48 protein-coding genes (2 of these 48 only partly in view) are annotated in these 57,489 nt (G+C 71.8%); 31 read left to right on the plus strand and 17 right to left on the minus strand.

All coding sequences use genetic code 11. The annotated features are described in order from the left end of the window. Window positions 1-1,234: the 5' portion of an amidase gene (locus ACWC2T_RS18625; protein ID WP_450671412.1), read on the minus strand. It extends 116 nt beyond the left edge of the window; the window shows 1,234 of its 1,350 coding nt (coding positions 1-1,234); its start codon is at window positions 1,232-1,234; its stop codon lies off the left edge, out of view. Between the two features lie 220 nt (window positions 1,235-1,454). Between ACWC2T_RS18625 and ACWC2T_RS18630 the strand changes: the two genes are divergently transcribed. Continuing rightward, complete coding sequence (locus ACWC2T_RS18630) at window positions 1,455-3,788, plus strand: alpha-L-fucosidase (RefSeq protein ID WP_450671413.1); 2,334 nt, start codon at window positions 1,455-1,457, stop codon at window positions 3,786-3,788. Here ACWC2T_RS18630 and ACWC2T_RS18635 read toward each other — a convergent pair. Further along, window positions 3,766-4,839 carry a LacI family DNA-binding transcriptional regulator gene (locus tag ACWC2T_RS18635; RefSeq protein WP_450671414.1) on the minus strand — a complete coding sequence of 358 codons (1,074 nt, stop codon included), beginning with the start codon at window positions 4,837-4,839 and terminating at the stop codon, window positions 3,766-3,768. The two genes, ACWC2T_RS18630 and ACWC2T_RS18635, sit on opposite strands and share 23 nt — an antisense overlap. Before the next feature lie 219 nt (window positions 4,840-5,058). On the opposite strand from ACWC2T_RS18635, the gene ACWC2T_RS18640 reads away from it, so the two are divergent. The 6 genes from ACWC2T_RS18640 to ACWC2T_RS18665 are packed head-to-tail and all read left to right on the plus strand — an operon-like array spanning window position 5,059 to window position 14,507. Further along, window positions 5,059-6,345, plus strand: coding sequence for an ABC transporter substrate-binding protein (locus ACWC2T_RS18640; protein WP_450671415.1), 1,287 nt, complete (start codon window positions 5,059-5,061; stop codon window positions 6,343-6,345). Between the two features lie 6 nt (window positions 6,346-6,351). Then, a complete protein-coding gene (locus tag ACWC2T_RS18645; protein WP_450671416.1) occupies window positions 6,352-7,239 on the plus strand; it encodes a carbohydrate ABC transporter permease in 888 nt (295 codons plus the stop codon). Continuing rightward, the gene (locus ACWC2T_RS18650; protein ID WP_450671417.1) at window positions 7,236-8,141 is read left to right on the plus strand and encodes a carbohydrate ABC transporter permease; all 906 of its coding nucleotides are present in this window, start codon (window positions 7,236-7,238) and stop codon (window positions 8,139-8,141) included. The genes ACWC2T_RS18645 and ACWC2T_RS18650 overlap by 4 nt, the downstream gene beginning before the upstream one ends. Window positions 8,142-8,167: 26 nt before the next feature. Then, window positions 8,168-9,424, plus strand: coding sequence for a glycoside hydrolase 5 family protein (locus ACWC2T_RS18655; RefSeq protein ID WP_450671418.1), 1,257 nt, complete (start codon window positions 8,168-8,170; stop codon window positions 9,422-9,424). After that, on the plus strand, window positions 9,421-11,448 hold the full coding sequence (locus ACWC2T_RS18660) for an endo-beta-N-acetylglucosaminidase (protein WP_450671419.1): 2,028 nt from the start codon (window positions 9,421-9,423) through the stop codon (window positions 11,446-11,448). Before ACWC2T_RS18655 ends, ACWC2T_RS18660 begins: the two co-directional genes overlap by 4 nt. 38 nt (window positions 11,449-11,486) lie before the next feature. Next, window positions 11,487-14,507, plus strand: coding sequence for an alpha-mannosidase (locus tag ACWC2T_RS18665; protein WP_450671420.1), 3,021 nt, complete (start codon window positions 11,487-11,489; stop codon window positions 14,505-14,507). A 50-nt stretch (window positions 14,508-14,557) separates the two neighbouring features. On the opposite strand, the gene ACWC2T_RS18670 is transcribed toward ACWC2T_RS18665, so the two are convergent. Beyond that, complete coding sequence (locus ACWC2T_RS18670) at window positions 14,558-15,274, minus strand: FadR/GntR family transcriptional regulator (RefSeq protein ID WP_450671421.1); 717 nt, start codon at window positions 15,272-15,274, stop codon at window positions 14,558-14,560. Between the two features lie 163 nt (window positions 15,275-15,437). Here ACWC2T_RS18670 and ACWC2T_RS18675 point away from each other — a divergent pair, with 163 nt between their 5' ends. Genes ACWC2T_RS18675 through ACWC2T_RS18710 form a run of 8 tightly spaced genes read left to right on the plus strand, consistent with a single transcriptional unit; the run spans window position 15,438 to window position 23,254 of the window. Then, on the plus strand, window positions 15,438-16,502 hold the full coding sequence (locus ACWC2T_RS18675) for a sugar ABC transporter substrate-binding protein (RefSeq protein WP_450671422.1): 1,065 nt from the start codon (window positions 15,438-15,440) through the stop codon (window positions 16,500-16,502). Then, a complete protein-coding gene (locus tag ACWC2T_RS18680) occupies window positions 16,499-17,989 on the plus strand; it encodes a sugar ABC transporter ATP-binding protein (RefSeq protein WP_450671423.1) in 1,491 nt (496 codons plus the stop codon). Before ACWC2T_RS18675 ends, ACWC2T_RS18680 begins: the two co-directional genes overlap by 4 nt. Further along, on the plus strand, window positions 17,982-19,010 hold the full coding sequence (locus tag ACWC2T_RS18685; RefSeq protein ID WP_450671424.1) for an ABC transporter permease: 1,029 nt from the start codon (window positions 17,982-17,984) through the stop codon (window positions 19,008-19,010). The genes ACWC2T_RS18680 and ACWC2T_RS18685 overlap by 8 nt, the downstream gene beginning before the upstream one ends. A gap of 36 nt (window positions 19,011-19,046) precedes the next feature. Further along, window positions 19,047-20,405 carry an L-fuconate dehydratase gene (locus ACWC2T_RS18690; protein WP_450671425.1) on the plus strand — a complete coding sequence of 453 codons (1,359 nt, stop codon included), beginning with the start codon at window positions 19,047-19,049 and terminating at the stop codon, window positions 20,403-20,405. Then, window positions 20,384-21,139 (plus strand): SDR family NAD(P)-dependent oxidoreductase, encoded by a 756-nt coding sequence (locus tag ACWC2T_RS18695; RefSeq protein WP_450671426.1) that lies wholly within the window; start codon window positions 20,384-20,386, stop codon window positions 21,137-21,139. Before ACWC2T_RS18690 ends, ACWC2T_RS18695 begins: the two co-directional genes overlap by 22 nt. Then, window positions 21,136-22,107 (plus strand): aldo/keto reductase, encoded by a 972-nt coding sequence (locus ACWC2T_RS18700; RefSeq protein ID WP_450671427.1) that lies wholly within the window; start codon window positions 21,136-21,138, stop codon window positions 22,105-22,107. The genes ACWC2T_RS18695 and ACWC2T_RS18700 overlap by 4 nt, the downstream gene beginning before the upstream one ends. Next, window positions 22,104-22,418 carry an L-rhamnose mutarotase gene (locus tag ACWC2T_RS18705; protein WP_450671428.1) on the plus strand — a complete coding sequence of 105 codons (315 nt, stop codon included), beginning with the start codon at window positions 22,104-22,106 and terminating at the stop codon, window positions 22,416-22,418. The genes ACWC2T_RS18700 and ACWC2T_RS18705 overlap by 4 nt, the downstream gene beginning before the upstream one ends. Continuing rightward, the gene (locus ACWC2T_RS18710; RefSeq protein WP_450671429.1) at window positions 22,415-23,254 is read left to right on the plus strand and encodes an amidohydrolase family protein; all 840 of its coding nucleotides are present in this window, start codon (window positions 22,415-22,417) and stop codon (window positions 23,252-23,254) included. The genes ACWC2T_RS18705 and ACWC2T_RS18710 overlap by 4 nt, the downstream gene beginning before the upstream one ends. A 109-nt stretch (window positions 23,255-23,363) precedes the next feature. Here ACWC2T_RS18710 and ACWC2T_RS18715 read toward each other — a convergent pair whose 3' ends face one another. Continuing rightward, window positions 23,364-24,785: a lipase maturation factor family protein gene (locus ACWC2T_RS18715; RefSeq protein WP_450671430.1), complete on the minus strand. Its 1,422-nt coding sequence runs from the start codon at window positions 24,783-24,785 to the stop codon at window positions 23,364-23,366. 132 nt (window positions 24,786-24,917) lie between these two features. Here ACWC2T_RS18715 and ACWC2T_RS18720 point away from each other — a divergent pair, with 132 nt between their 5' ends. From ACWC2T_RS18720 to ACWC2T_RS18730, 3 genes are all read left to right on the plus strand, one after another. Then, a complete protein-coding gene (locus ACWC2T_RS18720) occupies window positions 24,918-25,892 on the plus strand; it encodes a DUF6777 domain-containing protein (protein ID WP_450671431.1) in 975 nt (324 codons plus the stop codon). Window positions 25,893-26,027: 135 nt separating this feature from the next. Next, window positions 26,028-28,109, plus strand: coding sequence for a SpoIIE family protein phosphatase (locus ACWC2T_RS18725; protein ID WP_450671432.1), 2,082 nt, complete (start codon window positions 26,028-26,030; stop codon window positions 28,107-28,109). A 46-nt stretch (window positions 28,110-28,155) separates the two neighbouring features. Continuing rightward, window positions 28,156-29,019: an Fpg/Nei family DNA glycosylase gene (locus tag ACWC2T_RS18730; protein ID WP_450671433.1), complete on the plus strand. Its 864-nt coding sequence runs from the start codon at window positions 28,156-28,158 to the stop codon at window positions 29,017-29,019. Here ACWC2T_RS18730 and ACWC2T_RS18735 read toward each other — a convergent pair whose 3' ends face one another. The 3 genes from ACWC2T_RS18735 to ACWC2T_RS18745 all read right to left on the minus strand — a co-directional run bounded on the left by ACWC2T_RS18735 (window position 29,020) and on the right by ACWC2T_RS18745 (window position 31,077). Next, window positions 29,020-29,676: a zf-HC2 domain-containing protein gene (locus ACWC2T_RS18735; RefSeq protein WP_450671434.1), complete on the minus strand. Its 657-nt coding sequence runs from the start codon at window positions 29,674-29,676 to the stop codon at window positions 29,020-29,022. It lies immediately after the preceding gene. A 173-nt stretch (window positions 29,677-29,849) separates the two neighbouring features. Further along, window positions 29,850-30,362 (minus strand): hypothetical protein, encoded by a 513-nt coding sequence (locus ACWC2T_RS18740; RefSeq protein ID WP_450671435.1) that lies wholly within the window; start codon window positions 30,360-30,362, stop codon window positions 29,850-29,852. Between the two features lie 145 nt (window positions 30,363-30,507). Continuing rightward, the gene (locus ACWC2T_RS18745) at window positions 30,508-31,077 is read right to left on the minus strand and encodes a sigma-70 family RNA polymerase sigma factor (protein ID WP_450671436.1); all 570 of its coding nucleotides are present in this window, start codon (window positions 31,075-31,077) and stop codon (window positions 30,508-30,510) included. Window positions 31,078-31,294: 217 nt separating this feature from the next. Between ACWC2T_RS18745 and ACWC2T_RS18750 the strand changes: the two genes are divergently transcribed. Further along, on the plus strand, window positions 31,295-31,510 hold the full coding sequence (locus ACWC2T_RS18750) for a hypothetical protein (RefSeq protein WP_450671437.1): 216 nt from the start codon (window positions 31,295-31,297) through the stop codon (window positions 31,508-31,510). Here ACWC2T_RS18750 and ACWC2T_RS18755 read toward each other — a convergent pair. Both ACWC2T_RS18755 and ACWC2T_RS18760 read right to left on the minus strand, forming a co-directional pair. Then, a complete protein-coding gene (locus ACWC2T_RS18755) occupies window positions 31,468-32,892 on the minus strand; it encodes an amino acid permease (RefSeq protein WP_450671438.1) in 1,425 nt (474 codons plus the stop codon). The two genes, ACWC2T_RS18750 and ACWC2T_RS18755, sit on opposite strands and share 43 nt — an antisense overlap. A gap of 131 nt (window positions 32,893-33,023) precedes the next feature. Then, a complete protein-coding gene (locus ACWC2T_RS18760) occupies window positions 33,024-33,500 on the minus strand; it encodes a universal stress protein (RefSeq protein WP_450671439.1) in 477 nt (158 codons plus the stop codon). 453 nt (window positions 33,501-33,953) lie between these two features. On the opposite strand from ACWC2T_RS18760, the gene lysX reads away from it, so the two are divergent. After that, entirely contained in the window at window positions 33,954-37,232 is a 3,279-nt protein-coding gene (gene lysX / locus ACWC2T_RS18765; RefSeq protein ID WP_450671440.1) for a bifunctional lysylphosphatidylglycerol synthetase/lysine--tRNA ligase LysX, read from the plus strand. Here lysX and ACWC2T_RS18770 read toward each other — a convergent pair. Beyond that, a complete protein-coding gene (locus ACWC2T_RS18770; RefSeq protein ID WP_450671441.1) occupies window positions 37,177-38,679 on the minus strand; it encodes an MFS transporter in 1,503 nt (500 codons plus the stop codon). The genes lysX and ACWC2T_RS18770 overlap by 56 nt on opposite strands. 150 nt (window positions 38,680-38,829) lie before the next feature. Here ACWC2T_RS18770 and ACWC2T_RS18775 point away from each other — a divergent pair, with 150 nt between their 5' ends. Then, complete coding sequence (locus ACWC2T_RS18775) at window positions 38,830-39,669, plus strand: polysaccharide deacetylase family protein (protein WP_450671442.1); 840 nt, start codon at window positions 38,830-38,832, stop codon at window positions 39,667-39,669. Between the two features lie 38 nt (window positions 39,670-39,707). On the opposite strand, the gene ACWC2T_RS18780 is transcribed toward ACWC2T_RS18775, so the two are convergent. Then, complete coding sequence (locus tag ACWC2T_RS18780) at window positions 39,708-40,379, minus strand: class F sortase (RefSeq protein WP_450671443.1); 672 nt, start codon at window positions 40,377-40,379, stop codon at window positions 39,708-39,710. A gap of 332 nt (window positions 40,380-40,711) precedes the next feature. Between ACWC2T_RS18780 and ACWC2T_RS18785 the strand changes: the two genes are divergently transcribed. Beyond that, on the plus strand, window positions 40,712-41,419 hold the full coding sequence (locus ACWC2T_RS18785) for a hypothetical protein (RefSeq protein ID WP_450671444.1): 708 nt from the start codon (window positions 40,712-40,714) through the stop codon (window positions 41,417-41,419). A gap of 73 nt (window positions 41,420-41,492) precedes the next feature. Here ACWC2T_RS18785 and ACWC2T_RS18790 read toward each other — a convergent pair whose 3' ends face one another. Together ACWC2T_RS18790 and ACWC2T_RS18795 are read right to left on the minus strand one after the other, a co-directional pair. Beyond that, window positions 41,493-42,257, minus strand: coding sequence for a bestrophin-like domain (locus tag ACWC2T_RS18790; RefSeq protein ID WP_450671445.1), 765 nt, complete (start codon window positions 42,255-42,257; stop codon window positions 41,493-41,495). 35 nt (window positions 42,258-42,292) lie between these two features. Continuing rightward, a complete protein-coding gene (locus ACWC2T_RS18795; RefSeq protein ID WP_450671446.1) occupies window positions 42,293-42,421 on the minus strand; it encodes a hypothetical protein in 129 nt (42 codons plus the stop codon). Window positions 42,422-43,152: 731 nt separating this feature from the next. Here ACWC2T_RS18795 and ACWC2T_RS18800 point away from each other — a divergent pair. From ACWC2T_RS18800 to ACWC2T_RS18810, 3 genes are all read left to right on the plus strand, one after another. Then, window positions 43,153-44,106, plus strand: a complete 954-nt coding sequence (locus ACWC2T_RS18800; RefSeq protein WP_450671447.1) for an SCO0930 family lipoprotein — start codon at window positions 43,153-43,155, stop codon at window positions 44,104-44,106. A 258-nt stretch (window positions 44,107-44,364) separates the two neighbouring features. Then, entirely contained in the window at window positions 44,365-45,177 is an 813-nt protein-coding gene (locus ACWC2T_RS18805; protein WP_450671448.1) for an SAM-dependent methyltransferase, read from the plus strand. Next, a complete protein-coding gene (locus ACWC2T_RS18810; protein WP_450671449.1) occupies window positions 45,174-47,318 on the plus strand; it encodes a putative bifunctional diguanylate cyclase/phosphodiesterase in 2,145 nt (714 codons plus the stop codon). Before ACWC2T_RS18805 ends, ACWC2T_RS18810 begins: the two co-directional genes overlap by 4 nt. Before the next feature lie 120 nt (window positions 47,319-47,438). Here ACWC2T_RS18810 and ACWC2T_RS18815 read toward each other — a convergent pair whose 3' ends face one another. Continuing rightward, window positions 47,439-48,323 (minus strand): LysR family transcriptional regulator, encoded by an 885-nt coding sequence (locus ACWC2T_RS18815; RefSeq protein ID WP_388757245.1) that lies wholly within the window; start codon window positions 48,321-48,323, stop codon window positions 47,439-47,441. A gap of 119 nt (window positions 48,324-48,442) precedes the next feature. Between ACWC2T_RS18815 and ACWC2T_RS18820 the strand changes: the two genes are divergently transcribed. The 5 genes from ACWC2T_RS18820 to ACWC2T_RS18840 all read left to right on the plus strand — a co-directional run bounded on the left by ACWC2T_RS18820 (window position 48,443) and on the right by ACWC2T_RS18840 (window position 53,633). Then, window positions 48,443-49,114 carry a succinate dehydrogenase gene (locus ACWC2T_RS18820; protein WP_450671502.1) on the plus strand — a complete coding sequence of 224 codons (672 nt, stop codon included), beginning with the start codon at window positions 48,443-48,445 and terminating at the stop codon, window positions 49,112-49,114. Between the two features lies 1 nt (window position 49,115). Next, a complete protein-coding gene (locus ACWC2T_RS18825; protein ID WP_450671450.1) occupies window positions 49,116-51,074 on the plus strand; it encodes a fumarate reductase/succinate dehydrogenase flavoprotein subunit in 1,959 nt (652 codons plus the stop codon). Further along, window positions 51,071-51,820, plus strand: a complete 750-nt coding sequence (locus tag ACWC2T_RS18830; RefSeq protein ID WP_450671451.1) for a succinate dehydrogenase/fumarate reductase iron-sulfur subunit — start codon at window positions 51,071-51,073, stop codon at window positions 51,818-51,820. The genes ACWC2T_RS18825 and ACWC2T_RS18830 overlap by 4 nt, the downstream gene beginning before the upstream one ends. A 236-nt stretch (window positions 51,821-52,056) precedes the next feature. Continuing rightward, entirely contained in the window at window positions 52,057-52,827 is a 771-nt protein-coding gene (locus tag ACWC2T_RS18835; RefSeq protein ID WP_450671452.1) for a GNAT family N-acetyltransferase, read from the plus strand. Next, the gene (locus tag ACWC2T_RS18840) at window positions 52,827-53,633 is read left to right on the plus strand and encodes a lysophospholipid acyltransferase family protein (RefSeq protein WP_450671453.1); all 807 of its coding nucleotides are present in this window, start codon (window positions 52,827-52,829) and stop codon (window positions 53,631-53,633) included. The genes ACWC2T_RS18835 and ACWC2T_RS18840 overlap by 1 nt, the downstream gene beginning before the upstream one ends. 78 nt (window positions 53,634-53,711) lie before the next feature. Here the strand turns inward: ACWC2T_RS18840 and ACWC2T_RS18845 are convergent, their stop codons facing one another. The 3 genes from ACWC2T_RS18845 to ACWC2T_RS18855 are packed head-to-tail and all read right to left on the minus strand — an operon-like array spanning window position 53,712 to window position 57,358. Further along, on the minus strand, window positions 53,712-56,051 hold the full coding sequence (locus ACWC2T_RS18845; RefSeq protein ID WP_450671454.1) for an ATP-binding cassette domain-containing protein: 2,340 nt from the start codon (window positions 56,049-56,051) through the stop codon (window positions 53,712-53,714). 28 nt (window positions 56,052-56,079) lie between these two features. Continuing rightward, on the minus strand, window positions 56,080-56,274 hold the full coding sequence (locus tag ACWC2T_RS18850; RefSeq protein ID WP_388757263.1) for an antitoxin: 195 nt from the start codon (window positions 56,272-56,274) through the stop codon (window positions 56,080-56,082). 40 nt (window positions 56,275-56,314) lie between these two features. Next, entirely contained in the window at window positions 56,315-57,358 is a 1,044-nt protein-coding gene (locus ACWC2T_RS18855) for an LLM class flavin-dependent oxidoreductase (RefSeq protein WP_450671455.1), read from the minus strand. Window positions 57,359-57,423: 65 nt separating this feature from the next. On the opposite strand from ACWC2T_RS18855, the gene ACWC2T_RS18860 reads away from it, so the two are divergent. Next, window positions 57,424-57,489, plus strand: the beginning of a protein-coding gene (locus tag ACWC2T_RS18860) for a phosphatase domain-containing protein (protein WP_450671456.1). It continues 426 nt past the right edge of the window; the window shows 66 of its 492 coding nt (coding positions 1-66); it begins with the start codon at window positions 57,424-57,426; its stop codon lies off the right edge, out of view.

Here is a 57,489-nt window from a genome sequence, read left to right on the forward strand (position 1 = left end):
GGGCGCCCGAGGGCAGGGCGCCGAACGGGACCGACATCGCGGGCCAGCCGGTCAGGTTCCAGGGCGGGGTGAACGGGGAGTACGCGGTGTTGGCCAGCACATTGCGCAGCCAGCCGCGTTCGTGCCACGGGCCGGCTGCGGGGGAGCGCCGGGCCAGGGCCCCGGTGAGCAGGACGTCGTACTCGGTGAAGAAGGGGGTCAGCCGGGCGCGCAGGCGATCACGGCTGTCCCCGGTGCGCACCGCGTGGACGAACCGCCGTCCCACCGCCGCGTGCACCCGCGTGCGCCGGACCAGCCGCGCCCGGTCCAGGCCTTCGGCGTCCACCGCGGTCCCGGCCGTCCAGTGCCGCAGCGCGGTCACGCCGAGTGAGAGGGGGTACGGCGGCTCGGCCCGCCGCACCTGGTGCCCGGCCCGCGTGAGCACCCCGGCCGCCTCCCGGACCGCGGTCGTATACGACCCGCTCACGGCGACTCCGGCGAGCGGACTGCGGACAGCCGCGGCGATCCGCCGGCGCGGGGCCTTCGCCGTGCCCGGGAACTCGGTACCCGCCAGGACGCCCAGCATCAGTCGCAGGTCCTCGACCGTCGTGGCCAGGGGACCGTTCTCCGCCATGCCGAACCAGTCGCCGTTGCCGATGCCCGCCGGCACGACACCGCGCCCGGGTTTCAGTGTGACCAGGCCGCAGTTCGCGGCCGGTATGCGCAGGGACCCCATCCCGTCGTTGCCGAGCGCGATGGGTACCAGGCCCGCGGCCACCGCGGCAGCGCTGCCCCCGGAGGAACCGCCTGCCGAACGGGAGGTGTCCCACGGATTGCGGGCGATGCCGTACGGCCCCTCCGTCGTGCCGAAGACACACAGCTCGGGCACGTTCGTCAGGCCCACGACCACCGCGCCGGCCGCCCGCAGCCGGGCCACCGTGACGTGATCCTCGGCGGCCGGGGTGTCGGGAGTGGCGGCGGAGCCGTCGCGGTGGGACTCGCCCCGCACCGCGAGGTTGTCCTTCACGGCCACCGGCACGCCTGCGAGCGGCAGTTCGGCGAGATCGGATCGGGAGGCCACCTCGTCGGCCTCGGCGAGCGCCGCCTCGGCCCGCACCTTCCGGAACGCCCCGATCCGGCCGTCGAGCCGCTCGATCCGCGCGAGGTGCTCGGCCGCCACCTCCCGGGGTGTCACCCGCTTCTCGCGTACGGCGGCGGCTATCTCGGCGGCACTCCGCCCGGCCCAGTCACCCACGGGCAACTCCTCGCTCGATCGTCGGCTACTCGCTGGTACAAATCACGGCGCAGGGAGAACTGTGCCTGGTCGGGCGCGGTACGTCGAGACGCCGTTTCCGGCAAGGCACGCATCATCCGATCAATGCTTGAACTCTTCCCTCTGGTAAGCCCGTTGACAGCCTCACGGCAGCCCCACCATCATCAGACATCCGATGAATCGGAGTTAATGGGAGCCGCTCATGAGCATGTATCCCAGACGTCTGATACTGGGCGCGGCAGCCGGCCTGACCGCCGCGTCCGCCCTGCCGCTCACCGCAAGCCCGGCGCGGGCCGCCGGACCGCAGGTCGCGTGGGCCACCGTCCCCGAACCGGTGCCGGTCCCGCTCGACGCCCTCTACGACAACGACGGCATCGACACCGCCGCCGCCCGCGGCGGCGACTTCGACGGCTCCGGCTACACGTTCCCGGGCGACGAACTGCCCCCGGGCCGCATCGAGGTCGACGGCATCCCCTTCGACTTCCCCGCGTCGACGGCGGGCGCCAGGAACAACGTCGTCGCGCTCGGCCAGCGCATCGAACTGCCCCGGGGCCACTACCTGTCGGCCGCCTTCCTCACCGCCGGGAGTTACGGCGACGCATCCGGCCAGGCCACCGTCCACTACGCCGACGGCTCCACCAGCACCGCCGGCCTCGGCGGCGCCGACTGGTACTCGGCGGGCGGCTCGCTGTCGGCGTCGTACCGCTACAAGCCGGACGGCACCAAGGACGAGCACCCCGTGGGCATCGGGACGGCGGAGGTGTGGATCGACCCCCGGCGCGAGGCCGTCGCCCTGACCTTGCCGGTCACGAACCCCGCCCAGGCGAACAAGCCGTCCCTGCACGTCTTCGCCCTCTCCCTTCAACCCGTCGCCCAGGGACGGGCGTTGGCCCTGCGCGACGCCCACTCCACCAACTCCCTGCTGGAGGCCGCCGGCGCCCAGAGCGTCGAGGCCACCGTCGTCAACGCGGGCACGGTCCCGATCCTCTCCGGCGACGACGTGTCCGTACGCGTCGAAGTCCCCGGCGCCCGCACCGTCGAGCCCGCCCGCATCCGCCGCCTCTACCCCGGCGAACAGGCCCGCGTCCGCATCGGCATCCGCAACCACACGGGCACAGCCCCCGGCACCCGGCAGGACGGCACGGTCAGCGTGCGCGGTAGAGGCGCTCAAGTCGCCTCCGTCCGCAGCAGGTTGACCCTGGGAGTGGCCGACTACCAGCCCACCGGGGCATCCCTGTCCGGCCACCAGGCGCCGTACTGGTTTCAGGGCGCCAAGTTCGGCATCTTCATCCACTGGGGTGTCTACTCGGTGCCCGCCTGGGCGCCGGTCGGCAAGCAGTACGCCGAGTGGTACTGGGACCAGATGCAGGACCCGGCCAATCCCACGTACGCCCACCACCGGGACACCTACGGCAAGGACTTCGCCTACGACGACTTCATCCCCCGCTTCACCGCCGAACGCTTCGACCCGCGTGCCTGGGTGGAACTGTTCCGCGACGCAGGCGCCCAGTACCACGTCCTGACCTCCAAGCACCACGAGGGCTTCGCCCTGTGGGACACCAGGGTCTCCGACCGCAACGCGGTGCGGATGGGCCCGAAGCGGGACCTGGTGAGGGAGCTCTTCGACGCGAGCCGCCGCCACACCCCCGAACTCCACCGCGGCCTGTACTTCTCGATGCCCGAGTGGTTCAACCCCGACAACCCCTGGATGGGCCACGCCCCGCGCAATCCGTACACCCTGGAGCCGGTCCCGTACACGGGATACACGGCGGGCAGGGACTACGTGCACGACTACCAGGCCCCGCAGATGCTCGAACTGATCCACGGCTATGACCCGGAGATCATCTGGTGCGACATCGGCGGTGTGAACGACAGCCTCCATGTCCTCGCCGAGTACTTCAACCACGCCAAGAACCGGGCCCGCCCGATCGACGTGACCGTCAACAACCGCTCGGGCATCGCCTTCCACGACTTCACCACGCCCGAGTACACGACGTACGCCAACACGGTCGTCGCCAAGTGGGAATCCAGCCGGGGGCTCGATCCGTTCAGCTACGGCTACAACCAGGCAACCCCGGACGCCGCCTACATGACGGCCGAGGAGGTTGTGCACAGCCTCGTCGACATCGTCTCGAAGAACGGCAACTTCCTCCTGGACATCGGTCCGCGCGCCGACGGCACCATCGCGGAGATCCTGCAGACCCGGCTGCGGGAGACGGGCGCCTGGCTCAAGGTCAACGGCGAAGCGATCCACGACACGACCTACTGGTCGCGGATGGCCCAGCTCGGCGAGGACCTGCGGTTCACGGTCCGCCCGGACGAGGCGTTCTACATCCACTCGCTGGCCGAGCCGGGCCCGAAGCTGATCGTCGAGGCGCCGGTGCCGGTGCGGTCGGGGGACGAGGTGACCATGCTCGGCTACGACCGCCCCCTGACCTGGACCGTCACGAACGGTTCACTGGTCATCGACGTCCCGCGGGCCGCGCGGACTGCGGGCCGGTACGTGTGGGTGTTCAAGGTGAACTGGGGGGCCTGAGCGACTGGGCCCCGAGCGCGGGCCCCGTACTGGCCCGCCCCGTCAGCCGTGGCACCGGTACCCCCACCGAGCGGGCCGGGGCGCCGTCCAGCAGGGCCAGCAGTTCGCGGGCCGCCGTGCGACCGAACTCCGCGCTGTCCCGGGACAGCGCGGACAGCCGGGGGGTGATCATGCGGCACAGGGCCGAGTCCTCCCAGGAGACCACCGACACGTCCTGCGGCACCCGGAAGCCCAGGTCGGCGGCTGCGGCCACGCCCGCCACGGCCATCACGTCGTTGTCGTAGATGAGCGCCGTCGGACCGGGCGCATCGCCGAGGACGCGGCGGGTGACGGCGGCGCCCTGTGCGTCGGAGTAGTCGGTGGTGACCGAACGGACCTCGGTGAGCCCGCGCCGCTCCGCCTCCGCCCGCAGCGTGGCGATACGGCGCTGGGTGTGGGCCAGCTCGGGCAGCCCGGCGATGTGTACGATCCGGCGGTGGCCGAGCGCCGTCAGCTCGTCCACCACGGAGGCCATCGCCCCCGCGTCGTCCGCCCAGACCGTGGCCAGGCCGGGGTGCCGTACATCGGGTGCGCCGCCGATCACCACGGCGGGCAGCCCGAGTTCGTCCAGCAGGTCCGGGCGCGGGTCGTCGGCGCGCGGGTCGGCCACCAGGACGCCGTCCACCCGGTGCTCCGCCCACCAGCGCCGGTACACCGCGCACTCCTCGGTCACGTCCTCGGCCACCTGGAAGAGCAGGCCCAAGTGCCGTTCCGCGAGCGCCGCCTGGATCCCGGAGACGAGCTGCAGGAAGAAGGAGTCGACGCCCAGCGTGTGCGCGGGCCGGGCCAGTACGAAGCCGACCGTGGCCGCGCCCTCGCCGGACAGGGCACGCGCGGCCGTGCTGGGGCGCCAGCCGAGCTGCTCGGCGACCCGGCGGACCCGCGCCCGGGTCGCCTCGGAGACGCCGGGGCGACCGTTGAGCGCGAAGGAGACGGCGCTCTCGGAGACCCCGGCCCGCAGGGCGATGTCCTTCATCGTGGGCCGGCGTGCGGGGGACCGCTTGGTCGGCACGTTCCTCCCCCTTCCAGACGATGGTCGCTAATGCGCTTGAGTGTCAAGACCCTAAAGCGCATTAGTGAATGACGACAAGTCCTCGTCCTCCCCTCTCTGACCTGCACTAATGAAACACCTCATTTCTTTAGTCCGGTGAATGCATTGACTTTCTTCGAACGGCGCGGGCAAGGTCTCTGGCGCCTCCGACCGCCGACACAGCAAGGGAGCCGTGTCACCGTGCCCATGTCTCGCAGAGCCCTCGCCGCCGCTGCCGTCGCCCTTGCCCTGCCGCTGAGCGCCTGCGGCTCGGGAGGCGACGGCGGCGGCTCGACCGACGCCTCCGGCAAGGTCGAGGGCGACATCACCTTCCAGACCTGGAATCTGCGCGCGAACTTCACGTCGTACTTCGACGGCCTCATAGCCGACTTCGAGAAGAAGTACCCCGGCACACATGTGAAGTGGGTCGACCAGCCCGCGGAGGGGTACGCCGACAAACTCAGCGCCGACGCCGCCGGCGGCACCCTGCCCGACGTCGTCAATGTCTCCCCGGACCTGGTCGCCCCGCTCGCCAGGGCGGGACTGGCGATGGACCTCGACAAGGCTGCCGGCACATACAAGTCGGAGTACCTGGACGGCGCTTGGGCGAGCCATCAGGTCCCGGGCCTGACCGGCACGTACGCCTTCCCCTGGTACCTGAACACCGGCCCGCTCTTCTACAACAAGGCCCTGTTCACCAAGGCCGGACTCGACCCCGACCGGCCGCCGAAGTCATACGGCGAACTCTTCGCCGACGCCCTGCAGATGGCGAGGAAGAGCGGCGGCAAGGTCGCCACCCTCGCCAATGTGCCCACCATCGAGGACTTCGGCCGCTACGGCGTGACCCTGATGAACAAGCAGGGCACCGCCTTCGCCTTCAACGACGCCAAGGGGGTCGAACTCCTCACCAAATACAAGGAGTTGTACGACGCCAAGGCCCTCGACCCGCAGGCCCTGACCGCCACCCCGGAGTCCTCCGGCAAGAAGTTCCTCACCGGCGCCGTCGCCATGAACCCCGGCAGCGCCCTCGACCTCGACAACTTCAAGAAGAACGCGCCGGGCCTGTACCGGAACATCGGCATCACCGACCAGATCACCAGCACCGGGCACGTCAACATGTACGTGATGGGCGTGATGGTCAACTCCCGCACCAAGCACACCCCGGCCGCCGTCGCCTTCGCCCACTTCGTCACCGACGCGCAGAACCAGATGTCCTTCGCCAAGAAGGTCGCCATCTTCCCCAGCACCGCCGGCTCCCTGAACGACCCCTACTTCACCAGGGAGGACGGCACCGACGAGACCCGGGTACGCATCGCCGCCGCCAAGTCCCTGAAGATGGCCGTCAATTACACGCCCGTGCTGTTCAGCGACCAGATGAAGACGGCACTGCGCAACGAGGTGGCCAAGGCGCTCCAGGGCAAGGAGAGCCCCCAGCAGGCCCTCGACAACGCTGTCAACGCCGCCAACCGCCTCCTGCGGCAGGGCTGACCGGCCATGGCCACACCGGTCCGCATCAGGCGCCAGCTCCCGTTCAGCCCCTGGCTGTTCGCCGCGCCCGGGCTGCTCGTCACCGGCGCCTTCGTGCTCTACCCGTTCGTCTCCACCCTGGTGAACTCCTTCACCGACCGCCGCACCCTGCTGCCGGGCCACTTCGTGGGCCTCGCCAACTTCCGCGAGCTGCTGCACGACGACATGTTCTGGACCGGCCTGCGCAACAGCACGCTGTACATCGCCGGGGTCGTACCCGCCCTGGTCGTCCTGCCGCTGCTGCTCGCGCTGCTGGTGCAGAGGAACATCCCCGGCATCACCTTCTTCCGCTCCGCCTTCTACACCCCCGTCGTCGCCTCGATCGTGGTGGTCGGGCTGATCTGGGTGTGGCTGCTGGACGAACGCGGACTGGTCAACTCGCTGCTGGAGGCCGTCGGGATCGGCCGGGTCGGCTTCCTCAGCGACCAGTGGCTGCTCCTGCTGAGCGCGATGGCCGTCACGGTGTGGAAGGGCCTCGGCTACTACATGATCATCTATCTGGCTGCGCTGGCGAACGTGCCGCGCGAACTCCACGAGGCCGCCGCCGTGGACGGCGCGGGACCGGTGCGCCGCTTCTTCTCGGTCACCGTGCCCGCCGTCCGGTCCACCATGGTGCTGGTCGCCGCGCTCTCCTCGGTCGCCGCGTTCAAGGTGTTCTCCGAGGTGTATCTGATGGCCGGCCCCGACGGCGGCCCGGCCGGCGAGGACACCACGCTCGTCATGCTCGTCCAGCGCACCGGCACCGGCCTGACCGGCCGCGTGGGCTACGCCTCCGCGCTCTCGGTCGTCGTGTTCGCCGTCACCGTCGCGCTCATGCTGCTGGTGCTGCGCGCCGACCGCCGGGAGGAGTCGTGAGCCTCCTGGAGAAGGTACGGCCCGATCCGCCGGTCACCGTGCGCAGGGAGCCGCGTGTCACCGACGAACACGGCCGTCGCATCCGCGTCGGCGAACTGGTCTGGCGCTATCTGCTGCTGCTCGCCGTCCTCGCCCTGACCATCGGCCCGTTCCTCTGGCAGCTGTCCACCTCCCTCAAGGGCCCCACCGAGGACATCTACGGCTCACCGCCGAGCTTCCTGCCCGCCCATCCCACCCTGCACAACTACACGCGGGTCGCCGACACCATCCCGGTCTGGGACTACGCCCTGAACTCCCTGAAGGTCGCCACCGCCAACGTGGTCACCAACTGCGTCGGCTCCGCGCTCGCCGGGTACGCCCTGGCCCGGCTGCGCTTCCGCGGCCGGCGCACGGCCACCCTGGTGTTCGTGCTGGCGATGCTCGTGCCCGTCGAGGGCATCGTCATCGCCCAGTTCACCACCATGCGCGAACTCGGCCTGAACAACACGCTCATCGGCGTCGTGCTGCCCGGCGCGGTCGGCGCGATGAACGTGCTGCTGATGCGGGGCGCCTTCCGCAACCTGCCGTACGAGATCGAGGAGGCGGCCTACGTCGACGGCGCCGACGTCTGGCAGCGGTTCCTGCGCGTCGCCCTGCCGTCGGTGAAGGGCACGCTGGCCGTGGTCGCGATCTTCGCCTTCATGGGCGCCTGGGACGACTTCCTGTGGCCCCTGATCGTGCTCAGCGACCCGTCCAAGTTCACCCTCACCATCGGCCTGAACTATCTGCACGGCACCTTCGCGAACGACGAACGCCTGGTCGCCGCCGGCACCGTGATCGCCGTTGCCCCGCTCATCGCGCTGTTCGCCTGCCTCCAGCGGTACTTCTTCCGCGGTGTCGGCGAGGGCGCCGTCAAGGGCTGAACACTCGTACGCCACAAGGACACTCCATGCCCCCTGCCGTGCGCTTCGGCGCCAACTACACCCCGAGCGAAGGGTGGTTCCACCACTGGCTCGACTTCGACCTGGACTCCGTGCGCGCCGACCTCGACGCGATCGCCGCGCTCGGCCTCGACCACATCCGGGTCTTCCCGCTGTGGCCCTACTTCCAGCCCAACCGCACCCTGATCCGCCCGCGCGCCGTCGAGCAGCTCGTGGCCCTCGCCGACGCCGCCGCCGAACGCGGCCTGGACATCAACGTCGACGGCCTGCAGGGACACTTGAGCAGCTTCGACTACCTGCCCGCCTGGACGCGCACCTGGCACCGGCGCAACCTCTTCACCGACCCCGACGTCGTCGAGGGCCAGGCCGCCTACCTGCGCACCCTCGCCGCCGCCCTCGCCGACCGTCCGCACTTCATCGGCATGACCGTCGGCAACGAGGTCAACCAGTTCGCCGCCGGCCCCCACCCCGACCCCGACCGCATCACCGCGGACGAGGCCGAGCGGTGGCTGTCGCGGATGCTGGCCGCGTGTGCCGAGGGCGCCCCGGACCGGCTCCATCTGCACGCCTCCTACGACGCCGCCTGGTACCAGGACGACCAGCCCTTCACCCCCGGCCACTCCGCCCGGCTCGGCGACCTCACCGCCGTGCACTCCTGGGTGTTCAACGGCACCGCCCAGCGCCACGGCCGTACCTCCGTGCCGGCCGAGCACCACGCCGCCTACCTGGTCGAGCTGAGCAAGGCCTGGGCCGAGGAGCCGCACCGGCCCGTATGGCTCCAGGAGGTCGGCGCGCCCGCCCCCCTCGTGCCCGCGGAGCACGCGGCCGCCTTCGCCGAGGCGGCGATCGGAAACGTCCTCGACTGCCCCGACCTGTGGGGCATCACCTGGTGGTGCTCCTACGACGTCTCGCGCGACCTCGCCGACTTTCCCCAACTCGAGTACGAGCTCGGCCTGTTCACCAACGACCGTGCGCCCAAGGACGTCGCCCGCGCGCTGGCCGAGGCGGCGCGCCGCCCGCACGCGAGCCCCACCCCGCGCACCACGGCCCTCGTCGTCCCCGGCGACCCGGGCCGCCGCTCCCGCTGCGCCCCCGGCGGAGCCGTCTTCGACGCCTTCTTCCGGCTCGTCGCCGACGGCGCCCGTCCCACCACCGTCCTCGACACCCGCGCGGACGACAAGGACCACCTCGCCGCGCGCGGCATCACCGAGGTCGTCACTCCCGATCAGGTACTCCCTACCCCACACGGAGGCACCCGCTCGTGAACCCCAGCAGACGCACCGTCCTGATCGCCGGCGCCGCCGCCGGCCTGTCCCCGCTGCCCGCCTTCGCGGCCGCCCGCCCCAGAGCCGGGGCGACCCCGCCGTACGCGTCCTACTGGTACCCGGACTCGCTCCCCGCCGGCAGCCCCGGCCCCGGCATCACCTGGCGCAGCCTGAAGAGCTGGCGCGCGGCCGACGACCCCGACCTCGCCTTCAACGCCGCGTCCGTGCCGCTCGCCGCCCGCTTCACCCCGACCCCGGCGAACACCACCGCCCGCTCCGGCCAGGCCCGCGTGCAGGCGCTGGTCTCCTTCGGCCCCACGTCGAGCAACCCCTCCCAGGGCTCGGCCACCGCCGACTACTACGCTCTCACCCACTGGGCGTATCTGGACGAGCTGGTGTTCTGGGGCGGCTCGGCCGGCGAGGGCCTGATCCTCGCGCCGAACGCGCCGATCGTGGACGCGGCCCACCGGCACGGCGTCCCGGTGCTCGGGAACATCTTCCTGCCGCCGGCGGCCTACGGCGGACAGCTGCAGTGGACCCGGGACCTGGTGCAGAAGGACGCCACCGGGCACTACCCGCTCGCCGCGCAACTCGTCGCGGTCGCGGCGGCCCACGGCTTCGACGGCTGGTTCGTGAACGCCGAGACGGACGGCGGGAACACGGCGCTCGGCCAGGCCATGCTCGGTTTCGTCAGGGGGCTCAACGCGCTCGCGGCGGCTCAGGGGCAGCGGTTGACCTGGTACGACGCGATGACCGTGAACGGCACGGTCGGCTGGCAGGGTGCGCTGAACAGCCAGAACCAGGCCTTCTTCCAGGCCGCCGACGACATGTTCGTGGACTTCCGGTGGAGCGCGGCCACGCTCGCGTCTTCGGGGACGAAGGCAGACCAACTCGGGGGCAGCCGCTACGCGTTGTGGGCCGGGGTCGACGTCGAGTCGAACGGGTCCGACACCCCGGTGTACTGGGACGCGATCGTGCCGACCGGCACGCCGCACATCACCTCGATCGGCTTCTACCGGCCGGAGTGGACCCGCAACCACCTGCCCGCCGACCAGCGTGCTCCGGAGGACTTCCACGCCGCCGACGACCGCTTCTGGACCGGGCGTTCGCTGGACCCGTCCCGGCCGGACACGAGCGATCCGTGGCGGGCGCCGGCGGTGTCGGTCGCCGACCGGTCCACGGTGACCTCGCTGCCGTTCGCGACCGTGTTCAACACGGGGCACGGGCTGCGCTGGTACGAGAACGGGGCCGTGACCTCGGACGCGCCCTGGAACCACCTCGGCCTCCAGGACCGGCTGCCCGCGCGGCGGTGGGTGGTGCGCACGGCGGGGGAGCGCCCGGCGGTGTCCTTCGACTTCGCCGACGCCTGGCGGGGCGGCAGCAGCGTGCTGGTGGCCGGTGAACTGGATCAACCGGTGGTCCTGGACCTTTACGCGACCCGGCTGCCGGTCGGTGTGAACACGGTTGTCGAGCTGACGTACCGGACGGACGCGGGCGCTGTGCGCGTCGAACCGGCGGTGGCGACCGCCGAGCCGAGCGAGGCCGGGGCGCCACCGCCGTACACCTGTCTGGCAGTGAACTCGGTCGACAAGGGCGGCCGTGGGAGAGAGGTCGACGGCTGGCAGACCGTGACGGTGCCGCTCACCGGGCTGACCGGCACCGTCCACGCCCTCGGCGTCCGGCTCACCGCCACCGACGGCCCGGTGCGCTGGCGCCTCGGCGGCCTCGCCGTCCGGGACACCGTCGCCGCCCCCGCCGCCCCCACGGGTGCCCGCGTCACCGCCGCGACCGGCGGCGACCTCCGCCTCGCCTGGAACGCCGCCCCCGGCGCCGTCCGCCACCACGAACTGCACCGCATCCTCCCCGACGGCACCCGCCGCTTCCTCGGCGGCACCTGCCAGCACGCCTTCTTCCTCACCGGCCTGCAGCCCGAACAGGAGGAGAGGGCCGCACGATTCGAACTGCGTGCCGTGGGGGAGCTCTACACCACCTCGACCCCCGTCACCGTCACCCACCCCTGGTAACGACCGCACCCACCCGGAACCCGCAGGGAGCACCCCGCATGCATGACGACCGCACTCTGGTGGAAGCCCGCCTCAGGCGCGTCCTCGACGAACGCATCCGCCCCGCCGTGTACCCCGAGTCCGTGCCGTTGCAGGTCGCGGTGTGGCACGCGCCCGGCGAGCCCGTGCCCGTTGCGGAGGGACTCGCCGCCGAGCCGGAGCCGATCGAGGTCGGCGCCCGCTGGGGTGCTCCCTGGGGCACCAGCTGGTTCCGGGTGACCGGGACCGTGCCCGAGGCGTGGGCCGGGAGGACCGTCGAGGCCCTGCTCGACCTGGGCTTCGACGAGAACATGCCCGGCTTCCAGTGCGAGGGCCTGGTCCACCGGCCCGACGGCACCCCGGTGAAGGGACTCAACCCGCGCAACCAGTGGGTGCGCATCGGCGCCCCGGTGGCGGGCGGCGAGGAGGTGGTTCTGCACATCGAGGCCGCCTCCAACCCCGTCATCCTCGACTACCACCCCTTCCTGCCCACCCGGCTGGGCGACAAGGAGACGGCCGGCAGCGAGCCGCAGTACACCCTCACCCGCATGGACCTCGCCGTCTTCGACGAGTCGGTGTGGCAGCTGGTCATGGACCTGGAGGTGCTCGGCGAGCTGATGGCCGAGCTGCCCGTGGACTCCGCGCGCCGCCACGACATCCTGCGCGCCGTCGAACGGGCCCTGGACGCCGTCGACCTCCAGGACGTGAACGGCACGGCGGACCGGGCCCGGCAGCACCTCACCGGCGTCCTGTCGGCCCGCGCCGTACCGTCCGCGCACCGGATCAGCGCCGTCGGGCACGCGCACATCGACTCGGCCTGGCTGTGGCCGATTCGGGAGACGGTCCGCAAGGTGGCCCGTACGACCTCCAACATGACCGCGCTGATCGAGGACGAGCCGGAGTTCGTCTTCGCCATGTCCCAGGCACAGCAGTGGGCCTGGGTGAAGGAGCACCGGCCCGAGGTGTGGGCGCGGGTGAAGAAGGCCGTGGCGGAGGGGCGGTTCGTGCCGGCCGGCGGGATGTGGGTGGAGTCGGACACCAACATGCCGGGCTCGGAGGCGATGGCCCGGCAGTTCGTGTACGGCAAACGGTTCTTCCTCGACGAGTTCGGCATCGAGAACGAGGAGGCCTGGCTGCCCGACACCTTCGGCTTCGCCGCCGGACTCCCGCAGATCATCAGGGCGGCCGGGTCCAAGTGGCTGCTGACCCAGAAGATCTCCTGGTCCCAGACGAACAAGTTCCCGCACCACACCTTCCGGTGGGAGGGCATCGACGGCACCCGGATCTTCACCCACTTCCCGCCCGTCGACACCTACAACTGCTCCATGAAGGGCAGCGAACTCGCCCACGCCGCCCGCAACTTCAAGGACAAGGGCCGCGCCCGGCACTCCCTGGCCCCCACCGGCTGGGGCGATGGAGGCGGCGGCACCACCCGCGAGATGGTCGCCAAGGCGGCCCGGCTGCGCGACCTCGAGGGTTCGGCCACCGTCGTCTGGGAGACACCCCGCGCCTTCTTCGAGAAGGCCGAGGCCGAGTACCCCGAACCGCCCGTCTGGGTCGGCGAGCTGTACCTCGAACTCCACCGCGCCACCCTCACCAGCCAGGCGAAGACCAAGCAGGGCAACCGGCGCAGCGAACACCTGTTGCGGGAGGCCGAGCTGTGGGCGGCCACCGCGGCCGTGCGCACCGGATTCCCCTACCCCTACGAGGAGCTGGACCGGATCTGGAAGACGGTCCTGCTGCACCAGTTCCACGACATCCTGCCCGGCTCGTCCATCGCCTGGGTGCACCGTGAGGCCCGGGCGACGTACGAGCGGATCGCCGGGGAACTGGACGACATCATCGGCGCGGCGCAGCGGGCCCTGGCGGGGGAGGGCACCCGGCACCTGGTCTTCAACGCGGCACCGCACAGCCGTCACGGTGTTCCCGCCGGCGGGGCCGGGACGCCGCGCCTGCCGCAGGGAACGCAGGTGTCACCCCGCGCCGCGGGCGGACACGTCCTGGACAACGGCCTGCTCCGCGTCGAGATCGACGCCCAGGGCCTCGTCGTCTCCGCGTACGACCTCGACGCCGACCGCGAGACCGTCGCCCCCGGCCGGTCCGCCAACCTGCTCCAACTCCACCCGGACTTCCCGAACATGTGGGACGCCTGGGACGTCGACGCCTTCTACCGCAACACCGTCACCGACCTCACGGACGCCGAGTCCGTCGAGACCGGCGAGGACGGCACATCGGTGCGGATCGTACGGAGCTTCGGCGCCTCCCGGGTCACCCAGCTGCTGTCGCTGCCGCCCGGCGAGCGGCGGCTGGTCATCGACACCGAGGTCGACTGGCACGAGACGGAGAAGTTCCTCAAGTTGGCCTTCCCGCTCGACCTGCACGCCGAACGGTACGCGTCCGAGACCCAGTTCGGGCACGTCTTCCGTCCCACGCACACCAACACCTCCTGGGAGGCCGCCAAGTTCGAGGCGTGCAACCACCGCTTCGTCCACCTGGAGGAGCCCGGCTGGGGTGTGGCGGTGGTCAACGACTCGACGTACGGCCATGACGTGACCCGCACGGTGCGCACCGAGGGCGACCGCGGCACGACGACCACGGTCCGCGTCTCCCTCCTGCGCGCCCCACGCTTCCCCGACCCCGAGACCGACCAGGGCGTCCACCGCTTCCGGCACGCCCTGGTCCCGGGCGCCTCCATCGCGGACGCGGTGCGCGAGGGCTGGCGGATCAACCTGCCGGAGCGGCGGCTGACCGGCGCCCACGAGGTCGCGCCGCTGGTCACCGTCGACAACGACGCCGTCGTGATCACGGCGGTGAAGCTCGCCGACGACGGCAGCTCAGACGTGGTGGTCCGCTTCCACGAGGCCCACGGCGGCCGGGCCCGGGCGACGCTGACCGCCGGGTTCCAGGTGGCGGACGTCACCGTCACCGACCTGCTCGAACGGCCCCTGGCCGAGGCCAGCGCCCCGGAACGCGACGGCGAGCGGATCACCGTACGACTGAGGCCCTTCGAGCTGATGACCCTGCGCCTGCGCAGGCACTGAGCCGGCCGAGAGCGCTCGGCCGTGTTCGCGGGGTGCGGCGCGCGGAGCCGTCACGGCCCGTCCGGCCGAGCGACCTGCGCCCGCAGCCACTCCTCCACCTCGCCCACGTGGGCCGCTGCCGCCGCCCGCGCAGCCTCCGGGTCGCGGGCGGTGAGGGCGCGGTGGATGGCGGCGTGTTCGCGGCGGGTGCGGGCGAAGGCACCCTCCTCCTGGTAGCCGCGCCAGACGCGGGCGCGGAAGGTGCGCGAGGACAGGCCCTCCAGGATGGCGGCCATGGTCTCGTTGCCCGCGGCCGCGGCGATCTCGCGGTGGAAGGCGAGATCGTGGGCGAGGATCTCCTCGGGGTCGTCGGTGGCGTTCATCGCCGCCAAGTGCTTTGCGACGGCGGCCAGTTGGTCGTCCGTGATGCGCGCCGCGGCCAGCGCGGTCGCCGTCGACTCCAGGATCCGGCGGACCTCGAGGAGCTCCACCAGGCGCGGTCCGCGGGACAGGTCCGCGACCACCCCGAAGGTCTCCAGCAGGTCGCCGGCCTCCAGCGCGGTGACGTAGATCCCGGAGCCGTGCCGGGCCTCCAGGACGCCCATCACGGTCAGGGCACGGATCGCCTCCCGCATCGAACTGCGGGAGATGCCCAGCCGGGCCGCCAGGTCCCGCTCGGTGGGCAGCCGCTCGCCGGGCTCCAGCCGGCCCTCGGCGATCATCGCCTTGATCTCCTCGATGGCGCGCTGGGTCACCGTGCCCTTCTGCGGCACTTCTTCCTCGTCCACGCCACTCCTCCTTCCCCCCGGTGCGCCGCAGTCTAGCCACCCAGGTGGTCCGACCACTACGGCGTGGATCCTTGAATTTCCCGTGCACAAGGGTGTTGTCTCGGCATATTGGTCTGATAAGTATGCGGCGTCTGCTCGAACACCCTCGACGAGGAGCCGCGAGATGCCCGCCAGCACTGTCAGGAAGCGCAGCAGGTCCCGGATCATCGGCGCGGTGGCTCTGGCCGCCGGTGCCTCGCTCATGCTCGCCGCCTGCGGCAGCACCAAGGACACCGCGAGCGCGGGCAGCGGCGGCACCGGCCGGGTCGGCGTGATCCTGCCACTGCTGACCTCGCCCTTCTGGCAGTCGTACAACGACTACGTGCCCAAGATGGCCAAGTCCGAGGGTGTCGAGGTGCTGAAGACGGTCAACTCCAACAGCGACCCCTCCCAGCAGATCACCGACATCGACAACGAACTCACTCAGGGCGTCAAGGGACTGGTGGTCGCCCCGCTGGACAGCGCCGCCATCCAGGCCGGACTCGACCAGGCCGAGCGCAAGGGCGTCCCCGTGGTCGCCGTGGACGTCGCGCCCGACAAGGGAAAGGTCGCCATGGTGGTGCGCGCGGACAACGTGGCCTACGGGGAGAAGGCCTGCGACTACCTCGGACAGCACGTGAGCAGCGGCAAGGTCGTACAGATCATGGGCGACCTGGCCTCGGTCAACGGCCGGGACCGCTCCGAGGCCTTCCGGTCCTGCGTGAAGAAGAAGTACCCGAAGCTGAAGGTGCTGGAGATCCCCGCCAAGTGGGAGTCGGACACCGCCGCCGCCAAGCTGGACACGCTGCTGGGCGCCGACCCCGACATCAAGGGCATCTACCTGCAGGCGGGCGGTGTCTACCTCGCGCCGACCCTGCAGACCCTGAAGTCCAAGAACATGCTGAAACCGGCCGGTCGGGCGGGCCACATCGCGATCGTCTCCAACGACGGCATCCCGCAGGAGTTCGACGCCATCCGCAAGGGCGAGATCGACGCCACGGTCTCCCAGCCCGCCGACGCCTACGCCAAGTACGGCCTGTACTACATCAAGGCGGCGATGGCCGGGAAGACGTTCACGCCGGGGCCGACCGACCACGGGTCCACGATCGTCAGGCTGCCCAGCGGCATCCTGGAGGACCAGCTGCCCGCCCCGCTGGTCACCAAGGCCAACGTCGACGACCCCGAGCTGTGGGGCAACACGGTCAAATGAGCACACCGCTTGTTGAAGCCGAGGGGATCGTCAAACGGTACGGCCCCACCGTCGCCCTCGCCGACGGCCGGCTCACCGTCCTGCCCGGCGAGTCCCACGCCCTGGTCGGCCGCAACGGCGCCGGCAAGTCCACCCTCGTCAACGTCCTCACCGGCCTCCAGGCCCCGGACGCGGGCACGGTCCGCTTCGACGGCGAGCCGGCGCCCCCGCTCGCCGACCGGGACGCCTGGCGCCGCAGGGTCGCCTGCGTCTACCAGAAGCCCACGGTCGTCCCGGAGCTCACGGTCGCCGAGAACCTGTTCCTCAACCGCCAGCCGACCGGCCGCGGCCTCATCAGCTGGCGCCGGCTGCGCCGGGAGGCCACCGCCCTCCTCGACACCTGGGACGTGCGCGTCGACCCCGAGGCGCGCACCGCCGACCTCAGGGTCGAGGACCGCCAAATGGTCGAGATCGCGAGGGCGTTGAGCTTCGGCGCCCGGTTCATCGTGCTGGACGAACCCACCGCCCAGCTCGACAACCGGGAGATCGAACGGCTCTTCGGCCGCATGCGCTCCCTGCAGGACTCCGGCGTCACCTTCCTGTTCATCTCCCACCACCTCCAGGAGGTCTACGAGGTCTGCCAGACGGTCACCGTGCTGCGCGACGCCCGCTGGATCACCACCGCGCCCGTCGCCGACCTGCCGAAGGCGGCGCTGGTGGAGGCCATGGCCGGGGAGTCCGTCGCCGAACAAGCCATGCGGCAGAGGGCGGTTGAGGGCAGCGCTCCCGTCCTGCTGGAGGCGCAAGGGCTCACCTCACCGGCGTACGACGGTGTCGACCTCAGCGTCCGCCGCGGTGAGGTCGTCGGACTCGCCGGCTCCAGCGGCAGCGGCAAGACCGAGCTCGCCGAGTCCTTCGCCGGACTGCACACCCCGACCGGCGGCACCGCTCAACTGGACGGCGAGCGACTGCCGTTCGGGGACGTGCGAGCCGCCCTGCGGGCCGGGGTCGGCTGTGTCCCCCGTGACCGGCACGAACAGGGACTGGTGTCCGGCATGAGCATCGGCGACAACACCACGCTCAGCGTGCTGGACCGGCTCGGCCGGGCCGGATTCGTCGCCACCGACGCACGGCGCCGTTTCGCCGCCGAGCTGATCGACCGCCTCGACATCCACGCCGAGGGCCCCGACCAGCCCGTGTCCGACCTGTCCGGCGGCAACGCCCAGAAGGTCGTCATGGCCCGGGCCCTCGCCTCCGAACCCCGCCTGCTGGTGCTGATCAACCCCACCGCCGGCGTCGACGTGAAGTCCAAGGAGTCGCTGCTCGCCCGCATGGACAGCGCCCGCGAGGACGGCACCGCGGTCCTCGTCGTCTCCGACGAACTCGACGACCTGCGCCGCTGCGACCGCGTCCTCGTCCTCTTCCACGGCCGCGTCGTCGCCGAGCACCCGGCCGGCTGGCGCGACCACGAGCTGATCGCCTCCATCGAAGGAGTTGACCATGGCTGACACCCGGGCCGCACCGCCGCTCGCGCCCCCGAAGACCCCGGACGCCCGCTCCGCCAGAACCGTTCTGCTCCGCCGCGCCCGCGAACTCGCCCTGGTCCCCGCCCTGTTGCTGCTCATGGTGCTCGGCGCGGTGGTCAACGACTCGTTCCTCACCGAGCGGAACCTGATCTCCGTCCTCGGCGCCTCCGCCGCGCTCGCGATGGTCGTCCTCGCCGAGTCCCTCGTGCTGATCACCGGCAAGTTCGACCTGTCCCTGGAGTCCGTGGTCGGCATCGCACCGGCCGTCGGCGCCCTGCTGGTGCTGCCCGCGAGCCAGTCCGGCTGGGGCACCGAACTCCCGGCCGGGCTCGCCCTGCTCGCGATTCCCCTGGTCGGCGCGCTCATCGGCGCCTTCAACGGCGTCCTCGTGGTCAAGTTCCGGCTCAACGCGTTCATTGTCACGCTCGCGATGCTCATCGTGCTGCGCGGTCTGCTGGTCGGCGCCACCAAGGGCAAGACCCTGTTCGGCATGCCCGACAGCTTCTACTCCCTGGCCACCACCACCTTCCTCAACGTCCCGATGTCCGTGTGGCTCGCCGCCATCGCCTTCGCGGTCGCCGGGTTCGTGCTGAAGTACCACCGCACGGGCCGCGCCCTGTACGCGATCGGCGGCAACGCGGACGCCGCCCGCGCGGCCGGCGTCCGCGTGGACCGGGTCATGCTCGGCGTGTACGTCGTCGCGGGCGTGCTCGCCTCGCTGGGCGGGCTGCTGCAGACCGGCTATGTCGGCGCGATCAGCGCCAACCAGGGCCAGAACATGATCTTCACGGTGTTCGCGGCCGCGGTGATCGGCGGCATCAGCCTGGACGGCGGCAAGGGCACCATGTTCGGCGCGCTGACCGGCGTCCTCCTGCTGGGCGTCGTACAGAACCTGCTCACCCTGGCCCAGGTTCCGTCGTTCTGGATCCAGGCCATCTACGGCGGGATCATCCTCGTCGCCCTGGTGATCGCGCGGGTGACGACGGGCCGTGCCCAGGACTGACGAGCAGTCAACCATCCGCTCATCGAAAGGACTTCAGTGTCCCAGGCCCCCGCCCGCGTCACCGCGGTCGACACCCACGACATCCGTTTCCCCACCTCGCGCGAGCTGGACGGCTCCGACGCGATGAACCCGGACCCCGACTACTCGGCCGCCTACGTCGTGCTGCGCACCGACGCCGCCGACGGGCACGAGGGGCACGGGTTCGTCTTCACCATCGGGCGGGGCAACGACGTCCAGGTCGCCGCGATCGACGCGCTCAGGGACCATGTGCTCGGCCGTGACGTGGCCGAGCTGTGCGCCGACCCGGGCTCCCTCTTCCGGGACCTGATCGGCGACAGCCAGCTGCGCTGGCTCGGCCCCGAGAAGGGCGTGATGCACATGGCGGTCGGGGCCGTCGTCAACGCCGTCTGGGACCTCGCCGCCCGCCGGGCCGGAAAGCCCCTGTGGCAGCTGCTCGCCGACGCCGAACCCGAGTGGCTGGTCGGGCAGATCGACTTCCGGTACATCGCGGACGCGCTCACCCCGGAGGAGGCCCTCGACCTGCTGAGGCGGGGCAGGGAGGGCGCCGCGGAGCGCCGGGCACGGCTCCTGGAGCGCGGCTACCCCGCCTACACCACCTCGCCGGGGTGGCTCGGCTACGACGACGACAAACTCGCCCGGCTCGCCGCGCAGGCCGTCGCCGACGGCTTCACGCAGATCAAGCTCAAGGTCGGCGCCGACCTCGACGACGACATCCGGCGCTGCCGGGTCGCCCGCGCGGTCGTCGGGCCGGACGTCCGGCTCGCCGTCGACGCCAACCAGCGCTGGAACGTGGACGAGGCGATCCGCTGGACCAAGGCGCTCGCCGAGTTCGCGCCCTACTGGATCGAGGAGCCCACCAGCCCCGACGACGTCCTCGGGCATGCCACGATCCGCCGCGCGGTGGCCCCGGTGAAGGTCGCCACCGGCGAACACGTGCACAACCGGATCATGTTCAAGCAGCTCCTCCAGGCGGGCGCCCTCGACATCGTCCAGATCGACGCCGCCCGGGTCGCCGGAGTCAACGAGAACCTCGCCATCCTGCTGCTCGCCGCCAGGTTCGGCGTCCCGGTCTGCCCGCACGCGGGCGGCGTCGGCCTGTGCGAACTCGTCCAGCACCTGTCGATGTTCGACTACCTGGCCGTCTCGGGCACCACCGAGGACCGGGTCATCGAGTACGTCGATCACCTCCACGAGCACTTCGTCACCCCGGTCGTCATCCGCGACGGCCACTACACCGCCCCCACCGCGCCCGGCTTCTGTGCCGCCCTGCGCCCGGAGTCCCTCGCGCGGTACACCTTCCCCGGCGGTACCTACTGGGCCGCCGATCCCGACACCCAGAAGGGACAGGCCGCATGCGTGACTTCGAGGGCCTGAAGGCCCTGGTCACCGGTGGCGCGTCCGGCATCGGCCGGGCCACCGCCGACCTGCTCGCCGCCCGTGGCGCCCGGGTCGCCGTCCTCGACCGGGACCCGGCCGACGTCGACAAACCGCTCCTCGCCCACCGTGCCGACGTCACCGACGACGCCTCGGTGCGCATGGTCGTCGAGCGGGTGGCCGAGGACCTCGGCGGCCTGGACGTGCTGGTCAACAACGCCGGGATCGGCGCCCAGGGCACGGTCGAGGACAACGACGACGCCGAGTGGCAACGCGTCTTCGACGTCAACGTCCTCGGTATGGTCCGCGCCGCCCGCGCCGCCCTCCCGCACCTGCGCCGCTCCGCGCACGCGGCGATCGTCAACACCTGCTCCATCGCCGCCACCGCCGGGCTTCCGCAGCGCGCCCTGTACAGCGCCACCAAGGGCGCCGTGTACTCCCTGACCCTCGCCATGGCCGCCGACCACGTCCGCGAGGGCATCCGCGTCAACTGCGTCAACCCCGGTACGGCGGACACCCCGTGGATCGGCAGGCTGCTGGACGCGGCCCCCGACCCGGCCGCCGAACGCGCCGCGCTGGAGGCCCGCCAGCCCACCGGCCGGCTGGTCTCGGCCGCCGAAGTGGCTGGCGCCATAGCGTACTTGGCCAGTCCGCTGTCCGGCGCCACCACCGGCACCGCCCTCGCCGTCGACGGCGGCATGCAGGGCCTCAGGCTGCGGCCGGTGGGCCGGTGACGCGGCTCGGCCGCAGCGGCGTCGAGGTCACCCCGCTCGGCTTCGGCGCCGCGGCGCTCGGCAATCTCTACCGCCCGGTCGACGACGAGCAGGCGGGGGACGCCGTGCGGGCCGCCTGGCAGCGTGGCATCCGGTACTTCGACACCGCGCCGCACTACGGCCTCGGGCTGTCCGAACGCCGGCTCGGCGCCGCCCTGCGGCCGTACGACCGGTCCGACTACACCCTCTCCACCAAGGTCGGCCGCCGCCTGGAACCCGCCGACGGCACGGGCGACGACCTGGCCCACGGCTTCGCCGTACCCGCGACCCACCGCCGAGTGTGGGACTTCAGCGCCGACGGCGTCCGCCGCACCCTGGAGGCGAGCCTTGCCCGCCTCGGCCTGGACCGTGTCGACATCGTCTATCTGCACGACCCCGACGACCACGCCGAGCAGGCCTTCCGCGAGGGCTACCCGGCCCTGGAGAAGCTGCGCGCCGAAGGCGTCGTCGGTGCGATCGGCGCGGGCATGAACCAGACCGGGATGCTCACCCGGTTCGTCCGGGACACCGACGTGGACGTGGTCCTGTGCGCGGGCCGCTACACCCTGCTCGACCAGAGCGCCGGCGCCGAACTGCTGCCCACGGCCGCCGAGTACGGAGTATCGGTCGTCCTCGGCGGTGTCTTCAACTCGGGCCTGCTGGCAAACCCGACGCCCGAGTCGACATACGACTACAGCCGCGTCACCCCGGAGTTGCTGTCCCGGGCCCTGCGCATGAAGGCGGTCGCCGACCGGCACGGCACCACCCTGCGCGCGACCGCGCTGGCCTTCGCCTCCGCCCACCCGGCCGTCACCAGTGTCCTGCCCGGACCCCGCTCCGCGCCCGAAGTCCACGACTGCGCCGACCAGTTCGAGGCCGACGTCCCGGCGGAGTTCTGGCAGGAGCTGCGGGAGTCCGGCCTGCTGCCCCGCGAGGAGGACCCGTCATGAGAGTAGCCCTGCACACCGAGGTCCGCGCCGACCGCATCGCCGCCTACGAGGCGGCCCACCGCGAGGTGCCGAAGGAACTCACCGACGCCATCCGCGCCGCCGGCGCCACCTCCTGGACCATCTGGCGCAGCAGCACGGAGCTGTTCCATCTGCTGGAGTGCGCGGACTACGGCCGCCTGCTCGCCGAACTGGAACAGCTGCCGGTCAACGTGGCCTGGCAGGCCCGCATGGCCGAGCTGCTCGACGTCGTGCACGACTACTCCCGCCAGGGCACGGACGCCGGACTGCCGGTGGTCTGGGAGCTGCCATGAGCGTCGATGCCCACCACCACGTCTGGGACCTGTCCGTCCGCGACCAGGACTGGATCAAGGGTCCCGAACTCCAGCCGCTGCGACGCAACTTCGGCCTAGCCGACCTGGAACCGGAGGCTCGCGCGGCCGGTGTGGACCGAACGGTCCTCGTCCAGACCGTCACCGTTGCGGAGGAGACCCCGGAGTTGCTGGCCCTTGCGGCGGAGCACGACCTGATCGCGGGGGTCGTGGGCTGGACCGACCTCACCCGCCCCGACGTCGCCGACGAACTGTCCCGGCTGCGCGAACTCCCCGGCGGCGCCTACCTCAAGGGCATCCGGCACCAGGTCCAGGGCGAGCCGGACCCGCGATGGCTGCTGCGGCCCGAGGTCCGGCGCGGGCTGGCGGCCGTCGCCGAGGCGGGGCTCGTCCATGACCTGGTCGTCCTGCCCCACCAGCTCCCGGCCTGCGCCGAGGCCGCCGCGCGGGTGCCCCAACTCACCTTTGTCCTCGACCACTTGGGCAAGCCGCCGATCGCCGGGGGAGAGCGCGAATCCTGGGCGTCCGACCTGCGCGCCCTCGCCGACCTCCCCAACACCGTCGCCAAACTCTCCGGCCTGGTCACCGAGGCCGACCCCGCCTCCTGGACGACGGCTGACCTGCGGCCGTACACGGACGCGGCCCTGGAGGCCTTCGGCCCCGGCCGGCTGATGTTCGGCTCCGACTGGCCGGTGTGCACGCTCGCCGCGTCGTACACGCGGGTCGTGGACACCGCCCGCACGCTCACCGCGGAGCTGACCGCCGGCGAGCGCGAGCAGATCTTCGCGGGGACCGCGACCCGGGTCTACGGCCTGTGAACGTCCACGGCCTGTGAACGCACTACCGCGCGGGTTCACACCGGGGAAGTCATGAATGTCGCACACGGGAAGGCAGCCGTCGTGGCCGGGCCACCGGCCCCACCCGCGGCTACGGCCGCTCAGCCACCTCCGCCAGCCTGATCGGCGGCAGATACTCGCGCACATACGTCCGCTGCCAGCACGCGCCCGACTCCCGCAGCTCCTGCCAGGTGGTGTAGCGGTAACGGAACAGGCGGGCACGGACGTACCGGGGCGGGGTGTCCGGCGGGAAGGGGGAACGGCGCAGCAGGCGCAGGGTGTCGCGGTCGTTCTCCAGCAGGCGTTCCACCAGAGGGCCGAACCAGTCGCCGGCATAGGCGGGGGACAGCGCCGCGAACCACATCAGCCAGTCCAGGCGCAGATGGTAGGGGGCGAACTGGCGGGGCCAGTGCCGGGTGTCGCCGGGCTTGCCCCGGAACTCGTACTCCCGCCAGTCGGAGTCCTCGCGCGGTACGTCGTCCAGCGTGCCCTCGACCACCACCTCGTAGCGGACCCGGCTGACACTGCCGAACGCGCCGTAGGTGTTCACCAGGTGCAGCGGGTCGAAGGAGCGGTTCATGACCTGGCGGCGGGAGACCACGTTGACCACCGGGTGATAGCTCAGGAAGAGCAGCAGCGCGGCGACCGCGAGCACCAGGGCCCCGTACCACAGCGGTGCCGTCGGCACGGACGGTGCCGACCCGGGAATCCGCATCGCGGACACGGCCAGCACGATGGTGATCCAGTTCAGCCAGGAGAAATTGCCGGACAGCACCAGCCACAACTGGGTGAGGATCATCAGCGCACCGGCGGCCGAGGCGATCGGCTGCGGGGTGAACAGCAGGACCGGTACGACCAGTTGGGTCACGTGGTTGGCGGCCACCTCCACCCGGTGCAGCGGCTTCGGCAGATGGTGGAAGAACCAGCTCAGCGGGCCCGGCATGGGCTGGGTCTCGTGGTGGTAGTACAGGCACGTCAGCTTGCGCCAGCACGCGTCGCCGCGCATCTTGATCAGCCCGGCGCCGAACTCCACCCGGAACAGGATCCAGCGCAGCAGGAACAGCACGAGGATCGGCGGTGCCACCTCGTCGTTGCCGAGGAACGCGGCCAGGAAGCCCGTCTCCAGCAGCAGCGACTCCCAGCCGAACGCGTACCACGTCTGGCCCACGTTCACGACCGACAGATACAGCGCCCACGGCACCAGCCACAGCAGGATGCCGGCCCACAGCGGCAGCAGGGAGTCGGCACCGGCGAGCAGCGCCGCCGACACCGCGCAGCCGGTCCACGCACAGCCGGCGAAGAAGCGGTCGGAGTAGTGCAGATGGAACAGGCTCGGCGCCCGTCCGAAGGGGATCCGTGCCACGAAGCGGGGGATCGGCAGCATGCCGCGCTCGCCCATCAGCGCCCGGAACTGCAGCGCCGCCGTCAGGAACGCCACCAGGTAGAGGGCGGCCAGGGCCCGCTGGAAGACCAGCCGGCTCAGCCAGTAGTCGGGAGCGGTGAACCAGTTCACGGCTGTGCGCGCCCTTCGTCGCGGCCAGACCGCCGGTGTCGTCTTCATCATCTCCCGGCCCCGAGTTGCCGGCCAGACGGGCGCGGTGCAAACCATGGGGGGGAAATCACCCACAGTGATGCGGAGTGTACGGTGCGGATACCCGCCGGATCCATCGTCATGGCCTGCGCGCTCGCGGCGGCGCTCCTCGTCGCAGGCTGCGCCCGACCCGGCGTCAAGGAGGCCCGGGTGGGCGAGGAGGTCTACCTCGTGCCCGCCGCGGCCCCGGGCCCCGACCCCTTCACCGCTTCCACGGTCACCGCGCCGACGAGAACGGGCGGAGGGAGAGCCGATCCGGCCGCCATCGCCCCGCCCACCGAAGGGCCGTCCCCACCGGCCCTGCCCGCCGGGCTGGTCGCCGTGCCGCTGGGGGCCATGCGGGTCGTGTCCGGCGAGACCCCCGGTCGCTACGGCGGTACCGCACGCGTCGCCGGCTGCGACGTCGAACGGCAGATCGGGTATCTGACGGCGGACCGGGCCGGGGCCGAGGCCTTCGCCCGTGCGGCCGGTGTCGCCGCGAGCGGTCTTCCCGGCCATCTGCGCGGTCTGGCCCCCGTCGTGCTGCGTGCCGACACCCGTGTCACCCACCACGGCTGTCGGGCCGGGCAGCCGGTCGCTCACCAGGCCGTGCTCCAGGCCGGCACCGCGGTCCTGGTCGACAATCGCGGGGTACCCCGGGTGCGGTGCGCCTGCGGCAACCCGCTGGGGTCGCCCGCGCAGGCCGCCGGCGGCTTCTGGGCTCGGGGCAGCGCCTGGTCCGGCTACCGTCCAGGCCGGATGATCGCGGTGACACCGGCTCCTCGGGCGGTCACCAGCATCACCATCGTCAACGCCGAGACACGCACCTGGATCGAACGCCGCATCGGTTACGACGTACGCCACGACCCGGTCGTCCCCGCGCCGGCCGGGGCCACCGCCGCGCCATACGGTGCCCCCGCCCCCGCTGACACCGCCGCTCCGCCGGGCACCGCACGGCCGTACCGCACCCTGCCCGGTGCGTGGCAGGGCCCGCTGGGTACCGCTCTCGACCGTCGGGCGGAGCACCCCGGTCTCGGACACGGCCCCTGACATCCCCGGCGCGCCGGGCCTGAGGTCGGGCGCGGTCCCCGACGCGACGGACGGTGATCCCACCGCGTACCTTCCCGGCGGCGTCCAGTGGAGGAACAGGTCGAAGAATTGGATAAATCCTGGCAAGGTGGGCGCATGGCAGTTCGGGGAGCGAGTGCCTTGTCACTCCCTGAGGACTGGCCCGCTCACCCGGATCCGATCCTGGCGCTCAACCGCATGGGCAGCTTCGACTGGGACCTGGACACGGGCCTGTTCCACATGGACGCCCAGGCGCACGAGGTGTTCGACCTCCTGCCCGGGGAGTACGACGGGCGCCCCGAGTCCCTGACCGACCGGGTGCCGCAGCCCGAGGCGGCCCGGATGGACGCCATGGTGGCCCAGGCCATCAAGGACGGCAGGGAGAACTACGGGGGTTACTTCCGCATCCGCTGCCGTGACGGCACGCTCCGCTGGACCCACACCCAGGGGTACATCCGCCGGGACGACACCGGCCGCCCGCGCCGGGTCGTCGGGATCGTCCGCGATGCCACCGACGAACTCGCCGAGAGCGAGACACGCAGCCTGCGGGCCGCGCAGAACGAGGCGTTCCGCCAGCAGACCAACGTCGTCCAGGCCGTCTCCGCCGCCCTCGCCCATGCCCGCAGCGTGCAGGAGGTCATCGACACCCTCAAGGACACCCACGGCATCCGCCATCTGGGCGCGGCCAGCCTGGTGATGGGGCTGGTGGAGGCCGGCCACATCCGGCTGGTCGCCGAGGGACCCGTCGAAGCCTCCGTCCCCGGCACGAGGCTCACCCGGATCGAGGAGCAGTACCCGATGAGCGAGGTGGTGCGCACACTCCTGCCGAGGTTCATCGAGTCCCCGGAGGAGTTCGCCGCGGGCTATCCGATCCTCTGGCCGCACATCACCGACCTGCACATCACCTCGGCCGCCTATCTGCCGCTGATCGCCCAGGCCCGCCCGATCGGCGCGATGGGGCTGCTCTACAGCGACCGGCAGGGCTTCTCCAGCGAGGAGCGCGCCGTCCTGTCCGCGCTCGGCAGCAGCATCGCGCAGAGCCTGCAGCGGGCCATGCTCTACGAGCAGGAGAAGGACCTCGCCCAGGGCCTGCAGCAGGCCATGCTGCCCCGCACCATCCCCAGCGTCCGCGGCGCCGACGTGGCCGTCCGCTACCGCGCCGGCACCGCCGTGGGCGCCCTCGGCCGGGACATCGGCGGCGACTGGTACGACCTGATCCCGCTGCCCGGCGGCCGGGTCGGCGCGGTCATCGGCGACGTCCAGGGCCATGACACCCATGCGGCGGCGGTCATGGGCCAGCTGCGCATCGTGCTGCGCGCCTATGCCGCCGAGGGACACACTCCGGCGGCCGTGATGGCCCGCGCCTCCGTCTTCCTGCACGAACTCGACACCGACCGCTTCGCCACCTGCCTGTACGCCGAGGCCGACCTGTCCACCGGGGTCGTGCAGGCGGTCCGCGCCGGGCACATCGACCCGCTGATCCGGCTCGGCGACGGCAGTTGCCGCCGGGTCCCGGTCGAGGGCGGGCTGCCGCTCGGCCTGTCCGCCGAGTTCGGCCGGCTGGAGTACCCCGTCTCCACCCTCGAGCTCGACCCCGGTCACACCCTGCTGCTGTGCACCGACGGGCTCGTCGAACGGCCCGGCGCCGACCTCGACGACGGGATGTGCCGCCTCTCGGCGCTGGTCTCGGACGGCCCCGAGGACGTGCGGGCGCTCGCCGACCGGCTGATCCAGCTGGCCGAGGAGCGGGGCGGCGACGACGACGTGGCCCTGCTCCTGCTGCGTCGGCGCACCCCGGAGGCCCCGCCCGCCGGTGGCCGGCTCCAGCAGCACGTGGCACCCGGCGACCCGGAGGCGCTCAGCCAGGCCCGGCACCTGATCCGCGCCGCGGTCCGCTCCTGGGGCTACCGCGACCGCGCCGACGAGATCGAACTGGTCGCCGACGAGCTGATCACCAACGCGCTGATGCACACCGAGGGCTCCGCGATCGTGACCCTGCGGGCCCTCGACGGCGGCCACCGCACCCTGCGGATCGAGGTCGAGGACTCCTCCAGCGCCCTGCCGCGCCGCCGCGAGGCCGGGGCGGACGGCGTCTCCGGCCGGGGTCTGCTGCTCGTGGACATGCTCGCCGACGCCTGGGGCGTGGAGGCGCGCGGCGGCGGCAAGGCGGTGTGGTGCGAGTTCCGCCGGGACGGCTGAAGCGCCCTTCCCCGGCGGTGTCAGTACCGGATGGCACTCTGGAACCATGCCGGAACTGCCCGAGGTAGAAGCACTGAAGGACTTCCTCACCGAGCACCTGGTCGGCCGCCGGGTGGTGCGCGTGCTGCCCGTCGCCGTCAGCGTCCTGAAGACGTACGACCCTCCCGTCACCGCCTTCGAGGGCACCGAGGTGACCGCCGTGCACCGGCACGGCAAGTTCCTGGACCTGGCGGCGGACAGCGGGCTGCACCTGGTGACCCACCTGGCCCGGGCCGGCTGGCTGCAGTGGAAGGACCGCCTGCCCGACGGCCCGCCCAAGCCGGGCAAGGGCCCGCTGGCGCTGCGCCTGGCGCTGGAGACCGGCGAGGGCTTCGACCTCACCGAGGCCGGCACCCAGAAACGCCTCGCGGTGTACGTCGTCCGCGATCCGCAGCAGATCGAGGGCATCGCCCGCCTCGGCCCGGACCCGCTCGCCGCCGACTTCACCGAGGACCGCCTCGCCGCCCTGCTCAGGGACGAGAGACGTCAGCTGAAGGGCGCCCTGCGCGACCAGTCCCTGATCGCCGGCGTCGGCAACGCCTACAGTGACGAGATCCTGCACGCCGCGAAGATGTCCCCGTTCAAGCTCGCCGCCTCCCTGACCCCGGAGGAGACCCATCGGCTCCACGCGGCGCTGCGCTCGACGCTCACCGAGGCGGTCGACCGCTCCCGGGGCCTGGCCGCCGGGCGGCTGAAGGCCGAGAAGAAGAGCGGCCTGCGGGTCCACGGCCGGACCGGCGAGCCCTGCCCGGTGTGCGGCGACACCATCCGCGAGGTCTCCTTCAGCGACTCCTCGCTGCAGTACTGCCCCACCTGCCAGACGGGCGGCAAGCCGCTGGCGGACCGCAGACTGTCCCGGCTGCTGAAGTAGTCACCGGTCCGCATCGACGGACACGAGCCGCTGCCCGTCCGCGGTGCGCACGTCGTAGCGGGCGATCTCGTCCGGGTGCATCGTGGAGGAGCCGAGGGCGGTGAAGGTACGGGTGTTGTGGCCCGGCTCCATCCAGCCGCCGACGACCTGCTCGGAGCCGTCGCGGCCCACGACCACGAGCCGGCAGGCGTGCGGTCCCGTGCCGTCCTTCACCCGCAGCTGCAGACGGCTGCCCGTGTCCCCGTCGTCGGCGGTGACCTCGGCCCAGACCCCGGTCTTCGGATCGGTCGCCGCGGTGATGTGCGCGGCCGGCTCCGCATGGCCGGCGAAGGCCATGATCCCCGGACCGGCCACGGCCAGCACCACGGAGGCGGCCAGGCCGTACAGCAAGCGTCGGCGGCGCGCCCGGTGCCGGTGCGCGACCTCGCCGAGCAGCCGGTCCAGCAGCCGGGGACCGGGCTGTGCCATGGGGTGCACAAAGCGCGGCGTGGCCCGGCGGTACAGCATCAACTGCCGCGTGGCGGGACCGAATTCGGTCACCTGTGCCGCGCACTGGGGGCACTCCATGAGGTGGTCCTCGAAGCGGAAGGCCTCCGCCTCGTCCAGCACGCCGAGCGCGTACGCGCCGACGTCGCGATGCCTTTCCAGGGACCTCATGCCGAATCCTCGTGCCGATGGGTGCGGGTGGGGTTACTCCGTGCACCCACCCGTACGCAGCCGACAGCCGAATCACTCAAGCCACCCACAGAATCCCGGACGAGAGATTCGGAGCCGCGCGGCCCGCGGATTGGTCCGATTCCGGAAAACTTCGGAAGGCCCCGGGCGACGGGTCAGAACAGATGGATCGCGAGGTGCCCGAGGGGCAGCCCGAGCCGCCAGGCCGGGGTCCACACCTTCGGCCCGTCGTCCTCGCCGGCCGGCCCGCCGCCCGGCACCGCGTCCAGGTCCGGCGCGAGCAGCTCGGTCTCCTCCAGCCAGCGCCAGGCGTCCACGGCGAGGGCCAGGTCGGGGGAGCGGGTGCCGGCCCGGTCGGCCTGTTCGGCCAGCTCGGCCATGCGCTCGCGCACCCAGTCCTGCCACGGCTGGTCGTAGGCGGTCAGGGAGAGCCAGTTCTCCAGCTGGGAGATCACCCGGATGCCGGACAGCTCCCCGTCCGTGTCGGACAGGAAGACCGTGAGCGCCAGCGCGTCCCGGCCGGCTCTGAACTCGAAGGAGGTCGGCGGCATCAGATCGCCGGTGCGCAGCAACTCGTCGGCGATGTACTCGGCGTACAACCAGGCCATGGGGACGGCCAGTTCACCGCCGTCGGTGCCGTCCGTGCTCTCGTGCCCTCTGTGCAGCATCCCTTCCTGCCCTTCCTCCGGTGTGTGCGCGTCGCCCGGCCCCTCCGGGTCCGGCCGCCTGCCCGGAACGCGGATGAGGACAGCCCATTGCCCGAACGGGGGCCACAGCAAGGCGCTTTACCGAGGTTTGACCAGGGCTCCGGTTTCAGTGCAGGTCGGCCGCATAATCCGGAAGGACCCGGCGCAGCGCGCGCAGCGCGTAATACGCGCGGGACTTCACGGTACCGGGTGGCACGCCCAGGGTCTGCGCCGCTTCCGCCACACTGGCCCCGAGGAAGTACACGAGTACGAGGACGTCACGGTGTTCCGGCGTGAGTGTCTTCACAGCCTCCCGGACATCGAGCATCGCGGCGGCCCGTTCGGCGTGATCGGCGGTCACCCGCGCGCTCTCCGGGATCTCGGCGCCGGTCTCCGGGGGCCGGGCCTGCCGGGCGCGCCGGGCGTCGATCGCGAGCCGCCGCGCCACCGTCAGCAGCCAGGGCCGTACGGAGTCGAAGTCCTCGGCGTGCAGCGCCTCGGGATGCTGCCAGGCGCGCACCAGGGTCTCCTGGACCAGGTCCTCGGCGCGCTGCCGGTCGCCGTCGCAGAGCCTGAGCAGCAGGGCGAACAGCGGCCCGCCGTGCTCGCGCTGGAGCGCGGCCAGTTCGTGCTCGGCGGTCGTCGTCCCGCGGGTCCGTGCCGCCGCCTGGTGGATCAGTGAGGTTCCGGCCGTCATGGCCGTATGGCAGCGCGGGGCACGGCCGGGGGACAGGGCGCGCGCACGGCTGAAGCGGCGGACGGTCGATCGGGTCGGCGAACGGTCGGGCGAACGGTGCGGCTCGGCACCGGACGGGCTAATCCCAGCGCTCGGGCCGTTTATCCGATGAGCCGGCGTCGTACCCATATGACCATCAACAGCTTTTTCGGTCATACGACCATCCCGGGGTGAGCTGATGATCGGACGCAGACAACAGGTGGCGCTGGCCCTCACCGCCGTCCTCGCGGCCGCGGCCGCGTACCAGAACCACGAGCGACAGGAGCCCCGGCACCCGGCCCGGTCCGGAGCAGCCGCCCCCGGCTTCACCCTCGTCGCCTACGGCGGTGTGCCGCGGGCGCAGGTCGCCGATCATCCCACCGGGCCCCGCCGGGCCAGCGCGGAGCGCTTGTAGGAGTAGCCGAAGTAGATCACGCACCCGAGCACGAACCACACGGCGAACCGCACCCAGGTCTGCCACTGCAGGAACGTGATCAGCCAGATCGAGAAGACGACGCCCAGCGCCGGCACGACCGGCATCCACGGCGTGCGGAAGGCGCGCGGCAGCTCCGGGCGCCGGTAGCGCAGCACGATCACCGCGGTGCACACCACCACGAACGCCAGCAGGATGCCGATGTTGGTGAGTTCGGCCGCCGAGCCGATCGGGACGAACCCGGCGATGACGGCCGAGCCCGCCCCGACGATCCAGGTCACCCGGGTCGGCACATGCCGCGTCGGATGCGTCCGGGCGAACCACTGGGGCAGCAGACCGTCCCGGGACATGGAGAACCACACGCGCGTGACGCCCAGCATGAACGTGAACATCACGGTGAGGATGCCGATGATCGCGCCCACCGCGATCACGTCCGCGAGGGCGTTCAGCCCCACCGACTTGAACGCGCTCGAGAAGCCGCTCTCCGGGTCGATGTGCTGGTAGTCCTGCATGCCCGTCAGCACCAGACAGGCCGCCACGTACAGCACCATCGAGATCACCAGCGAGTAGATGATCGCCTTCGGCATGTGGCGCTGGGCGTCCTTGGACTCCTCGGCCGCGGTCGACATGGCGTCGTAGCCGAACACCGCGAAGAACACGGTCGCCGCGCCGGTGAAGGCGCCGCCGATGCCGAACGGGAAGAAGGGGTGGTAGTTCGCCGTGTCGATGTGGAACATGCCCACCCCGATCACCAGGAGCACCACCAGCACCTTCAAGCCGACGACGAACGTCTCGAAGCGGGCCGCGCTGCGCATGCCCAGGTTGAGCAGCCAGGCGATCAGCAGGCACAGGATCGCCGCGAACAGGTCCACCCGGTGCCCGTCCCCGGTGCCCGGCGCGCCCAGCATCCAGTGCGGCAGCTTCGCGCCCATCTCCTCGACCAGGAAGCCGAAGTATCCGGAGATGCCGATCGCCACCACCGCGACGATCGCGGTGTACTCCAGCAGCAGGTCCCAGCCGATGAACCAGCCCGCGAACTCGCCGAGCACCGCATAGCCGTAGGTGTACGCCGATCCCGCCTTCGGGATCAGCCCGGCGAACTCGGCGTACGACAGCGCCGCGCAGGCGCTCGCCACGCCGGCGACCAGGAACGACACCAGCACCGCCGGGCCCGCCGTGCCGTGCGCCACCGTGCCCGCCAGCGTGAAGATGCCGGCGCCGATGATGCCGCCCACCCCGATCGCGGTGAGCTGCCAGAGACCGAGCGAGCGGTCCAGCCGGGTGCCCTCGCCGACCTCGGTCTCCTCGATGTGTTCGATCGGTTTGCGGCGGAGAATCCCCTCACCCGCGCGGAGCCCGGCCATGCGCCTCACCTCTTCGCCGACGGCAACGGCTGACGGCCGATCATGATGGCTCAGGGGCGCCGCACTGGGAAGACGCCACGCACGCGCAGGTGATCAGGCGGGCGTTGACGACGCCTCCGCTGATTGACGTCCTACGGGACGACCGTCACCGGCCAGCGCCCCGCCTTCACCAGCCGGATCGCCACCGACCCGATGATCCGGTGCCCAGCCTGCTCGGAGGCGCCGACGACCACCGCGTCCGCCTTGAGCTCGTCGGCCGCCTTCACCAGGCCGCTGTACGGGTCGCCGCGGAAGGTGTGGAACTCCCAGCGCACCTCGAATATCCCCTTGACCCGTTCGGCCGCCTCCCGGATGTAGGTGACCAGGTCCTCGGCGATCTCGTCGGTCGTCTCCGCCACCGGCGCGCCGAGCGCGGCCCCGGCGGCGAGCACCGGCTGCACGTACACCACGGCCAGCAAGGCGTGCTGCCGCCGGGCGAGGCCGCCTGCGTACGCCGCGGCACGCAGTGAGGAGTCGGAGCCGTCCACCCCGACCACGATCACCTTCGGTCCGTCCGTACCCCGCTCGAACTGCGAGTGCGAGGGCGAATGCGAGTGCTGTTCCGTCACGGCCGTGAGGCTATCGGAATCCACCGTTCCTGCAGAGCCGCCGGGGCACGGCCCCGGACCACAAGCCTTCACCGAGGTGGGCCGGCCGTGCCGTGCCGTGCCGGTGACCGGGCCTCTGCCCCCATCTCTGGTCCCGGGACCCGGTCTCCACCCATGGTCCCCGGCCCTGTCCCCGGCCTCCTGCCCCGGCGCCCTGTTATCGCCCCGATCCCCGGCCCCGGCGCCCCCTCTCCGCATCTGCCCCCTGTTTCTGCCCCCGCCCCTGCCGCCCGCACCCCGCCTCTGCCTGCCCCCGGTCTCCGGCCCCCCGTTCCGGCACCCGCGACCCGGTCTCCTGGGACCCTGTCTCCCGGGATCCGGTCTCCCGGACCCGGATCCCCCAGGACCCCGTCTCCCGGCCCCCGGCAGCCCCTCGACGGGCGAGTCGGGCGGCCCCTTTTTACAGTCGGAACCATGACCGCACGCGCGGAGCCCGCCGCACGGAGGGACCCCACGGCCCCGATACGCCCGCCCGCCGGCGGACGCCTCGGCTGGGTGCCGGAGGCCTTCGCGGCGCTGTTCGCCGCCCTCGGCCTGCTGTGCGCCCTGATCGCGCTCATCGAGCCGCTCCGCGACCTGCTCCAGCCGGTCGTCCACGCCCTCGACCTGCTGCTGGTACCCATCAGCGCCAACCTGGCCTACGCCGTCTTCCTGTTCCTGCTGGCCGGCGCCACCGCGGCCCGCAAGAAGGTCGCCTGGTGGCTGGTCGTCGTCTACCTCGGCCTGGTCGTGCTCACCGACGCCCTCGGCGTGAGCCTCGGCCTGTACGCCGAGTCGCTGCCGTCGCTGGCGCTGTGCGGCCTGCTGCTGCTCCTGCTCGTCGTGGCCCGAGGGGAGTTCTACGCCGCCTCCCGGCGCGGTGCCGTGTGGCGGGCGCTCGCCGTGCTGCTGGGCGGGCTCGCCGTGGCCATCCTGCTGGGCTGGGGCCTGGTCATGCTGTTCCCGGGCACGCTGCCGGCGAACGAGCACCTGGCCTGGGCGGCCGACCGGGTGTGCGGCGGCCTGGTCTCGGGCAGCTCCTTCTCCGGCCGGCCGCCCCGCAAGGTCACCTTCGTGCTCGGCCTGCTCGGCGCCCTCGCGCTGCTCAACGCCGCCGCCACGCTGTTCCGGTCCCAGCGCCTGGAAGCCGCGCTGCACGGCGACGAGGAGCCCCGCATCCGCGCCCTCCTGGCCGCCTACGGCGCACGGGACTCCCTCGGCTACTTCGCCACCCGCCGCGACAAGGCCGTCGTCTTCTCGCCCAGCGGCAAGGCCGCCGTCACCTACCGCGTCGAGGCGGGCGTCTGCCTGGCCAGCGGCGACCCCGTCGGTGACATGGAGGCCTGGCCGCACGCCATCGCCGCCTGGCTGGACGTGGCCCGCCGCTACGCCTGGGCGCCCGCCGTGATGGGCGCCTCCGAGGACGGCGCCCGCGCCTACGCCCGCGCCGGACTCGGCGCCCTCCAGCTCGGCGACGAGGCGATCCTGCCGGTGGCCTCCTTCGACCTGAACGGCCGGGACATGCGGGTGACCCGGCAGGCCGTGCACCGGGTCCGCCGCACCGGCGCCACCTGCCGCATCCGCCGGCACGCCACCCTCACCGACCACGAGATGAAGGAGGTCGTCGACAAGGCCGACGCCTGGCGCGACACCGAGACCGAGCGCGGCTTCTCCATGGCCCTGGACCGGCTCGGCGACCCCGCCGACGGCGACTGCCTGCTGGTGGAGGCCCTCGGCGAGGACGGCAGGCTCCTCGCCCTGCTCTCCTTCGTGCCCTGGGGCCGCGACGGCGTCTCCCTGGACCTGATGCGCCGTGACCGCGCAGCGCCCAACGGGGTCATGGAGTTCATGGTTGCCGAACTGTGTGCCGCGGCCCCCAAGCTGGGCATCCGCAGGATCTCGCTGAACTTCGCGGTGTTCCGGTCGGTCTTCGAGGAGGGGGCCCGCATCGGCGCCGGACCCGTCCTGAGGCTCTGGCGCCGCCTGCTGCTGTTCTTCTCCCGCTGGTGGCAACTGGAGGCCCTGTACCGCTCCAACGCCAAGTTCCACCCGGAGTGGTACCCGCGCTTCATCTGCTACGGCGACACCGGCTCCCTCGCCCGTATCGGCCTGGCCTCCGGCATTGCCGAAGGCTTCGTCTCCGTACCGTCGTTGCGCAAACTCTGGGGAAAGGGGCACCCGAAGCCAGGGCAGCGGCCCGCGACCACCCAAGGGCTGCCACCCCTGACGGCGCTCGGTCTCGGCGGAGGGGAGCAGGCCGGGCCCGGCGCACCGGACGCGGGCCTGCCCGACCAGGTACGCGTCCGGCATCACAAGCTCGACCGGCTGCGCACCGGTGGCACCGACCCGTACCCGGTCGGTGTCCCCGCCCCCACCCACGCCCTCGCCGACGTGCCCCCCGACGAGGACGTCACCGTCGCCGGACGGGTCATGCTGGTCCGCGACTTCGGGGGCGTCGTCTTCGCCGTGCTGCGCGACTGGTCCGGCGACCACCAGATCGCCCTCACCCGCGACCGCTCCGGCACCGCCCTCGACCGATTCACCGCCGGATGCGACATCGGCGACCACATCACCGCGACCGGCCGCACCGGCCTCAGCGACAAGGGCGAACCCACCGTCTTCGTCACCTCCTGGCAGCTCACCGGCAAGTGTCTGCGCCCGCTGCCCGACAAGCGCCGTGGCCTCGCCGACCCCGAGGCGAAAGTCCGCCGCCGCTATCTCGACCTCGCGACCAGTCCCGCCGCCCGCACCGTGATCCGGGCCCGCTCCGCCGCCGTACAGGCCCTGCGCCAGGGCCTGCTGGACCGCGGGTTCGTGGAGGTCGAGACCCCGATGCTCCAGCCGATCCACGGCGGCGCCACCGCCCGCCCCTTCACCACCCACATCAACGCCTACGACCTCGACCTGTACCTGCGCATCGCCCCCGAGCTGTACCTGAAGCGGCTGTGCGTCGGCGGCCTGGAGAAGGTCTTCGAACTGGGCCGCACCTTCCGCAACGAGGGCGTCTCCTACAAGCACAACCCCGAGTTCACGATGCTGGAGGCCTACCAGGCGTACGCCGACTACGACGTCATGCTCGACCTCACCCGCGAGCTGATCCAGGGCGCGGCGCGGGCCGCCTTCGGCTCCCCGGTGGCCCGCAAGGACGGGCAGGAGTACGACATCTCCGGGGAGTGGCCGGTCAGGACGGTGTACGGCGCGCTCTCGGAGACGCTGGGGGAGGAGATCGGCCCCGGCACCGAACTGCTGCGGCTGCACCGGCTGTGCGACCGGGCCGGGGTGCCGTACACCGCCGACGACGGGCCCGGCGACATCGTCCTGGAGATGTACGAGCGACTGGTCGAGGAACGCACCCAACTCCCCACGTTCTACAAGGACTTCCCGACCGACGTCTCCCCGCTGACCCGGCAGCACCGCACCGACCCACGCCTCGCCGAGCGCTGGGACCTCGTCGCCTTCGGCACCGAACTCGGCACCGCCTACTCCGAGTTGACCGACCCCGTGGAACAGCGCCGGCGGCTGACCGAGCAGTCGCTGCTGGCCGCCGGCGGGGACCCGGAGGCCATGGAGCTGGACGAGGACTTCCTTCAGGCCCTCGAGTACGCGATGCCCCCGACCGGCGGACTCGGCCTCGGTGTCGACCGGCTCGTGATGTTCCTCACCGGCCTGACGATCCGGGAGACCCTGCCGTTCCCGCTGGTGCGCCGCCGCTGAGGCCCGGGTCCGGGTCGGGCGCCGGGAAGCGGTGCCGGGGCAGGGCCAGCAGCGCGACCACGGCGCCCGTCACACACAGCGCCAGGCCCAGCTCGAAGCAGTCGCGGACCGCGCCTGTCATGAAGGCCTTGTAGTCCTGGTAGTAGGTCCCAGAGGGCGAGGACCGCGGGATGCGCTGCATGGCGACCGAGACGATCCCGGCGAACAGCGACACGCCCAGGCCGGCGCCCAGCTGCCGCGACGAGTTCAGGCCCTGGGGCAGCGCACCGCTCCCGGACCGGGCGAAACCGGCGGGCAGGGCGAGCACCGCGCAGCCGAAGGCGATCAGCAGCAGCGGCAGCAGCACATCGGCGAAGCGGAAGGCGTCCTCCCTGCCCAGCAGGACGAAGCCGACGGCCGCCACCCCGCAGGCCCCGGCCGCCGCGGCACCGAGCCCGATGCGCGCGGCCACCCGGGGAAGGGCCAGGCAGCCCAGCAGCACCCCGGCGACGGCGGACAGCAGGGCCCAGCCGACCTGCATCACGGACAGCCCGCCGATCACCTGCAGGGCGAGCGTGAGGGCGTACAGGGCACCGGCCAGGCCGGCCGCCAGCAGCGCCACCACCGTGTACCCGCCGAACGCGGCGCGCTCCCGGCCCAGCCGGGCGAGGAGTTCCGGCACCCGCTCAGACCGGCCCAGCAGGCCCAGAGCGGACGGCAGCAGCGCGCCAGCCACCGCGATGACGACGACCGTCGTCGCGGACACGCTGTGGTCACCGAGCCAGTCCGCGAACCACGCCAGGAAACCCAGCGGGACGACGCCCAGCGCCGCACGGCCCACCCGCGCGCCGGCCCCGGGCAGGGGAGCGGACTCGGTGAGCACCACCGGGGTAAGCACCAGCAGCACCGCCCCCGCGACGGCCTGCACCCAGAACACCGTCTCGCCCCGCACCGAGGCGTCCAGCAGCATGGTGGTGGGCAGCAGCATCGCCGGTCCGGCACAGGCGACGACCGCGAAGTGCACGCTCAGCGCCCGGTCCCGGCCCGGACCCTCCGGATGCGTGGAGTCGATCAGCGCCAGCGCGCCGGCCGTGATCACCGCCGCCGCGACACCCTGCACCGCCCGTGAGGCGAGCAGCACCCCGGAGTCCACCGTCACGGCCGGTGCCACGGCGGCCAGGCTCGACAGGGCGAGGCCGCCCATCAGCACGCGTCGCTGCCCGAACGCCTCACCCAGCGCCCCCGCGAGCACCGGCAGCGCGGCGAAACACACGCTGTACACGCTCAGCAGCCAGGTCAGGCCCTGGAAGGACAGCTGCGACCGGACCGCGATCCACGGCAGCCCCACCGTGAAGACGGTGGTGTCGAAGACGACCAGCACCTGGGCGGCCGCCAGCAGGACCACCGCCGGCCCCCTGCGCCGCAGCCCGTTCTCTCCCGCGTGCACCAACTCGGCTCGCCCCCACATCCGTTGTCGGCCCTCTGCGCGGATGAATGACTACCAGAGGCACATGACCGGTTCCGCACCGGCCCCGGCACTGGTCCGTCCGGGCGTATTCCCGCTGCCGAGCCGGTGTCGCTGCGGTGCGCCGGAGTCCGGTGGGGCGACTGATGGGTCATGCAGAAGGATCAGTTGCTCACACGGCGCCGGATGCTCCTGGCCGGCGCCGCCGCGCTGGGAGCGGCGGGTACCGCCGGGATGTTCCTCGCGGGCGGCGCCGAGGACGGCGGCGGTACCGCCGCCCCCGCCCCCGCTCCCGGACCGCAGGCCCGCCAGGCGCCCAAGTCCTCCGCCTTCCGGCTCCAGCCGCTCACCGGTGACGGACCGCCGCGTGCCGCGCCGCGCACACTGAAGGTCCGCAAGGAGCCCATCCTCCAGATCTCCGGGCGCGGCCGGAGCATGATGCTGACCTTCGACGACGGCCCCAACCCGGACTACACCCCGCACATCCTGGACACCCTCGCCAAGTACGACGTGCGGGCCATGTTCTTCGTGTGCGGCGAGTGCGTCGTCGACAACAAGGAGCTGGTGGCCCGGATGGCCGACGAAGGCCATGTGGTGGGCAACCACACCTGGACGCATCCGCTGCTGACGACCCTCAACCGCAGGCAGATCCGCTCCGAGATGAAGCGCACGAGCGACGTCATCGAGGACACCTACGGCGAGCGCCCGCAGTGGTTCCGCGCCCCCTACGGCGCCTGGAACCGGGCCGCCTTCCAGCTGGGCGCCGAGATGGGCATGGAGCCGCTGGCCTGGACGGTCGACACCACCGACTGGATGGAGCCCGGCACCGACACCATCATCGACCGGGTGGAGAGCGGCGCCGCCCCCGGGGTCGTGGTGCTCTCCCACGACGCCGGGGGCGACCGGTCGCAGACCGTCCACGCCATCCGCGAATGGCTGCCCCATCTCCTGGACTCCGGATATCACATGACCGTGCCGGACCGGCGTGTGTAACCGTTTCCCGGCTCTTCGGCCGCCCGGCCGCGGTGGACTCAGTTCACCGCGACCAGGCGGGCGAAGACGACGACGTTCCCGTCGTAACCGTTCTGCTGGGAAAAACCGCCGCCGCAGGTGATGACCCGCAGTTCCGGTGTGCCCTTCGAGCCGTACACGCGGGCGCCCGGAAAACGGCTCTTGGAGAAGACCTCGACCCCATAGGTCTCGAACACCGCGGTCTTCCCGTCCTTGCGCAGGACCTCGATCCGGTTTCCCTTCCTGAGGGACCCGAGTCCGTAGAACACGGCGGGGCCCCGTGCGTTGTCGACGTGTCCGACGATGACGGCGGTGCCCTTCTCGCCGGGGGAGACCGCGCCGGTGAACCAGCCCGCCAGGTTGGGGTCCTCAGGCGGCGGTGCGGCGACCCAGCCGGCCGCGTCCAGACCGACGGGCATGACCGGCGCGTTCACCTGGATCGCGGGGATGCGGACCCGGTCGGCGGCGGAGAACCCGAGCGAGGCCCGGGCCGCGGAGAAGGTGCCCGTGCCGCTGTGGCTGTCCGGGGCCACCGCCGAAGCAGGCTGCGGCGGACCGATGTCGAACTCCCCGGAACCGTTGCGGATGAGCGCCAGACCGGTCAGCAGAACAAGCGCCAGCACGCCCCACGGGGCGCGCTTCTTCCGCCGTTCCTCCTCTTCGGCAAGCTCGAAAAGCTCGGACGCAGACATTCGCCATCCCCTCTCGACGCGGCCTCGCCACGGCCTTCGCGCATGGGAAAACGCTAAGTCCCGCGCACACGAGGGGCGACCGGGTCCAGTGGCGAACGGGTGGCCCACGGCCTGTGTGGTGCGCCATCCGAGTTGCCGTTCTGAGAAAATTCCTGACGGACCGTGACCTGCGGCAATATCCGATTATGTGCTTTTTATGTGGCGTGTTGGCTCACCAGGACGGACCATTCTCGACATGCGGGCGTGTTCCGCGCCCCCGAGGGTCTTTCCGGGAGGTGTTCTCTCGCCGATCGCCCGGGGACGGGTCCCGGGGACCTCCCGCGGAGGAGCACATGCGAAACCAACGCGCCCTGGCGGCCGCGTGCACCGCGGTCGCCATGCTCGGGTTCGCCGTCCCCGTGGCCGTCGCGGACGGCACGGGCAACGGCGGCAACTTCACCATCCACGGTCACTTCAAGGACAACGGGGATCCCGGCCGCGACCCGGGCCGGGGAGACGACTTCGGCCGAAGCGACGAGAACGGCAGCGGCGCCCGGAGTGACGACTCCGGCGACCGCGGCGACGACCTCCACCGGGGTGACGACTCCGGCGACCACAATGAAGACTTCGGCGACAGCGAGGACGACTTCGGCGGCCGTGGCAACGGCGGCCCCCGGAACATCGTCGCCACGCCCGGCGTGCTCCCGGCCGGCGGCCGGCTCACCGTCACCGCGGACGGCTGCCACGGCGGCACCATGTCCTCCCGCGCCTTCCCCACCACCCAGTTCGACGACTTCCGCGACGACACCGCGAGCGGCACCATCAACGTGGACCGCGACGCCCCGCCCGGCCGGTACGACATCAGGATCCGCTGCGAGAACAGGACCCTGGTCCGCCCGGCCGCGTTCACGGTGCTCGGCGGTGTCCAGGGCGGTGTCGGCGGCAGCAGATCCAGCGGCGCCACACCGGCCGACATGGCCGTCGGCGCCGGACTCGTGACCCTGGGGGTCGTCGGGGGCGGCGCGTTCTGGCTGCGCCGCCGGAACGAGAAGCGGGGCTGAGGCGCAGACACCGTCGCCCCGGCCCCCGTGGGGGAGCCGGGGCGACGGCCTGCCGGTGACGTGCGTCAACGGGCTATCCGGTGACCCCCGGGAACAGGTTCACGAACGGTTCCGCGGTCACCGCGATGCCCCGGCTGTAGGGGGCGTCGAAGTCCCAGATGAGGAACAGCATGAACGCGATGGTCGCGGAGAACAGCCCCGCCAGGACCACCTCACGTGTGGTCCGCCGGATCTGCAGCGCGAACACCATGCCGACGGTGACCAGCGCCCCGGTGAGCAGGCCCCACCACACCACCGGCGGCATGGTGGCCCCGGTGGAGTCGGCGCGGGCGTTGCGCGCCTGGTCGGCGGCGGTCATCTGGTCCAGCAGCGGCTGGTAGGCCTGCGCCTCGAAGTCGTTCTTCGGTTTGTAGTCGGTGACGTCCTGGCGGACCGTCTGCAGCAGCCGTGCGCCGCGGTCGGTGACGCGCCCGTCGTCGGACATCGTCCGCCACTCGTGGTGCACGACGTAGCTGACATAGGTGTTGACATCGGCGCGGACCTTGTCCCGGACGTCGGGCGGATAGACCCGTACCCGCTCCGAGATCTCGTGCAGCGCCTGGGCCTCGGACTGTACGTAGTCCTGCGCGGAGCTGCGCGCCTCCCACACGCCCGCGATGGCAAGGCCCAGGACGATGGCGTACACGACACCGATCCACATCGTCATGTACTCGATGACGTCCGGGGTCTCGCTGGGATCCTCGTCCTCAGGGGCACGCTTGTGCCGTACCACGGTGACGACCATCACCACGGCACAGGCCGCCAGCATCGCGAGGACGAGAACAAGCCAATCCGGCAACGGATACCTCCAGAAGGTGAGCGGGGCCCGGCCCGTCAGCGCGGGCGCAGGGCCGCGACGGCGACGATCGCCGGCACGGTGATGAGCAGGACATAGGTGACCGGCGTGGTGTGGCCGGGCGCGGTGTGTGCGGTGGGGTGCGGGTGGTACGCCGGATACCTCACCCTCGTCACCGAGCGCCGCGCGGTGGCCTTCGGCTTCGGATCGGGTGGCGGCGTCGGTGCAGGGGGCGGAGTCGGGGTCGGCCGCGGGGCCGGCGGAACCGGTCGGGGCCGGGCCGGCGGCTTCGGTTCCGGCGTCGGCTTCGGTGCCGGGCGCGGAGTCGGCCTCGGCGGTGCCGGTCTCGGCGGCGGGGGCGGTGTCGGACTGGGCGTCGGGGTGGGTGTCGGCGTGGGGCTCGCACAGGCCGGCAGGGGCGGCCAGTGGTGGTCGCCGGCGTAGGCCGTCGCCACCGTGCCGTCCGGCCCCGTGGAGGCGTACGCACAGGCGTCGGCCGACGCAACTCCGGCCGGGCAGCCCACCAGGGTCCAGGTCAGCGTCACCAGGGCCAACACCCGCGCGGCGGGCGCGCATCGGGTCACTTCGGGTCCATGCACTCGAAGATCATGGGGTCCGGAAAGCGGTCGTACGCCGTAGTGCGCCCGGATTGCTCCGAAGGGAGGACATAGCGCGATCCGTGGTTTGACGCGAAGAAGAACGCCATTGGTGCGATACACACGCCCGTACGAGCCCCGTGCACCGCCACAGGTCACAGGGCGCGGCAGGAAACTCCCGAGGCGACTGCCGAAGAAACTTCTCCTCCCGTTGAACGCTCCTGCCCCCTCGGTGCGTACCCATGGCCGTGCGGCGGCGCGGCATGGCGCTGCAACATCCAGGCGAATATGGGGAGTTGGACATGAAGACCTCCTGGCGGACCGCCTCACTGGTGGCCACAGCCGCTGCGGTGCTGGCGCTGACGACGGCGTGCGGTCAGGACAACGGCACCACGGCATCGGCGGCCCAGAACGTCGGCGCCACCGCGCCCGCGGGCAGCCCGACCACCGGTGCCGGCACCGGATCGGGCAACGGTTACGGCGCCGACGGCAACCAGAGCTCCGGCTCCCCGACCGCGGCCGCCCCCGCGGGCAAGCTGGCCGCCGTCACCAACACCAACCTGGGCAAGGTGGTGACCGACGGCTCCGGCCTCACCCTGTACCGGTTCGACAACGACACCGCCAACCCGCCCAAGTCGAACTGCGACGGCACCTGCGCCACCACCTGGCCGCCCGTGCCCGCCAACGACGCCACGGCCGGAGCCGGCATCGACAAGTCACTGCTGGGCGAGGTCACCCGTGCCGACGGCACCAAGCAGCTCACCATCGGCGGCTGGCCCGCCTACCGCTACGCCAAGGACACCAAAGCCGGAGACGTCAACGGCCAGGGCGTGGGCGGCAAGTGGTTCGCGCTGGCCCCGAACGGCAAGAAGGCCTCCCTGGCCGCCCTGCCCGGTCTGTCCGTCCGCAAGGACCCCAAGCTGGGCGACATCATCGTCGACAAGAACGGGATGACCGTCTACCGCTTCCTCAAGGACAAGGCCTGGCCGAAGTCCGTCTCCAACTGCACCGGTGCCTGCCTGCAGAAGTGGCCGGCCGTCGGCATCGTCAAGCCCGAGGACACCCAGGGCGTCAAGAAGAAGGGCCTGATGGGCTTCACCCGTCCCGACGGCGTGCAGCAGATGACGGTCAACTGCTGGCCGATCTACACCTTCTCCGGGGACAAGGCCCCCGGCGACACCAACGGTCAGGGCGTGGGCGGCACCTGGTACGCCGTCTCGCCCGACGGAAAGCCGGTCGGCGCGCCGGGCAACTAGATCACCTCCCCAGGGTCGATCGCCCCGCCCGGCCCGGAGCGCCACCGAAGGTCCGCCCCCTCCGCACCGCACGGAGGGGGCGGACCGTTTCATGCGGCGGAATCCGTCACACAGCGGTGTCATACGGGCACTTGCCGCAGGCAGTGGCGGGGAACGGACGGTCAATTTCCGGTTTGGGTCGCTCCTTTGCCGGGCGATCAGTAGCCTCAGCTCGAACACCGGATCGCCTGTCCCTGTCCCCTACCCTTGGAGAGATACATGGAGCGCCCCGCCTGGGCCCCACGGAGCATCGACATCACGGTGCCGAGCGTCTCGCGGATCTACGACTACTACCTGGGCGGCTCGCACAACTTCGAGGTGGACCGGGAAGCGGCCCGCAGGGCGATGGAGTTCATGCCGGGCCTGCCCAAGATCATGCAGGCCAACCGGGCGTTCATGCGCCGTGCCGTGCGGTTCGCGGCCGGGGAGGGCATCACCCAGTTCCTCGACATAGGCTCCGGCATCCCGACCTTCGGCAACGTCCACGAGGTGGCCCAGGCGGCCGTACCGGGCGCCCGCGTGGTCTACGTCGACCACGACCCGGTCGCCGTAGCGCACAGCGAGGCGGTGCTGGCCGGAAACGACACGGCGGACGTCGTCGCCGCGGACCTGCGCAAGCCCCAGGAGATCCTCTCCAGCGCCCAGGTGGAGCGGCTGATCGACCTGAACCGTCCGGTCGCGCTCCTTCTCGTTGCCATACTGCACTTCGTGGAAGACGCGGACGACCCCTACGCAGCGGTGGCCGAGCTGCGCGACGCCCTCGCGCCCGGCAGCCTGCTGATCCTCACCCATGCCTCGTACGAGGGAATCCCGCTGCCCGCAGAGCGGGCCGAGGGCGCGGTGGACGTATACAAGGACATTCGCAATCCGCTCATCATGCGCTCGCGCGGCGAGATCGCGCGGTTCTTCGAGGGGTACGACATGGTGGAACCGGGACTGGTGCCGATGCCGCACTGGCGGCCGGAGTCGGCGCCTCAGGACGAGGATCCGTTCGCCTTCTCCGGATTCGCCGGCGTGGGGCGTACGGCGTGAGCGCCGAGCCGGACGGGCCGGCGGACAGACTGCGCCGGTTCACGACGATCTGGAGCCGGGCGGTCTACCCGGTGACCTGCACGTCGCTGACCCGGGCGGAGTTCGAGGAACAACTGCTTCCGCTCGCACGCCGGTTGAGCGAGCTGCTGCGTGCCCGCGGCTTCGACGCGGACGGCGCGAAGGCGGTCGGCGCCGCCCTGGTCGACGCGCACTGCACCGACCCCGAGGCGCTCACCCGGACCCTGGACTGCGTGGACGCCTACCTGGTGCTGTACTGCGCCGAGGACGGCCCCCAGGACGACGCACGCCTGCGCTCCTCGCGGTTGCAGCACGCGATGGCCGCCGGATACGCCGAGGCGCTGCGCGAACGCACCCTCGCCGAGCAGGAGTCCATCGCCCAGGCCGCGCTGCGCGCCCAGGGTGTGGTCGCGCAGGCGCTGCACGCCAGCGAGGCCCGGTTCCGCGCGGTCTTCGAGGGGGCGGCCATAGGGATCGGCATCGCCGACCTCGACGGCAACGTCCTGCAGGTCAACGAGGCGCTGCTGCGCATGTTCGGGCAGTCCGACCACGCCCTGCGCGGCCGCCGCGTCCAGGACTGGGTGCACCCCGAGGACGCGCCGCAGACCTGGAAACTGTACGACGAACTCGTCCGCGGCGAGCGCGAGCACTACCACCTGGAAAAGGCCTTCAACCGCTCCGACGGCACGGTGCTGTGGACCAACCTGACGGTCTCCCTGCTGCGCGACGCCGACGGCAATCCGCAGTACCAGCTCGCCCTCATGGAGGACACCACCGAGCGCCGCCTGCTCAACCTGCGGCTGCGCTACGAGGCCACCCACGACGCGCTCACCGGCCTGCCCAACCGCAGCCTGTTCTTCGAGCGCCTGGAGAAGGCCCTGAACGCGGGCGAGGGCCAGCGTTTCGGGCTGTGCTACCTCGACCTGGACGGCTTCAAGACCATCAACGACAGCCTCGGGCATGCGGCCGGCGACCGGCTGCTGGTGGAGGTCGCCGACCGGCTGCAGTCCTGCGCGACCGCTCCCGGTGAGATGGTCGCCAGGCTCGGCGGCGACGAGTTCGTGGCCCTGACCACGGGGCCTGGCACCGAGCGCAAGGTCGACGAGCTCGCCGAGCGCATCATGAACGCCCTCGTCACGCCGGTCAGCATCGACGGCCGTGACCTGCTGGTGCGCGGCAGCCTCGGCATCGTCGAGGGCCCGGCGGGTGAGCGCACGGCGGCGGAGGTGCTGCGCAGCGCCGACATCACCATGTACCGGGCCAAGTCCGCGGGCGGCAACCGCTCCGAACTCGCCGACCCCGAGGCCGACGCCCGCGCCATCACCCGCCACGGCCTGACGACGGCCCTCCCCACGGCCCTGGAACGCGGCGAGTTCTTCATCGAGTACCAGCCGCTGGTCCACCTCGGCGACGGCAGCGTCCGGGGTGCCGAGGCCCTCGTCCGCTGGCTGCATCCCCAGCACGGAGTGCTCGGCCCCGACCGCTTCATCCCGCTCGCCGAGCACACCGGCCTGATCGTCCCGCTCGGCCGCTGGGTCCTGGAGGAGTCCATCCGCCAGGCCCGCGCCTGGCGAGAACGCCACGGCGAGGAGACCACCGCCGGGCCCCTGCGCATCAACGTCAACCTCTCACCGTGCCAGCTCAGCCATCCGGGCCTCGTCCAGGACACGGTCGAGATCCTGGAGCGCGCGGGTGTCGGGCCGGAGGCCCTCTGCCTGGAGGTCACCGAGTCCGCGCTCATCGGCGCCGACGACGACCTGCTCAAACCCCTGCACCGGCTGGCCGAGATGGGCGTCGACATCGCCCTGGACGACTTCGGCACCGGCTACTCCAACCTCGCCAACCTGCGCCGCCTCCCGGTGCGCATCCTCAAACTGGACCGCTCCTTCACCCGGGGCATGCAGCAGTTCCCCGCCGACCCCGTCGACCTCAAGATCGTCGAGGGTATCGTCACCCTCGCCCACAGCCTCGACCTCGCGGTCACCGTCGAGGGCGTGGAAACCGGCGCTCAGGCAGAGCAGTTGCGCATACTGGGCTGCGACACGGCCCAGGGCTGGTACTACGCCCGCCCGGGCCCACCAGATCGCCTGCACGACCTGGCCTTGGTGGACGCAACGGGCTGAGCCTTTCAAAGAGGGGCAGCGCAGTTCCCTGAGGGGCGCGGGGAACTGCGCGAGCAACCACGACGAACGGAAAGCCCGAAACGGCGATCCACAGGCAGACGCATCCGGCAACAAACACCGTCACCGCTCAAGAAGCATCCGCTGCAACTCCCTCGCTGCCCGAGGCGGAGCCACATCGCTGCGGTGAGCCAATGCGATGACCCGCTGCAACCCCGGCCGCGCCAACGGAGTGACCCTCAGCCCCTGCCCGGCCCGGGTGGCAACCATCCGCGGCACCACGGCGACACCGAGTCCCGCCCGCACAAACCCCAGCACCGCATCCATCTCACCCCCCTCGACACCGAACTCCGGCTCGAACCCAGCGGAGCGACACGCGGCGACGGTGAGCTCCCGCAGGTCGTACCCATGCCGGAACATCACCAGCCGCTCGCCCTCCAGATCGCCGATGTCCACCACCCGCCCACCCCGGCCCGGGGCCGGTACCTCGGGCGACGACACCACGACCAGGTCCTCCCGCAGCAGCTCGACCGTGCTGAGCGCCGGCGACGGCGTCGGCAGCGGCAGGACGACCAGCGCGAGATCAAGGGCGCCGCGCGCCAGCTCCCGCACCAGGTCGTGCGAGCCGCCCTCCTCGATCAACAGCTGGATGCCGGGATAGCGGTCGTGGAAGGCGCGCAGCACATCCGGCAGCAGGCCCGTGCACAGACTCGGCGTCGCCCCCAGCCGCACCCGGCCCCGGCGCAGCTGCACCAGTTCCTGCACCTCGTAGCGGGCCGTGTCCGCGTCGGCCAGGATCCGCCGGGCCAGCGGCAGCAGCGCCTCGCCGGCGTCGGTGAGCGTGATGTTGCCCCGTGCGCGCAGGAACAGATCCGCGCCCAGCTCCCGCTCCAGCGCCTTGATCTGCTGGGACAGCGACGGCTGGGCGACATGTACCAGCTCGGCGGCGCGGGTGAAGTGCCGGGTCTCGGCGACGGCGACGAAGTACTGGAGCTGCTGGAACTGCATCCTCGAATGATAGCTTCCAGCTATGGAAACGAGCTGGACCATGTCTTGGACTGATCGGGCCCTTCGCCCCTAGCGTGCTGGCCATGGCTCTGGCAACGCGGACGGACCGACGGCCGTCCATGGCGCGCACGATGTGGGACTCCTCCGTCGGCAAGAAGACGGTGATGGCCGTCAGCGGCCTGATCATGCTGCTGTACCTGGTGGCGCACATGATCGGCAACCTGAAGATCTACTTCGGGGCGGGCGAGTTCAACCACTACGCCCACTGGCTGCGCACCATCGGCGAGCCCTTCATGCACTACGAGTGGACGCTCTGGCTCATCCGGATCGTCCTCGTCGTCGCCGTGGTCGCCCACGCCACGTCCGCGTACCAGCTCAGCCGCCGTGACATCAAGGCGCGGCCCAGCAAGTACGTGCACTCAAGGCCCCGGGCGAGCTACGCCACCCGCACCATGCGCTGGGGCGGGATCATCCTCGGCCTGTTCATCGTCTGGCACATCCTGGACCTGACCACCGGCACCGTGCACTCCGGCGGCTTCCAGGCCGGCCACCCGTACCAGAACGTGGTCGACACCTTCTCCACCTGGTACGGCGACGTCATCTACATCGTCGCGATGCTCGCGCTCGGCCTGCACATCCGGCACGGCTTCTGGAGCGCCGCCCAGACCCTCGGCGTCGGCAGCCGCACCCGCGACCGCGCCCTGAAGACCATCGCCAACGTCCTCGCGCTGCTGCTCACGGCCGGTTTCATCGCCGTACCCGTGGGCGTCATGACCGGAGTGGTGAGCTGACATGACCGACTACGTGAACTACACGACCGGTGAGCCGGTCACCGACTCCAAGGCCCCGTCCGGCCCGATCCACGAGCGCTGGGACAAGCGCCGCTTCGAGGCCAAGCTGGTCAATCCCGCCAACCGGCGCAAGCACACGGTGATCGTGGTCGGCACCGGCCTGGCCGGCGGTTCGGCCGGCGCCACCCTGGCCGAACAGGGCTACCACGTCGTCCAGTTCTGCTACCAGGACTCCCCGCGCCGCGCCCACTCCATCGCCGCGCAGGGCGGCATCAACGCGGCGAAGAACTACCGCAACGACGGCGACTCGATCCACCGGCTGTTCTACGACACCGTCAAGGGCGGCGACTTCCGCGCCCGCGAGTCCAACGTCCACCGCCTCGCGCAGATCTCGGTCGAGATCATCGACCAGTGCGTGGCCCAGGGCGTGCCCTTCGCCCGCGAGTACGGCGGCCTGCTCGACACCCGCTCCTTCGGCGGTGTTCAGGTCTCCCGCACCTTCTACGCCCGCGGCCAGACGGGCCAGCAGCTGCTGCTGGGCGCGTACCAGGCCCTGAGCAGGCAGATCGCCGCGGGCAACGTGGAGATGCACCCGCGCACCGAGATGCTGGACCTGATCGTGGTGGACGGGCGGGCCCGCGGCATCGTGGCCCGGGATCTGATCACCGGGAAGATCGACACCTACTTCGCCGACGCCGTCGTAGTGGCCAGCGGCGGTTACGGAAACGTCTTCTACCTGTCGACCAACGCCATGAACTCCAACGCGACCGCGATCTGGCGGGCGCACCGGCGTGGCGCGTACTTCGCCAACCCCTGCTTCACGCAGATCCACCCCACCTGCATCCCGCGCACCGGCGACCACCAGTCCAAGCTGACGCTGATGAGCGAGTCGCTGCGCAACGACGGCCGGATCTGGGTGCCCAAGGCCAAGGGCGACACCCGACCGCCGAACCAGATCCCCGAGGACGAGCGCGACTACTACCTGGAGCGCATCTACCCCTCCTTCGGCAACCTGGTCCCGCGTGACATCGCCTCCCGCGCCGCGAAGAACGTCTGCGACGAGGGCAGGGGGGTGGGCCCCGGCGGCCAGGGCGTCTACCTGGACTTCGCCGACGCCATCCGGCGCATGGGCCGGGGGGCGGTCGAGGCCAAGTACGGCAACCTCTTCGACATGTACCAGCGGATCACCGACGAGGATCCGTACCAGGTGCCGATGCGGATCTACCCGGCCGTGCACTACACGATGGGCGGCCTGTGGGTCGACTACGACCTGCAGACCACCATTCCGGGCCTGTTCGCGATCGGTGAGGCCAACTTCTCCGACCACGGCGCCAACCGGCTCGGCGCCTCCGCGCTGATGCAGGGCCTGGCCGACGGCTACTTCGTGCTGCCGGCCACCATCAACGACTACCTGGCCCGCAACCCCCACCGGGCCGATGAAGAAGCTGTCACCGCCGAACATCCGGCGGTGCAGGAGGTGTTGGCCGAGACCGAGGACCGGTTGACGAGGCTCCTGGCCGTGGACGGCGACCGCACCCCCGACTCCTTCCACCGCGAAGTCGGCGAACTGATGTGGGAGTTCTGCGGCATGGCCCGCACCGACGCCGGACTGCGCAAGGCACTGGAGCGCATCCCGCAGATCCGCGAGGAGTTCTGGCGGCGCATCAAGGTCCCCGGCACCGGCGAGGAGTTCAACCAGTCGCTGGAGAAGGCCAACCGGATCGTCGACTACCTGGAGCTGGCCGAGCTGATGTGCCTCGACGCGCTGCACCGCGCCGAGTCCTGCGGCGGCCACTTCCGCGAGGAGTCCCAGACCCCGGACGGCGAAGCCGCCCGCAGGGACGACGAGTTCGGGTACGCGGCGGCCTGGGAGTTCACCGGCACCGGTGACGCACCCGTCCTGCACAAGGAAGACCTGGTCTTCGAGTACGTCCACCCCACCCAGCGGAGCTACGCATGAAGCTCACCCTGCGCGTCTGGCGCCAGAAGAACGCCGACGCCGAAGGCGCCATGTCCACGTACGAGGTGGAGGGCATCTCGTCCGACATGTCCTTCCTGGAGATGCTGGACGTCCTCAACGAGCAGCTCATCCTGTCCGGCCAGGACCCGGTCGCCTTCGACCACGACTGCCGCGAGGGCATCTGCGGCGCGTGCTCGCTCGTGATCAACGGCGACGCGCACGGGCCGGAGCGCACCACCACCTGCCAGCTGCACATGCGGTCCTTCAAGGACGGCGACACCATCGACATCGAGCCGTGGCGGGCGGCGGCCTTCCCGGTGATCAAGGACCTGGTGGTCGACCGGTCCGCGTTCGACCGGATCATCCAGGCCGGCGGCTACGTCACCGCACCGACCGGGTCCGCGCCGGAGGCCCATGCCACGCCGGTGCCCAAGGCCGACGCCGACTTCGCGTTCGAGCACGCCGAGTGCATCGGCTGCGGGGCGTGTGTGGCCGCGTGTCCCAACGGCGCGGCGATGCTGTTCACCTCGGCCAAGGTCAACCACCTGAACGTGCTGCCCCAGGGCGCGCCCGAGCGGGAGACACGGGTGCTGGACATGGTGGCGCAGATGGACGCGGAGGGCTTCGGCGGGTGCACGCTGACGGGGGAGTGCGCGACCGCCTGCCCCAAGGGCATCCCGCTCGTGTCCATCACGAGCATGAACAGGGAGTGGCTGCGCGCCACCCGTAAGGCGGGGAAGCGGTAGCGCCCCACCGACAGGGAAACGTTCGTCGCACAGGCGAACGGGCGGGGCCGGGGGTGGTGCTCACCGGCCCCGTCTGGTTTCCCGTGATCGCCCGTACCCCGGCGTTCAACATTCCCACATCCCCTCTCCTGGCACAGGTCACGCGCACGCCAACCGGCATCGGAAGAACAGGAGCGGCGGGCCGTACGCACCCGCTCGCCGCCGTCGCCGAACCGGCCCGTGACCAGGAGAGAGCCATGACCGGCGTTTCCACCCTCGACCGCCCCCCACAGCCCGCGGCACCGACCCGCTACACCGTCACCCTCGCCCGTGACGAGGACGACGTGCGGGCCGCGCAGCGGCTGCGGCACGACGTCTTCGCCGGTGAGATGGGGGCCCTGCTGGCCACGCCGCAGCCGGGACTGGACGTCGACGCCTTCGACGCCTACTGCGACCACCTGCTCGTGCGCGACACCGTCACCGGGCAGGTCGTCGGCACCTACCGGCTGCTGCCGCCGGAGCGGGCCGCGGTCGCCGGCCGGCTCTACTCGGAGGGCGAGTTCGAGCTCTCCGCACTCGATGCGATCCGGCCGGGCCTGGTCGAGGTCGGTCGCTCCTGTGTGCACCCCGACCACCGCGACGGCGCCGTCATCAGTCTGATCTGGGCCGGGATAGCCCGGTACATGATCGACCGCGGGCACGAGTGGCTGGCGGGCTGCTGCTCGGTGCCGCTCGCCGACGGCGGCGCCCTCGCGACGGCCACCTGGGAGCGGGTGCGCGCCAAGCACCTGGCACCCGAGGAGTTCCGGGTACGGCCGCTGCTCCCCTGGCTTCCGAACGCCGGGGCCCCGGCCGGACACAGCGAGCTGCCCGCCCTGCTGCGCGGCTACCTGCGCCTGGGTGCCTGGGTGTGCGGCGAGCCCGCGCACGACCCCGACTTCGGGGTCGCCGACCTCTATGTGCTGCTGTCGATGCGCCGGGTCAACCCGCGCTATCTGCGGCACTTCCTCTCCCTCGTGCCGGCCTGATGAGCGTCTGGCTGCCCAGCGCGCCCTGTACCCCGGGCGCGTGTGTGGAGACGGCCCGGGCGGCCACGGCCGTGCCCCGGGCCGTGCTGCGGCTGACCGCGGTCGCGGTCCTGGTGCTGGCCGGGATCGTGCTGTCCCCACTCGGCGGGAGGATCCCCGCCGAGTGGGTCAGGCGGTGGTGCCGGGCGATCGTGCGGGCCATCGGGGTCCGGGTCCGCTTCACCGGCTCCGCCGCACCGGCCGGCGGGCTGCTGCTGGTCGCCAACCATGTCTCATGGCTGGACATCCCGCTGCTGACCGCCGTACGCCCCGCCCGGATGCTCGCCAAGACCGAGATCCGGCAGTGGCCGGTCGCGGGCCCGCTGGCCGCACGCGGCGGGGCCCTGTTCATCGAGCGGGACCGGATCCGCGCCCTGCCCGAGACGGTCGCCCGGATCGCCGAGGCGCTGCGCGAGGGCGCGGCCGTCGCCGCGTTCCCCGAGGGCAGCACCTGGTGCGGGCGGGCCCACGGCCGCTTCCGCCGCGCCGTCTTCCAGGCCGCGCTCGACGCCGGCGTGCCCGTGCAGCCGGTCGGCCTGCGCTACCGGCAGGACGGCGGCGGGCCGAGCACGGCGGCGGCGTTCGTCGGCGAGGACACCCTGCTCGCGTCCCTGTGGCGGGTGGCCCGCGCCCGGGGCCTGGTCGCCGAGGTGGAGATACTCCCGCTCATCCCGGCCGGCCGCCACACCACCCGCAAGTCCCTGGCCCGGGCCGCCCAGCCCGGCCGCGTCGGCGAACCGGACTGGACCCACGCCGCGCTGGTCTAGTCCTGTGCGGCTGCCTTTCTCTGCGGACGCCGCGAGACACAGCCGTCCTACCACCGTCTGGACCGAACAGCCGCCGGTTCAGGGCATGACCCGCGCCAGATAAGGTGCCGTGGCGCTGCCTGCCGCCGTGGCCACCCGTTCCGGCGGACCCGACGCCACGATCCGGCCGCCCCGGTCACCCCCGCCGGGGCCGAGATCGATCACCCAGTCGGCGCCCGCGACCACTGTCATGTCGTGCTCCACCACCACGACCGTGTGCCCGGCGTCGACCAGCCCGTGCAGCCGGTCCATCAGGACCTCCACGTCGGCCGGGTGCAGCCCGGTGGTGGGCTCGTCCAGCAGGTAGAGGGTGTGGCCGCGCCGCCCGCGCTGCAACTCGCTCGCCAGCTTGATCCGCTGCGCCTCCCCGCCGGACAGCTCGGTCGCCGGCTGCCCGAGCCGCAGATAGCCGAGGCCCACGTCGAGCAGCGCGCCGAGGCTGCGGGCGGCGGCCGGGATGTCCGCGAAGAACCCCGCCGCCCCCTCCACCGTCAGACCGAGCACCTCGGCGATGGTCCGCCCCCGGTACGTCACTTCCAGCGTCCCGGGGTGGTAGCGGGCGCCGCCGCAGTCCGGGCAGGGTGCGTAGGTGCTCGGCAGGAACAGCAGCTCGACGCTGACGAACCCCTCGCCCTGACAGGTCTCGCAGCGGCCACCGGCCACGTTGAAGGAGAAGCGCCCGACGCCGTACCCGCGCGCCCGCGCCTCCTCGGTGTCCGCGAACAGCTTGCGTACGACGTCGAACAGCCCGGTGTACGTGGCCAGATTGGAGCGCGGGGTGCGCCCGATCGGCTTCTGGTCGACCCGGACCAGCCGGTCCACGCCCTCCAGCTCCTCGGTCAACTCGCCGATGAGCGTGGACTTTCCGGAACCGGAGACCCCGGTGACGGCGGTGAACGCGCCGAGCGGGAACCCGGCCGTCACCGCCCGCAGGTTGTGCCGGGTCACCGGACCCACCGTCAGCCAGCCGCGCGGCTCGCGGACTTCACGTGCCGGGCCGGGGGACTCGTCGAAGAGGAACGCGGCCGTCGCCGACTCCTCCACCGACGCCAGCTCGGCCGGCGGCCCGCTGTACAGCACCCGTCCGCCGTGCTCGCCCGCGCCGGGTCCCACGTCCACCAGCCAGTCGGCACCGCGCACCACCTCCAGGTGGTGCTCCACCACGAACACCGAGTTGCCCGCGGCCTTCAGCCGGTCCAGCACGGTCAGCAGCGCCTCGGTGTCCGCCGGGTGCAGTCCGGCGGACGGCTCGTCCAGGACGTAGACGACGCCGAACAGCCCGGAACGCAACTGCGTGGCGAGCCGCAGCCGTTGCAGCTCGCCCGCCGACAGGGTGGGGGTGGAGCGGTCGAGGCTGAGATAGCCGAGGCCCAGTTCGACCACCGGCGCGATCCGGGACTTCAGGTCCTCGGTGAGGACCCGCGCGGCCTCGGTGCGGCCGTCGAGAGTCGCGGCCAGGTCGGTCAGCGGCAGCGCGGCCAGCTCGGCGATGGTCCGGCCGCCGAAGGTCACCGCCAGCGCCTCCGGCCGCAGCCGGCTGCCTCCGCACCGCGGGCAGGGTGAGCTGGTCAGGAAGCGTTCCGCCTTCGCCCGCAGCGACGCCGACTTGGTGTCCGAGAACGTCTTCAGCACATACCGGCGGGCGCTCATGTACGTGCCCTGGTAGGGCCGTTGGATACGGTCGGCGTCCCGGACGGGGTGCACGGTGACGACGGGCTGCTCGTCCGTGAACAGGATCCACTCCCGCGCCTGCGCGGGCAGCTCGCGCCAGGGCCGGTCCACGTCGTGGCCGAGCGCGTCGAGGATGTCGCGCAGGTTCTTGCCCTGCCAGGCACCGGGCCAGGCGGCGATGGCGCCCTCCCGGATGGACAGCGACGGATCCGGGACCAGCAACTCCTCGGTGGTGCCGTGCACCTGGCCCAGGCCATGGCACCCCGGGCACGCACCGGCCGCCGTGTTCGGTGAGAACGCGTCCGACTCCAGCCGCTCCGCGCCCGGCGGATACTCCCCGGCCCGGGAGAACAGCATGCGCAGGGAGTTGGAGAGATTGGTGACCGTGCCCACCGAGGAGCGCGAGGTGGGGGCGGCGCGGCGCTGCTGCAGCGAGACCGCGGGCGGCAGGCCGGTGATCTCGCCGACCTTGGGCGCCCCGACCTGGTGGATCAGCCTGCGCGCGTACGGCGCGACCGACTCGAAGTACCGCCGCTGCGCCTCGGCGTAGATCGTGCCGAACGCCAGGGACGACTTCCCCGAGCCGGACACGCCGGTGAACACGGCCAGCACGTCCCGCGGGATGTCCACGTCGACGCCCTTGAGGTTGTGCTCACGGGCGCCACGGACACGGACGTAAGGGTCGTACGGCTGGTGCGGGCTGTGCATGGGGGGACACTCTATCCGCCCCCGTGTGCTACGACTGCGGCGGGTTGTCCCGGTTCGGCCGGGTACCGAACTCGTCCCTCAGCTTGTCCTGGCCGGCGTCGACCTGCGACTGGTACTTGTTCCCGGTGCGCTGGTCGATGTAGTCGCCGCCCTTGTCGATGCCCTTGTCGGCCATGTCCTCGTGGCCCTTGAGCATGCCCTTGATCTTGTCCATGAAGGACATGGCAGCCCTCCTCGTCGCTCGCGGCTTCCACCACCCAGGGTCACCGGCCCCGGCCGGGTTCGCATCTCGGGGCGGTCAGGCGGCCGGGCGTGAAGAGCGCGGCGAGCCGCCGGTGGGAGTCCAGCAGGGCGGTGCGGTCGTAGGTGCTGGTCGTGACCAGGACCTCGTCGGCGCCGGTCTCCTTCAGCACGGTCTCCAGCTCGTGCGCGCCCTGGTCCTCGGTGCCGGCGATGTGCCCGGCGAGAGAGGCCTCGTACAAGCCCCGCTCCTTCGCGGTCATCGGGCGGCCCTCGATCGCCTCGGCCGGGGCGAGCGGCGGGAAGGTGCCGTGGGTACGGGAATACGCCATCGACCAGGCCTCCGGGACCAGCAGCCGCCGCGCCTCGTCCGCGGTGCCGGCGACCGCGACCGTCCCGGAGACCACGACGTACGGCTTCGACGCCCAAGGGGACGGGCGGAACAGGGAACGGTACTGGTCGATGCCGCGCAGCATCTTCTCCCGGCCGCGCAGATCGCCGATGACCATCGGCAGTCCGGCGTGGGCCGCGATCCGCGCGCCCTCGCCCATGGCCAGCACGAACGGCGGCACCCGCAGCCCCTCGGCGGGACGCGCCCGCACCCCCGTGGGTGAGCCGCCCTCGAACCAGCGCAGCAGCTCGCCGAGCTGTGCCGCGAAGTCCTCGGCGACCTCCCGGTCCCGGCCGAGGGCTCTGCGCACCCCGTCGGTGAAGCCGACCGAACGCCCGAGTCCCATGTCGATCCGGCCGGGGAACAGGGACTCCAGGACGCCGAACTGCTCGGCGACGACGAGCGGTTGGTGGTTGGGCAGCATCACCCCGCCGGTGCCGACCCGGATCGTGCGGGTGGCCGAGGCGACCGCGGCGGCCAGCACGGTCGGCGCGGAACCGGCGACCCCGGGCACACCGTGGTGCTCGGACACCCAGAACCGGTGATAGCCGAGCGCCTCCGCCTGACGCGCCAGTGCGACGGTGTCCCGCAGCGCCTCGGCGGGCGGGTGCCCCTCGCGGGTACGGGAGCGGTCGAGGACGGAGAACCGGGTCCGGGCGATCACTGTGCTGCTCACACATGGTTCAACGCCCTGGCGACCCGGGAATTCCTGGCCCGCCGGTGCCTGGCTAGGGTGGCCCCGTGACCGACAGCAGCAGGCGTCCCCTCGCCGTGTTCGACCTGGACAACACCCTGGCCGACACCGCG

The organism is Streptomyces sp. NPDC001393 (assembly GCF_053597455.1).

What these genes read in the sequence shown, in the direction of transcription:
- ACWC2T_RS18780 (WP_450671443.1), bottom strand. Translation starts at nt 40,379, where the DNA reads ATGTCTGCGTCCGAGCTTTTCGAGCTTGCCGAAGAGGAGGAACGGCGG.
- ACWC2T_RS18850 (WP_388757263.1), bottom strand. Translation starts at nt 56,274, where the DNA reads ATGTCCTTCATGGACAAGATCAAGGGCATGCTCAAGGGCCACGAGGAC.
- ACWC2T_RS18655 (WP_450671418.1), top strand. Translation starts at nt 8,168, where the DNA reads ATGCCCCCTGCCGTGCGCTTCGGCGCCAACTACACCCCGAGCGAAGGG.
- lysX (WP_450671440.1), top strand. Translation starts at nt 33,954, where the DNA reads ATGACCGCACGCGCGGAGCCCGCCGCACGGAGGGACCCCACGGCCCCG.
- ACWC2T_RS18825 (WP_450671450.1), top strand. Translation starts at nt 49,116, where the DNA reads ATGACCGACTACGTGAACTACACGACCGGTGAGCCGGTCACCGACTCC.
- ACWC2T_RS18695 (WP_450671426.1), top strand. Translation starts at nt 20,384, where the DNA reads ATGCGTGACTTCGAGGGCCTGAAGGCCCTGGTCACCGGTGGCGCGTCC.
- ACWC2T_RS18705 (WP_450671428.1), top strand. Translation starts at nt 22,104, where the DNA reads ATGAGAGTAGCCCTGCACACCGAGGTCCGCGCCGACCGCATCGCCGCC.
- ACWC2T_RS18730 (WP_450671433.1), top strand. Translation starts at nt 28,156, where the DNA reads ATGCCGGAACTGCCCGAGGTAGAAGCACTGAAGGACTTCCTCACCGAG.
- ACWC2T_RS18665 (WP_450671420.1), top strand. Translation starts at nt 11,487, where the DNA reads ATGCATGACGACCGCACTCTGGTGGAAGCCCGCCTCAGGCGCGTCCTC.
- ACWC2T_RS18785 (WP_450671444.1), top strand. Translation starts at nt 40,712, where the DNA reads ATGCGAAACCAACGCGCCCTGGCGGCCGCGTGCACCGCGGTCGCCATG.
- ACWC2T_RS18725 (WP_450671432.1), top strand. Translation starts at nt 26,028, where the DNA reads ATGGCAGTTCGGGGAGCGAGTGCCTTGTCACTCCCTGAGGACTGGCCC.
- ACWC2T_RS18775 (WP_450671442.1), top strand. Translation starts at nt 38,830, where the DNA reads ATGCAGAAGGATCAGTTGCTCACACGGCGCCGGATGCTCCTGGCCGGC.
- ACWC2T_RS18800 (WP_450671447.1), top strand. Translation starts at nt 43,153, where the DNA reads ATGAAGACCTCCTGGCGGACCGCCTCACTGGTGGCCACAGCCGCTGCG.
- ACWC2T_RS18740 (WP_450671435.1), bottom strand. Translation starts at nt 30,362, where the DNA reads ATGCTGCACAGAGGGCACGAGAGCACGGACGGCACCGACGGCGGTGAA.
- ACWC2T_RS18750 (WP_450671437.1), top strand. Translation starts at nt 31,295, where the DNA reads ATGATCGGACGCAGACAACAGGTGGCGCTGGCCCTCACCGCCGTCCTC.
- ACWC2T_RS18830 (WP_450671451.1), top strand. Translation starts at nt 51,071, where the DNA reads ATGAAGCTCACCCTGCGCGTCTGGCGCCAGAAGAACGCCGACGCCGAA.
- ACWC2T_RS18845 (WP_450671454.1), bottom strand. Translation starts at nt 56,051, where the DNA reads ATGCACAGCCCGCACCAGCCGTACGACCCTTACGTCCGTGTCCGTGGC.
- ACWC2T_RS18815 (WP_388757245.1), bottom strand. Translation starts at nt 48,323, where the DNA reads ATGCAGTTCCAGCAGCTCCAGTACTTCGTCGCCGTCGCCGAGACCCGG.
- ACWC2T_RS18745 (WP_450671436.1), bottom strand. Translation starts at nt 31,077, where the DNA reads ATGACGGCCGGAACCTCACTGATCCACCAGGCGGCGGCACGGACCCGC.
- ACWC2T_RS18675 (WP_450671422.1), top strand. Translation starts at nt 15,438, where the DNA reads ATGCCCGCCAGCACTGTCAGGAAGCGCAGCAGGTCCCGGATCATCGGC.
- ACWC2T_RS18630 (WP_450671413.1), top strand. Translation starts at nt 1,455, where the DNA reads ATGAGCATGTATCCCAGACGTCTGATACTGGGCGCGGCAGCCGGCCTG.
- ACWC2T_RS18805 (WP_450671448.1), top strand. Translation starts at nt 44,365, where the DNA reads ATGGAGCGCCCCGCCTGGGCCCCACGGAGCATCGACATCACGGTGCCG.
- ACWC2T_RS18820 (WP_450671502.1), top strand. Translation starts at nt 48,443, where the DNA reads ATGGCGCGCACGATGTGGGACTCCTCCGTCGGCAAGAAGACGGTGATG.
- ACWC2T_RS18680 (WP_450671423.1), top strand. Translation starts at nt 16,499, where the DNA reads ATGAGCACACCGCTTGTTGAAGCCGAGGGGATCGTCAAACGGTACGGC.
- ACWC2T_RS18710 (WP_450671429.1), top strand. Translation starts at nt 22,415, where the DNA reads ATGAGCGTCGATGCCCACCACCACGTCTGGGACCTGTCCGTCCGCGAC.
- ACWC2T_RS18735 (WP_450671434.1), bottom strand. Translation starts at nt 29,676, where the DNA reads ATGAGGTCCCTGGAAAGGCATCGCGACGTCGGCGCGTACGCGCTCGGC.
- ACWC2T_RS18685 (WP_450671424.1), top strand. Translation starts at nt 17,982, where the DNA reads ATGGCTGACACCCGGGCCGCACCGCCGCTCGCGCCCCCGAAGACCCCG.
- ACWC2T_RS18755 (WP_450671438.1), bottom strand. Translation starts at nt 32,892, where the DNA reads ATGGCCGGGCTCCGCGCGGGTGAGGGGATTCTCCGCCGCAAACCGATC.
- ACWC2T_RS18770 (WP_450671441.1), bottom strand. Translation starts at nt 38,679, where the DNA reads ATGTGGGGGCGAGCCGAGTTGGTGCACGCGGGAGAGAACGGGCTGCGG.
- ACWC2T_RS18645 (WP_450671416.1), top strand. Translation starts at nt 6,352, where the DNA reads ATGGCCACACCGGTCCGCATCAGGCGCCAGCTCCCGTTCAGCCCCTGG.
- ACWC2T_RS18835 (WP_450671452.1), top strand. Translation starts at nt 52,057, where the DNA reads ATGACCGGCGTTTCCACCCTCGACCGCCCCCCACAGCCCGCGGCACCG.
- ACWC2T_RS18840 (WP_450671453.1), top strand. Translation starts at nt 52,827, where the DNA reads ATGAGCGTCTGGCTGCCCAGCGCGCCCTGTACCCCGGGCGCGTGTGTG.